Origin of the sequence: Glaciecola sp. 33A, from assembly GCF_002836745.1 — a bacterium.
Classification (GTDB): Bacteria; Pseudomonadota; Gammaproteobacteria; order Enterobacterales; family Alteromonadaceae; genus Glaciecola.
Window position 1 is genome coordinate 403,700 of sequence record NZ_PJAR01000044.1, and the last position, 57,671, is coordinate 461,370.

52 protein-coding genes and 4 pseudogenes (2 of these 56 running past the window's edge) are annotated in these 57,671 nt (G+C 40.9%); 43 read left to right on the forward strand and 13 right to left on the reverse strand.

Going from position 1 to position 57,671, the window contains the following annotated elements; genetic code table 11:
• The 5 genes and pseudogenes from CXF81_RS17840 to CXF81_RS17860 all read left to right on the forward strand — a co-directional run.
• Positions 1 to 699: the 3' end of a transketolase C-terminal domain-containing protein gene (locus tag CXF81_RS17840; protein ID WP_101182749.1), read on the forward strand. It extends 1,458 nt beyond the left edge of the window; 699 of the gene's 2,157 nt are visible here — the last part of the coding sequence; the start codon falls outside the window, past its left edge; it ends in the stop codon at positions 697 to 699.
• A gap of 19 nt (positions 700 to 718) precedes the next feature.
• On the forward strand, positions 719 to 2,032 hold the full coding sequence (locus CXF81_RS17845) for a dihydrolipoamide acetyltransferase family protein (protein ID WP_101182750.1): 1,314 nt from the start codon (positions 719 to 721) through the stop codon (positions 2,030 to 2,032).
• 15 nt (positions 2,033 to 2,047) lie between these two features.
• Positions 2,048 to 2,451, forward strand: a pseudogene (locus CXF81_RS17850) (aminotransferase class I/II-fold pyridoxal phosphate-dependent enzyme); the annotation flags it as partial.
• 157 nt (positions 2,452 to 2,608) lie between these two features.
• A complete protein-coding gene (locus tag CXF81_RS17855) occupies positions 2,609 to 3,088 on the forward strand; it encodes an RNA polymerase sigma factor (protein WP_101182751.1) in 480 nt (159 codons plus the stop codon).
• Complete coding sequence (locus CXF81_RS17860) at positions 3,085 to 3,684, forward strand: hypothetical protein (RefSeq protein ID WP_157825584.1); 600 nt, start codon at positions 3,085 to 3,087, stop codon at positions 3,682 to 3,684. Before CXF81_RS17855 ends, CXF81_RS17860 begins: the two co-directional genes overlap by 4 nt.
• Before the next feature lie 183 nt (positions 3,685 to 3,867).
• On the opposite strand, the gene CXF81_RS17865 is transcribed toward CXF81_RS17860, so the two are convergent.
• Positions 3,868 to 4,344 carry a hypothetical protein gene (locus CXF81_RS17865; RefSeq protein WP_101182753.1) on the reverse strand — a complete coding sequence of 159 codons (477 nt, stop codon included), beginning with the start codon at positions 4,342 to 4,344 and terminating at the stop codon, positions 3,868 to 3,870.
• Between the two features lie 40 nt (positions 4,345 to 4,384).
• Positions 4,385 to 4,744, reverse strand: a complete 360-nt coding sequence (locus CXF81_RS17870) for a 2OG-Fe(II) oxygenase (protein WP_101182754.1) — start codon at positions 4,742 to 4,744, stop codon at positions 4,385 to 4,387.
• 99 nt (positions 4,745 to 4,843) lie between these two features.
• Here CXF81_RS17870 and CXF81_RS20395 point away from each other — a divergent pair.
• Positions 4,844 to 5,029 (forward strand): annotated as a pseudogene (locus CXF81_RS20395) (BRCT domain-containing protein); the annotation flags it as partial.
• 35 nt (positions 5,030 to 5,064) lie between these two features.
• Here the strand turns inward: CXF81_RS20395 and CXF81_RS17880 are convergent.
• Positions 5,065 to 5,580, reverse strand: coding sequence for a DUF2062 domain-containing protein (locus CXF81_RS17880; protein ID WP_101182755.1), 516 nt, complete (start codon positions 5,578 to 5,580; stop codon positions 5,065 to 5,067).
• A gap of 25 nt (positions 5,581 to 5,605) precedes the next feature.
• Between CXF81_RS17880 and CXF81_RS17885 the strand changes: the two genes are divergently transcribed.
• From CXF81_RS17885 to kdsB, 5 genes are all read left to right on the forward strand, one after another.
• A complete protein-coding gene (locus CXF81_RS17885; RefSeq protein WP_101182756.1) occupies positions 5,606 to 8,008 on the forward strand; it encodes a DNA internalization-related competence protein ComEC/Rec2 in 2,403 nt (800 codons plus the stop codon).
• Between the two features lie 120 nt (positions 8,009 to 8,128).
• The gene (msbA, locus tag CXF81_RS17890; protein WP_101182757.1) at positions 8,129 to 9,877 is read left to right on the forward strand and encodes a lipid A export permease/ATP-binding protein MsbA; all 1,749 of its coding nucleotides are present in this window, start codon (positions 8,129 to 8,131) and stop codon (positions 9,875 to 9,877) included.
• Positions 9,878 to 9,879: 2 nt separating this feature from the next.
• Positions 9,880 to 10,866: a tetraacyldisaccharide 4'-kinase gene (gene lpxK, locus CXF81_RS17895; RefSeq protein WP_101182758.1), complete on the forward strand. Its 987-nt coding sequence runs from the start codon at positions 9,880 to 9,882 to the stop codon at positions 10,864 to 10,866.
• 62 nt (positions 10,867 to 10,928) lie between these two features.
• Positions 10,929 to 11,135, forward strand: a complete 207-nt coding sequence (locus CXF81_RS17900) for a Trm112 family protein (RefSeq protein ID WP_101182759.1) — start codon at positions 10,929 to 10,931, stop codon at positions 11,133 to 11,135.
• Between the two features lies 1 nt (position 11,136).
• The gene (kdsB, locus tag CXF81_RS17905; protein WP_101182760.1) at positions 11,137 to 11,892 is read left to right on the forward strand and encodes a 3-deoxy-manno-octulosonate cytidylyltransferase; all 756 of its coding nucleotides are present in this window, start codon (positions 11,137 to 11,139) and stop codon (positions 11,890 to 11,892) included.
• A 95-nt stretch (positions 11,893 to 11,987) separates the two neighbouring features.
• On the opposite strand, the gene rimO is transcribed toward kdsB, so the two are convergent.
• Entirely contained in the window at positions 11,988 to 13,427 is a 1,440-nt protein-coding gene (gene rimO, locus CXF81_RS17910) for a 30S ribosomal protein S12 methylthiotransferase RimO (protein ID WP_101182761.1), read from the reverse strand.
• Positions 13,428 to 13,828: 401 nt separating this feature from the next.
• Between rimO and CXF81_RS17915 the strand changes: the two genes are divergently transcribed.
• From CXF81_RS17915 to CXF81_RS17925, 3 genes are all read left to right on the forward strand, one after another.
• Positions 13,829 to 15,610 carry a GGDEF domain-containing protein gene (locus tag CXF81_RS17915; protein WP_232771983.1) on the forward strand — a complete coding sequence of 594 codons (1,782 nt, stop codon included), beginning with the start codon at positions 13,829 to 13,831 and terminating at the stop codon, positions 15,608 to 15,610.
• 407 nt (positions 15,611 to 16,017) lie between these two features.
• Positions 16,018 to 16,236 (forward strand): hypothetical protein, encoded by a 219-nt coding sequence (locus CXF81_RS17920; RefSeq protein ID WP_101182762.1) that lies wholly within the window; start codon positions 16,018 to 16,020, stop codon positions 16,234 to 16,236.
• Positions 16,237 to 16,835: 599 nt separating this feature from the next.
• Positions 16,836 to 17,300: a DUF2919 domain-containing protein gene (locus tag CXF81_RS17925; RefSeq protein WP_232771984.1), complete on the forward strand. Its 465-nt coding sequence runs from the start codon at positions 16,836 to 16,838 to the stop codon at positions 17,298 to 17,300.
• Positions 17,301 to 17,498: 198 nt separating this feature from the next.
• Here CXF81_RS17925 and CXF81_RS20400 read toward each other — a convergent pair whose 3' ends face one another.
• Positions 17,499 to 17,729 (reverse strand): hypothetical protein, encoded by a 231-nt coding sequence (locus CXF81_RS20400; RefSeq protein WP_232771985.1) that lies wholly within the window; start codon positions 17,727 to 17,729, stop codon positions 17,499 to 17,501.
• 340 nt (positions 17,730 to 18,069) lie between these two features.
• Between CXF81_RS20400 and CXF81_RS17935 the strand changes: the two genes are divergently transcribed.
• Positions 18,070 to 18,741 carry a DedA family protein gene (locus CXF81_RS17935; protein ID WP_101182764.1) on the forward strand — a complete coding sequence of 224 codons (672 nt, stop codon included), beginning with the start codon at positions 18,070 to 18,072 and terminating at the stop codon, positions 18,739 to 18,741.
• Here the strand turns inward: CXF81_RS17935 and tcdA are convergent.
• Positions 18,738 to 19,526, reverse strand: a complete 789-nt coding sequence (tcdA, locus tag CXF81_RS17940) for a tRNA cyclic N6-threonylcarbamoyladenosine(37) synthase TcdA (protein ID WP_101182765.1) — start codon at positions 19,524 to 19,526, stop codon at positions 18,738 to 18,740. The two genes, CXF81_RS17935 and tcdA, sit on opposite strands and share 4 nt — an antisense overlap.
• 175 nt (positions 19,527 to 19,701) lie before the next feature.
• On the opposite strand from tcdA, the pseudogene CXF81_RS20735 reads away from it, so the two are divergent.
• From CXF81_RS20735 to CXF81_RS17955, 3 genes and pseudogenes are all read left to right on the forward strand, one after another.
• Positions 19,702 to 19,939: pseudogene (locus CXF81_RS20735) on the forward strand (glutathione S-transferase family protein); the annotation flags it as partial.
• A 288-nt stretch (positions 19,940 to 20,227) separates the two neighbouring features.
• On the forward strand, positions 20,228 to 21,646 hold the full coding sequence (locus tag CXF81_RS17950) for a mannose-1-phosphate guanylyltransferase/mannose-6-phosphate isomerase (RefSeq protein ID WP_101182767.1): 1,419 nt from the start codon (positions 20,228 to 20,230) through the stop codon (positions 21,644 to 21,646).
• Between the two features lie 81 nt (positions 21,647 to 21,727).
• A complete protein-coding gene (locus CXF81_RS17955) occupies positions 21,728 to 23,182 on the forward strand; it encodes a phosphomannomutase CpsG (protein ID WP_101182769.1) in 1,455 nt (484 codons plus the stop codon).
• Positions 23,183 to 23,279: 97 nt separating this feature from the next.
• Here CXF81_RS17955 and CXF81_RS17960 read toward each other — a convergent pair whose 3' ends face one another.
• A complete protein-coding gene (locus tag CXF81_RS17960; protein ID WP_101182771.1) occupies positions 23,280 to 23,699 on the reverse strand; it encodes a DUF3429 domain-containing protein in 420 nt (139 codons plus the stop codon).
• A gap of 80 nt (positions 23,700 to 23,779) precedes the next feature.
• The gene (locus tag CXF81_RS17965) at positions 23,780 to 25,060 is read right to left on the reverse strand and encodes a citrate synthase (protein ID WP_101182772.1); all 1,281 of its coding nucleotides are present in this window, start codon (positions 25,058 to 25,060) and stop codon (positions 23,780 to 23,782) included.
• A 430-nt stretch (positions 25,061 to 25,490) separates the two neighbouring features.
• Between CXF81_RS17965 and sdhC the strand changes: the two genes are divergently transcribed.
• The 8 genes from sdhC (at position 25,491) to sucD (ending at position 35,563) form a co-directional block, all read left to right on the forward strand.
• The gene (gene sdhC, locus CXF81_RS17970; protein WP_101182773.1) at positions 25,491 to 25,865 is read left to right on the forward strand and encodes a succinate dehydrogenase, cytochrome b556 subunit; all 375 of its coding nucleotides are present in this window, start codon (positions 25,491 to 25,493) and stop codon (positions 25,863 to 25,865) included.
• Positions 25,859 to 26,206, forward strand: coding sequence for a succinate dehydrogenase, hydrophobic membrane anchor protein (gene sdhD, locus CXF81_RS17975; protein WP_101182775.1), 348 nt, complete (start codon positions 25,859 to 25,861; stop codon positions 26,204 to 26,206). Before sdhC ends, sdhD begins: the two co-directional genes overlap by 7 nt.
• 1 nt (position 26,207) lies before the next feature.
• On the forward strand, positions 26,208 to 27,980 hold the full coding sequence (gene sdhA, locus CXF81_RS17980) for a succinate dehydrogenase flavoprotein subunit (RefSeq protein WP_101182776.1): 1,773 nt from the start codon (positions 26,208 to 26,210) through the stop codon (positions 27,978 to 27,980).
• 14 nt (positions 27,981 to 27,994) lie between these two features.
• A complete protein-coding gene (locus CXF81_RS17985; protein ID WP_101182778.1) occupies positions 27,995 to 28,705 on the forward strand; it encodes a succinate dehydrogenase iron-sulfur subunit in 711 nt (236 codons plus the stop codon).
• Positions 28,706 to 28,976: 271 nt separating this feature from the next.
• Positions 28,977 to 31,805 carry a 2-oxoglutarate dehydrogenase E1 component gene (gene sucA, locus CXF81_RS17990; protein WP_101182779.1) on the forward strand — a complete coding sequence of 943 codons (2,829 nt, stop codon included), beginning with the start codon at positions 28,977 to 28,979 and terminating at the stop codon, positions 31,803 to 31,805.
• A 9-nt stretch (positions 31,806 to 31,814) separates the two neighbouring features.
• On the forward strand, positions 31,815 to 33,353 hold the full coding sequence (odhB, locus tag CXF81_RS17995; protein ID WP_101182780.1) for a 2-oxoglutarate dehydrogenase complex dihydrolipoyllysine-residue succinyltransferase: 1,539 nt from the start codon (positions 31,815 to 31,817) through the stop codon (positions 33,351 to 33,353).
• Between the two features lie 171 nt (positions 33,354 to 33,524).
• Positions 33,525 to 34,691: an ADP-forming succinate--CoA ligase subunit beta gene (gene sucC, locus CXF81_RS18000; protein WP_101182782.1), complete on the forward strand. Its 1,167-nt coding sequence runs from the start codon at positions 33,525 to 33,527 to the stop codon at positions 34,689 to 34,691.
• Positions 34,691 to 35,563 carry a succinate--CoA ligase subunit alpha gene (gene sucD, locus CXF81_RS18005; protein ID WP_101182784.1) on the forward strand — a complete coding sequence of 291 codons (873 nt, stop codon included), beginning with the start codon at positions 34,691 to 34,693 and terminating at the stop codon, positions 35,561 to 35,563. Before sucC ends, sucD begins: the two co-directional genes overlap by 1 nt.
• 429 nt (positions 35,564 to 35,992) lie before the next feature.
• Here the strand turns inward: sucD and CXF81_RS18010 are convergent, their stop codons facing one another.
• Complete coding sequence (locus CXF81_RS18010) at positions 35,993 to 36,280, reverse strand: helix-turn-helix domain-containing protein (RefSeq protein WP_101182785.1); 288 nt, start codon at positions 36,278 to 36,280, stop codon at positions 35,993 to 35,995.
• Positions 36,281 to 36,493: 213 nt separating this feature from the next.
• Between CXF81_RS18010 and CXF81_RS18015 the strand changes: the two genes are divergently transcribed.
• The 11 genes from CXF81_RS18015 (at position 36,494) to CXF81_RS18070 (ending at position 43,714) form a co-directional block, all read left to right on the forward strand.
• Positions 36,494 to 36,685, forward strand: coding sequence for a hypothetical protein (locus CXF81_RS18015; RefSeq protein WP_101182787.1), 192 nt, complete (start codon positions 36,494 to 36,496; stop codon positions 36,683 to 36,685).
• A gap of 333 nt (positions 36,686 to 37,018) precedes the next feature.
• Entirely contained in the window at positions 37,019 to 37,417 is a 399-nt protein-coding gene (locus tag CXF81_RS18020) for a DUF6088 family protein (protein WP_101182789.1), read from the forward strand.
• Positions 37,407 to 38,390 (forward strand): nucleotidyl transferase AbiEii/AbiGii toxin family protein, encoded by a 984-nt coding sequence (locus tag CXF81_RS18025; protein ID WP_198556427.1) that lies wholly within the window; start codon positions 37,407 to 37,409, stop codon positions 38,388 to 38,390. Before CXF81_RS18020 ends, CXF81_RS18025 begins: the two co-directional genes overlap by 11 nt.
• Positions 38,391 to 38,417: 27 nt before the next feature.
• On the forward strand, positions 38,418 to 39,059 hold the full coding sequence (locus CXF81_RS18030) for an RHS repeat-associated core domain-containing protein (RefSeq protein WP_101182790.1): 642 nt from the start codon (positions 38,418 to 38,420) through the stop codon (positions 39,057 to 39,059).
• Positions 39,060 to 39,066: 7 nt separating this feature from the next.
• Positions 39,067 to 39,303 (forward strand): hypothetical protein, encoded by a 237-nt coding sequence (locus CXF81_RS18035; RefSeq protein ID WP_101182792.1) that lies wholly within the window; start codon positions 39,067 to 39,069, stop codon positions 39,301 to 39,303.
• A gap of 247 nt (positions 39,304 to 39,550) precedes the next feature.
• Positions 39,551 to 40,198, forward strand: a complete 648-nt coding sequence (locus CXF81_RS18040) for an RHS repeat-associated core domain-containing protein (RefSeq protein WP_232771986.1) — start codon at positions 39,551 to 39,553, stop codon at positions 40,196 to 40,198.
• Between the two features lie 303 nt (positions 40,199 to 40,501).
• The gene (locus CXF81_RS18050) at positions 40,502 to 41,110 is read left to right on the forward strand and encodes an RHS repeat-associated core domain-containing protein (protein ID WP_232771987.1); all 609 of its coding nucleotides are present in this window, start codon (positions 40,502 to 40,504) and stop codon (positions 41,108 to 41,110) included.
• Positions 41,107 to 41,697 carry a hypothetical protein gene (locus CXF81_RS18055; RefSeq protein WP_101182798.1) on the forward strand — a complete coding sequence of 197 codons (591 nt, stop codon included), beginning with the start codon at positions 41,107 to 41,109 and terminating at the stop codon, positions 41,695 to 41,697. The genes CXF81_RS18050 and CXF81_RS18055 overlap by 4 nt, the downstream gene beginning before the upstream one ends.
• A 163-nt stretch (positions 41,698 to 41,860) precedes the next feature.
• Positions 41,861 to 42,472 carry an RHS repeat-associated core domain-containing protein gene (locus CXF81_RS20410; RefSeq protein ID WP_232771988.1) on the forward strand — a complete coding sequence of 204 codons (612 nt, stop codon included), beginning with the start codon at positions 41,861 to 41,863 and terminating at the stop codon, positions 42,470 to 42,472.
• Entirely contained in the window at positions 42,465 to 42,977 is a 513-nt protein-coding gene (locus tag CXF81_RS18065; protein ID WP_101182799.1) for a hypothetical protein, read from the forward strand. Before CXF81_RS20410 ends, CXF81_RS18065 begins: the two co-directional genes overlap by 8 nt.
• A gap of 296 nt (positions 42,978 to 43,273) precedes the next feature.
• Complete coding sequence (locus CXF81_RS18070; RefSeq protein WP_101182800.1) at positions 43,274 to 43,714, forward strand: hypothetical protein; 441 nt, start codon at positions 43,274 to 43,276, stop codon at positions 43,712 to 43,714.
• Between the two features lie 242 nt (positions 43,715 to 43,956).
• On the opposite strand, the gene CXF81_RS18075 is transcribed toward CXF81_RS18070, so the two are convergent.
• The 3 genes and pseudogenes from CXF81_RS18075 to CXF81_RS20415 form a co-directional block, all read right to left on the reverse strand.
• Positions 43,957 to 44,160, reverse strand: a complete 204-nt coding sequence (locus CXF81_RS18075) for an SDR family NAD(P)-dependent oxidoreductase (protein WP_157825585.1) — start codon at positions 44,158 to 44,160, stop codon at positions 43,957 to 43,959.
• A gap of 95 nt (positions 44,161 to 44,255) precedes the next feature.
• Positions 44,256 to 44,678 carry a MarR family winged helix-turn-helix transcriptional regulator gene (locus tag CXF81_RS18080; protein ID WP_101182802.1) on the reverse strand — a complete coding sequence of 141 codons (423 nt, stop codon included), beginning with the start codon at positions 44,676 to 44,678 and terminating at the stop codon, positions 44,256 to 44,258.
• 218 nt (positions 44,679 to 44,896) lie between these two features.
• Positions 44,897 to 45,121: pseudogene (locus CXF81_RS20415) on the reverse strand (IS110 family transposase); the annotation flags it as partial.
• Between the two features lie 855 nt (positions 45,122 to 45,976).
• On the opposite strand from CXF81_RS20415, the gene CXF81_RS18090 reads away from it, so the two are divergent.
• The 3 genes from CXF81_RS18090 (at position 45,977) to glnS (ending at position 50,712) form a co-directional block, all read left to right on the forward strand.
• Entirely contained in the window at positions 45,977 to 46,381 is a 405-nt protein-coding gene (locus CXF81_RS18090; RefSeq protein WP_157825586.1) for a hypothetical protein, read from the forward strand.
• Positions 46,382 to 46,865: 484 nt separating this feature from the next.
• Positions 46,866 to 48,854, forward strand: coding sequence for an alpha-amylase family protein (locus tag CXF81_RS18095; RefSeq protein WP_198556428.1), 1,989 nt, complete (start codon positions 46,866 to 46,868; stop codon positions 48,852 to 48,854).
• 193 nt (positions 48,855 to 49,047) lie between these two features.
• Positions 49,048 to 50,712 carry a glutamine--tRNA ligase gene (gene glnS, locus CXF81_RS18100; RefSeq protein WP_101182806.1) on the forward strand — a complete coding sequence of 555 codons (1,665 nt, stop codon included), beginning with the start codon at positions 49,048 to 49,050 and terminating at the stop codon, positions 50,710 to 50,712.
• Positions 50,713 to 50,886: 174 nt separating this feature from the next.
• Here glnS and CXF81_RS18105 read toward each other — a convergent pair whose 3' ends face one another.
• Positions 50,887 to 51,639 carry a YciK family oxidoreductase gene (locus CXF81_RS18105; RefSeq protein WP_101182807.1) on the reverse strand — a complete coding sequence of 251 codons (753 nt, stop codon included), beginning with the start codon at positions 51,637 to 51,639 and terminating at the stop codon, positions 50,887 to 50,889.
• A 268-nt stretch (positions 51,640 to 51,907) separates the two neighbouring features.
• Between CXF81_RS18105 and CXF81_RS18110 the strand changes: the two genes are divergently transcribed.
• From CXF81_RS18110 to sohB, 3 genes are all read left to right on the forward strand, one after another.
• Entirely contained in the window at positions 51,908 to 54,502 is a 2,595-nt protein-coding gene (locus CXF81_RS18110) for a VolA/Pla-1 family phospholipase (protein WP_101182808.1), read from the forward strand.
• Between the two features lie 353 nt (positions 54,503 to 54,855).
• The gene (locus CXF81_RS18115; protein WP_101182809.1) at positions 54,856 to 57,399 is read left to right on the forward strand and encodes an acylase; all 2,544 of its coding nucleotides are present in this window, start codon (positions 54,856 to 54,858) and stop codon (positions 57,397 to 57,399) included.
• Positions 57,400 to 57,573: 174 nt separating this feature from the next.
• Positions 57,574 to 57,671, forward strand: the beginning of a protein-coding gene (gene sohB / locus CXF81_RS18120; protein ID WP_101182810.1) for a protease SohB. Its footprint extends 931 nt past the window's final position; the window shows 98 of its 1,029 coding nt (coding positions 1-98); the start codon lies at positions 57,574 to 57,576; its stop codon lies off the right edge, out of view.

Genomic DNA, 57,671 nt, shown 5'->3' on the forward strand with positions numbered 1-57,671 from the left:
GGCATTATGCGCTGGCGTACTAATAATCAATTTGCCGCTCCAATGGTTATTCGCATACCTGGCGGGTTTGCTGGTCGAGGTGATCCATGGCATTCAATGTGTGATGAAGTTGAATGGGCACATAAAACTGGTTGGCAAGTGGTTATGCCTTCAAATGCAGAGGATGCTGCAGGTTTATTACGTTACGCTTTACGTGATAATAATCCAACCATCTTTTTTGAGCACAGATCATTACTTGATAATCGATGGGCTCGACGACCCTACCCAGGCGATGACTTTGTAATTCCATTTGGTAGAGCCAATGTCTTAACCAAAGGCGATAAGCTCACATTAGTTACTTGGGGAGCAATGGTAGAACGTTGTGATGCTGCTATTGAAGAGCTTAAAAAAGAACATACTCCTGACAGTATTGAACTTATAGATTTACGAACTATCCAGCCATGGGATAAAGAAACTGTATTAGAAAGTATTGTGAAAACAGGTCGTTGTTTAATTGTTCATGAAGATAATATGACTGCTGGTTTTGGTGCGGAAATCGCTGCCGTAATAGCAAAAGATGGCTTTTTTGATTTAGACGCGCCTATTGAGCGTTTAACGATGCCAGATACGCCAAGTCCACACAATATTCATTTGCTAAATGCTGCGGTTCCGACCGTTGAACGGATAATACAATCAATCATCGCCATTGTAGAATTTTAATAAATAAGCGAGTAAAAAAATGAGTAGAATTGACATTATCTTACCTGCTGCCCAGTTAGAAGGTACTACTGCTACATTATCAAAGTGGTTAGTTGCCATTGGTGAAAAAGTTAAAGAGGGTGATCCTCTAATAGAATTAGAGACTGATAAGGTGTCGATGGAAATTTGTGCCCCTAACGAAGGTACCTTATCTAGTATTACCTTTGCTGAGGGCGAGGAAATTGCTGTTGACACTGTATTAGGCCATTTAGATACCGAAGATACAAAAATTATAACCTCAACTGATGCTGTTGATACAAAAGAAGCTAATCAAACCGTAAATAACGGATCAGTGAACCAAAAGACAAACAGCGATGATCAAAGCAAGAAAGTAACCTCGAATAACCTTTCAAGCGAACAATTGGATATTAAAACCGACTTTACTATAGATGATAGCGTACAGTATTTGATTGGCCCTGCTGCACGTCGTTTATTGAAAAGTAATCAAATAAACCCAAACCTTATTACTGGCACAGGTCACCAAGGTAGGATCACTAGAAACGACGTTCGTTCTTACATCCAAGATACGCCCAAATCTGATCCCGCTGTCGCTACACATACACCAACCTCTATTCATGCTCCCGTAACTAGACCACTCAAAGGTACTATGGTTAAGCATAGCAATATGCGTAAAGCAATTGCCAATCATATGGTTAAAAGCTTGTTAGAAACGTCACCTCATGTCACTAGTGTTTTTGAAATGGACATGAGTAATATTATTGATCATAGAAAATGGCATAAAACGGAATATGCTGAACTAGGGGTTAAATTAACGTTTACCGCTTATTTTTTAGCTGCAGTAGTTAAAGCGATGCAAGAAGTGCCGCAAGTAAACGCCCGCTTCCATGAAGATGCTTTAGAGTTATTTAGTGATATTAATATAGGTGTCGCCACTGCTTTAGGCGATAAAGGTTTGGTGGTGCCTGTTGTTCAACAAGTGCAATCGATGAATTTATTTTCTATTGCTCAAGCACTTAATATACAAACTGAAAAAGCGCGCAGCGGCAACATAGTTCCGAGTGATATGAAAAATGGTACTTTTACGATTTCTAATCATGGGGTTAGCGGTAGTTTATTTGCAACGCCTATTATTATTAACCAACCTGAAGTGGCCATTCTCGGCATAGGAAAACTAGAAAAAAGGGTGTCGGTAGAAGAAATATCAGGTGTTGATACCATTGTGATTAAATCTAAATGTTATGTGTCACTTAGCATTGATCACCGTGCTCTTGATGCCCATCAAACAAATATGTTTTTAGCTAGGTTTGTTGATGTTATTGAGAACTGGGGATAGCGAGCGGCCGCGTAATTTATAAACACTTGCAAACCTCGGGCGACTATATAGTTAAGTAATCCTACTTGGGCAAACCACATGGCCTTCTTTCAAGCTGCTGGTTTAAACATAAAAACGTACCCTTATTATGATTATGAAAATAAGTGTTTAGATTTTGACGGAATGTTGGCAACACTTAAAAGGTTTCAGCAGATGATGTCGTTATACCGCATGGCTGTTGTCATAACCCAAGTGGTATAGATTTAACCAATGAACAGTGGCAACAAATAGCAGAAATCACTACAGAAATTGGTGTAGATATGGCTTATTAAGGGTTTGAGGCAGAACTAGATGGCGATGCTTACGGTCGACGTTTATTAGCTGATAGCGTCATTGAAATGATTGTTTGTAGTTCATGTTCAAAAAACTTTGGATTATATAATGTAACCCGCTGTTTTCAAGAGCTTATCCATTCTGTAGGTATGAACAAATCGCAACCAAACGGATTTATTAAATATTTTTATGTACCCTAGTTGTAAGTTTCTTAAACTCCAATCGACTAATAAGTTAATCCTCAACAATTTCACAGGAAAGTAAGTGGCAGCTGAATTTGAGCAACTGATCAAAGTTCACGGTGGAAGGATACGAGCTATTGCAAGACGATATGCTGATACCGACGCTGTTGACGATCTTTATCAGGAAATACTTGTTCAGTTATGGCGCAGTATCGATAGTTTCAGGGGAGATGCAAAACCTGAAACCTGGATTTACCGCATTGGTCTTAATACCGCATTGACCAGCGTGCGCAAGCAGATCCGGTTACGTGAGGGCAAAGCCGCCATACTGAATAGCCAACTTGGCAGCGAAGAGTCTCTCGGCGGGCGCTGTCAGGCTGAGATATTGAGTGAGTTTATGGATTCATTGGCTGATGTAGACAGTTCAATAATGATGATGTATCTCGACGGTCTTAATGGCCAGGAAATGTCATCGGTATTGGGTATGAAGCTTAATGCTGTGCAGGTGAGGATTAACCGCTTGAAAAAAATGTTTTCAGACCGCTATTTGGAGGTGGAATGATGGAATTGGACGATTTAAAAACAACTTGGAAAAAAGAGGTCAATATGACAACACAAACAGTAGACTTTAACAGCATCAAAAGCGAAGTAAGTAAACTCGACAAACACGCTAAAATGAGCTGGTCGATTGAGGCCATCGGTGCTTTGTTCGGCATATTTGCAACCGTTATTTTTACTTGGGTATGGCTTGATTCGCCAATCATTTTTACTCAAGTTGTTGCGGTAATATTAATACTTAGTCTGGTATATTCTGCACGGTTGTTTTTCGGTATTCAGCAGGCTGAAACACAAGATGATTGGACCTTGCTGGCCAAAATTAATATTCAAATAGAAAAGCGCGAAAAAGAAGTCAAAATGCTTCGTAACTTAGCGGTAATGCAATTGATCCCTATGTTCTCTATCATGACGCTGGCCTCTTACGCTATTTACATTGAATTGACGGGAATGATCCTGCCAAGTATGACATTTATGATTGGGTGGGTCGCAGGCCTAGTTTACTTTATCTTTTTACATTTTCATAACCGCAGTCATTTGAACAACAAATTTTTGCCTGCACTGGAGCAATTATACAAACTTAAAAAACAACTGAATGACTGAGTAATAATACTAGGAAGGATCGTATTCTATTATATAAAAAGGTCACATCACTGCGACTAAGTAAAGTTTAGGTTACCAAGTCGCAGTGCTTTAGTTTCAGTTTTTTAAAGAGGAATAAAATTTAGATTTTCCTAAGGTCTGCTAACGTTCCAAAACAGAAATCATATATCCATTGGCTAACTCTCAGTCTAGTGAAGTGGGATCAAACTCTTGCAGACTTTCATAGTCTCGCTGCATGGTCGACTTATTTGTTAATGGTCCGTGGCCCGGAATAATTTTAGTGTCTTGATCAGCACGATCCAAGATAGACTTCATGGCAAGCAAGTAGCCTTGATATGTGCCGCCACTTTGGGTGTCGATAAATGGCGTGACACCCACAAAATAAAGATCGCCAGTAACAATCACATTAGACTTCGTAAAGAAAACCGCAATATCGTTAAATGCATGAGCGAATTGGCCATCAATAATTATTGTGCGCTGTGTGCCTTTTACTACGCCTACATTGCCACCTATGCCGCGCAACATGTAAATATTTTCTGATACTTGTATTATTTCAATAGAAAGCTTTTTTGTAGCCAGATTTTGTGCGTTCGATACCCCAACACAAACAAATGCAACGCTTACTGAAATTATCGCTAGCCGCACTAATATTACACGCATATCTAAAACCTTTGGTATTTCATCTTGTTCTTATCTTAATTTACTTTGACCAGCACCAACTAGTGACGTTGTAACGATATTTGACTGTATCATCATGGATCATTGGCCTTACCCAATGCTCGGAGCCCTTTGAAAAGGGATTGAACAAAACGCAGCGATTATATATTGGCGCTATTTTAATAGGGTAGTCCGCTTTTCCCATAAACACTAACTCGCCACCGTTGTTATTCCATACTTTTTTCAAATACAATAACATACAAACTTCTCTGCCGGGTGAGTCGCCCGCATGCTGATTGACAAAGTCATCCGCGGTTAGGCGAAAGAAATTAGTGTTAATTACCGGTTTCGCTACATTGATATCGGTAAGTTGCACATCGAAAATGCGCGATAACAACGACATAAACTCTCTACTACGTAAAAATAGTAGAAAATCTCTAGCGACTCTCACCTGTTTGGTTTACATGCTTAGCGTATCAGGTTGCCACACGTCTCGCATAAGCAAATAGGACGAAGAGAGGCTAGGGCAAAATTACAAGAACTCGGTGCAAAAGTATCAGGTAGTGTCTCTGCTAAAACGGATCTATTGATTGCAGGTGAAAAGGCGGGTTCAAAATTGAGTAAGGCTGGATTGTTAAATGTAGAAGTTTGGGATGAAGCTCAAATGGTCGCTTTTTTTAAGCAATACCAATCGCATAATAAACTAATTGATGATCCTACTGACTACTTCTTGCGTGGCTTGCGCGCCTTCCATGCGCGTATAACTGACATTTTCCAAATCCAATCTAAACTAAAGTAGCCCAACAGGCCAAAAAATACCGAACATATTCCACAGCCTAAAATGAAGGCTGGGCCTATCGTTGAAACGCTTTCTATTAACCAAGACCAACTCAATTCAAAAGCAAAGTGGTCAACTTCAGTCCCAAGTACAGTACTCCCCACTAGATAAGCACCGTAGAATATAGGTGGCATTGTCAATGGATTAGTCAACCAAACGGTTGCGAGTGAAAGTGGCAAATTAACTCTAAAAATAATGGCGGCGGCAGTTGAAAAAAACATTTGAAAGGGTACTGGCCAAAAAGCAAAAAACAGTCCAATACCGAAGGCACCGCTCGCGGAACGTCGGTTTAAATGCCACAAATTTGGCTCATGCAATAGGGAGCCAAAGATACGTAAATATTTACTCTCTCTAATCGTAATATGGCTAGGTAAATAGCGTCTTATAAATTTCTTTGGCATCTTCTAATCTCTTGAGGGAAACAAGTTGAGTAAGCTACATAAAGCAATGTTTGCATTCATTATTGTATTCCTAAGTAGCCTTTTTTGGCCTGCGCTACCTTCAATTCAGATTGTGGCAACTTGTGTGTTAATCGCTATTGTTGTTGCATTATGTCTTCGCTTTCAAGTCAAGACTTGGGTTTTTGGTGCAATGCTAGGCTTCATCTGGGCCAGCAGTGTAGGACATTGGTATTCGTCTTGGCAACTACCAAATCAATATTTTAACCAAAATGTAATTGTAGAGGCCAATGTTGAGTCCTTGCATATTCAACTAAACACCTCAGACCAACCCCATGGGTTTAAAAATAAGCAAGTATACCCTCAACCTGACAATAAGCTATTCGAATACAAAACCTTAATACTGCAACTCAACAAGATAGGTAAAACGAGGTTATATCATTCGCCAAGGATAAGACTGTCATGGTTTGAACCAGAAATTGTGTTTCAACAAGGTAATAAAGTCAGGTTACTGGTCAACATTAAACGCCCTCATGCGTTAGCGAACGAATTTGGATTTAATCGGCAGAAATGGCTAGCGAGTAAAAATATCGTGGGCATAGGTAGCGTCAGAAAGAGTCCTACGAATTCACTTGCGCAAACCAACCACTCAATGCGACAAGAACTTGTCAATCGTTTGCTGGAGTATTCGATTCAGCATAATTTGCAAAACATAAGATGGATCCTCGCACTATCATTTGGCGACAGAAGCTTATTCACCAAGACTGATTGGAAGCTGCTGCAAACGACAGGGACGGCGCATCTATTTGCAATATCAGGATTACATCTTGGCATAGTGAGTGTGTTGTTTTTCCGTCTTATAACGACCTTGTTGTTTCTCGCCATTATAGTGAATAGTGGCACTCATCAACCTCATATAGGCCCTTGGGCACTCGTTGTTACTATTCCATGTTGTTTATTTTATGCTTATTTAAGCGGTTTTCAGGTGCCGGTGATACGATCGATAATCACTATTTTATTTATTGCCTACTTAATGTTTTATCAACTTCATTGGAGGCCTATTGCTGTTTTTATCAATCTACTCGTGTGTTTTTTTATACTATTTCCATTGTCGATAATTGGAATGAGTTTTTGGTTTAGTTTCGGTGCTATTTTTGCGATTTGTTTTTTTATGTGGCGCTATCCTCGCCGTGATCATTCTATCTGGCAGGCAGTAAGACAAACCATTGCAATGCAATTGTTTTTATCCTTGATAATGCTACCGTTGATTGCTATTAATTTTGGTGTACTGTCAAGTGTCTCTGCACTCGTAAATTTAATCGTAATGCCCGTGGTTAGCTTGTTGCTTGTGCCTATGTGTTTATTGCTTGTCAGCATGATGTTAATTAATAACAATATGTTGATTAAGCCACTCCTTACATCGTTAGACTGGTGTTTTGAACAACTTATTCTATTCATGCAAGTGTTTAATGCTGCGCCACATGCGAGCATAGATGTTCATGGGATCTCCCCAATAGCATGGTTTATTGTGCTTATTACCCTGTTACTTTTATTTTTACCGTATTGGCCGCATCGCAAAAAAATCATCGGTGCACTGGGACTTGCCATTTTAAGTCAAAGCAGCGCTAAAGATCACGAACGTGGAAGCTGGTCCGTAAGAATTTTTGATATAGGGCAAGGATTGAGTGTACTTGTGCGTCAAAATAATCAGTTTTTACTATATGACACAGGGCAATCTTTCATCAACGGTGGTAGTTTGGCAAAAACAGTGATTGCTCCGTATTTCTTGGCACAATCCCAAAATTTGGCGCTGGCGTCAAATGCTACCTTGCGCGTTCCGACGATTGATTATTTAATAAATAGTCATATGGATGACGATCATGCTGGCGGTAATGGTTTTATTTTTTCGCATTACAACGTTACGCAATGGCTTGCGCCTGTTAGTGGCTGCACGACCAATGACAGTTTTGTCTGGGGAGAATTAAGTTTAACTATTTTGTGGCCTGATAAAAACGTTTCAGGCAATAACAATAATCATTCCTGTGTAATAAAAATAGCCAGTAAAAATGCCAGTGTGCTGTTGACCGGTGATATAGAAAAACAAGCAGAGCAGACAATTTTAAAAAAATATGAGGGTACCTCAGTATTGAGATCAACGGTGTTAGTTGCCGCACATCATGGCAGTAAAACGTCCTCAACACGGCCCTTCATTCAAGCAGTACAGCCTGAATATGTTGTAATTAGCAGTAAGTATTATAATCAATGGCAATTTCCCCATGCCAGCGTTGTGGCAAATCTTATGGAGGTGAATGCGACGATCTATAACACCGCTTATGACGGTGAAGTTATCTTCAAATTTTCGAATGATAAGTTAGGAATACAAGCCTATCGTCAGCGCTGGTTTGCTCCATGGTACATGCAAATAGATTAATGCAGAGTCGACTCATCAGCAAAGCTTTGTGAATTCGAGGGCTTACGGTAGAATGCGTAACGCAAAAGCTGAAACCAAGCAAATAGCTGAACTAATTAGAAAATAAGATAAAGGAGCAGAATGACTGCTAGCATTGAAATTGAGCCGAAAGTCGTCAAAAGATTCCTGACTTACTTATCGCCGTTTAAACTTCCATTTTTCTTCGCTATTCTAGGTATGCTGGGCTATGCAGGCATCGATGCCTTTGTAATTTCGCAATTACAGCCAATGATTGACGTCGGTCTCAAAGACACGAGTTCAGATTTTTTAAGAATTGCTGCGCTTGCCATTGTCCCACTTTTTATCATACGCGGTTTGTTTAATTTTATGGGGAGTTACACCCTGAGCTGGATCAGTTCTCAAGTGGTGATGAAAATGCGTCAGCAGTTGTTTGATAAATACATTCATCTACCTGTTGAATTTCACGATCATCAATCAGCCGGTGCTCTTATTTCTAAAGTAACTTTTGATACTGAACAAGTAGCCAACGCTGCGGGCAAAGCATTTTTAATACTTATCCGCGAGGGTGCGTTCGTGATTTTCTTAATTGCCGTCATGTTCAGTAAATCGTGGCAATTGTCGTTAATCTTTCTATTGATAGGCCCTATTGTTGGCATTATCGTCAGTGTTGTCAGTACGCGTTTCAGGAAAATTAGTAAAGCAATACAAAAGGCAATGGGGTCCTTAACAACAGGCGTTGAGCAAGTGGTTAAGGGGCATAAAGTGGTATTGATGTTCGGTGGTCAAAAGATAGAGTCAGATAAGTTTCAGGACACTAACAATAACAATCGACAGCAAACGATGAAATTGGCAACCACGCAAATTCTAAGTGTGTCTACTATTCAGGTGATCGCTTCAGTTGCACTCGCGTTCGTCCTATATCTTGCCAGCACACCTAGCATGTTGAGTGAACTAACTCCCGGTGTTTTCATCGCCGTGTTGATATCAATGATGGCGCTGCTAAAGCCATTAAAACAGATTACAACGGTAAATAATGAATTTCAAAAAGGCATGGCAGCGTGCGCAAGTATATTTGAATTACTGGACAAAGATATTGAAGTGGATACAGGTACAAAAGAGTTAAACCGTGCGCAAGGCAATTTAGAGTTTAAAGACGTGACCTTTACTTACCCTAGTAAAAGCCAGCCAGCATTACGCAATGTTTCATTTGATATTAATGCCGGCCAGACTATTGCGCTAGTAGGTCGTTCAGGCAGCGGTAAATCCACATTATCTAGTTTATTAACTCGTTTTTATCAACCCCAATCAGGTGAGATATTAATTGATGGTGTGGCTCTGAATGACGTCACACTTACCTCGTTACGAAAGCAATTTGCATTAGTATCACAACAAGTCATCTTGTTTAATGACACCATTGCCAATAACATCGCTTACGGTTGCACAGACAAGGTTACCAGAGAGCAAATAATGCAGGCCGCTGCAGCAGCCCATGTGTCTGAATTTGTGGCCCAGCAGGAGAATGGTTTTGATACAATCATTGGTGAAAATGGTGTCACTCTTTCGGGAGGACAAAGGCAGCGTATCGCTATTGCAAGAGCAATCCTAGCTGATTCACCTATTCTAATACTGGATGAAGCAACCTCTGCTCTGGATACTGAATCTGAAAAATTGATACAGCATGCATTAGAAGAATTACAAAAAAGCCGCACTAATATAGTGATAGCGCATCGTCTTTCAACTATTGAAAATGCGGATCTGATACTTGTTATAGAGCACGGCGAAGTTGTTGAGCGTGGAACGCACTGTGAGTTGGTCGTTAAAAATGGTACGTATGCGCAGTTGCATAAAATGCAGTTTTCACAAGGTTAACAATGGCCTTACATAACGCTTGGTATGAAGATAAGAAATGGGTGTGGTTGTTACTGCCTATAACTATTGTGTTTTTTTGTTTGAGCAAGCTACGCAAATTTTTCTTTAACGTGGGCGTGTTTACATCCGTTAAACCCAAAGCCTTCGTTATCATTGTCGGTAATATATCGGTTGGTGGTAATGGGAAAACACCGACGGTTATTTCAATTGCAGAATATCTTATCAGTCAGGGTTATCGTTGCGGGGTTTTGTCACGCGGTTATGGTAGCTCACAAACGCAATTTCCGCATCTTGTCAATGTCAACGATGAGCCAAGTCTTGTGGGTGATGAGCCTAAACTTATGCGGCATCGCCTTTGTTGTCCTATCGTGATTGATCCAAAGCGTGTGCGCGGCGCCCAGTTTTTGGTTGAAATTCATCACTGCAACGTGATTATTTGTGATGACGGTTTACAACATTACGCTTTGCAAAGAGATTTTGAAATTGTGGTGATGGATGCAAGAGGTGTTGGAAATGGGTTTCTAATGCCGATGGGACCGCTAAGAGAATCGGTGTCGAGACTTAGCAGTGTCGATTTGGTCGTTTTTAATGGTCAAATAAACGATGATATTTTAGTCACAGCCGATAAAGTTGCCAGCATGAGGCTGCAACCAGATCGGTGGGTCAATGTGAAAACCGGTGAAAGTAAGAGTTCATTGTCCATTCTAAACGCAACCGCGATAGCTGGCATTGGCGACCCCAAGCGTTTTTTCTCGACCTTAGTTAACATGGGTATTGTGTGCGAAAAAAGCATCGGGTTTCCAGATCACTACGCGTTTAAATTTTCAGATATTCCTCAAGGAATGGTGCTGATGACGGAAAAAGACGCTGTAAAATGCAAATCATTTGCGCATGATAATTGTTGGTATTTACAGGTCAGTGGTAATATTTCAAAGAATATGTATCAGCTCCTTGATAACAAGTTGAAAATGTTCCAACAACACGTTTAAATCACGCTACTATTAATTCAGTATTATAGAATCCAATTTATTCTAAAAATTTAAGGACTCAGATGGCTTTTGATAAGCAATTGTTAGACATATTGGCTTGCCCTGTTTGTAAAGGTAAGTTGTTGCTCCCGGTTGAACAAAAGGAACTGATTTGTCGTTTTGATCGTTTGGCCTATCCCATAAAAGATAACATACCTGTGTTGCTAGATACTGAGGCACGCGAGTTGTCGTCAGAAGAGTTAGAAGCATTAAAGCAAAAAGGTGGCTAGTTTGAATTTTATAGTCATTATTCCCGCGCGATACGGGTCCAGCCGTTTCCCGGGTAAACCACTCGCATTGATCAAAGGTAAACCGATGATCCAACATGTTGTTGAACGTGCGCGTGAAGCTGGCGCACAAAAGGTGATAGTGGCTACCGATGATGAGCGCATAGCAACTGTCGTCAAGGCCTTTGGCGCAGAGGTTTGTATGACTCGAAACGACCATGAATCAGGCACTAGTCGTATTGCAGAGGTATTAGAAACGCTTAATTATACAGACGATACTATCGTGGTTAATGTGCAGGGTGATGAGCCGTTTATACCGGCAACAAATATTCAGCAAGTTGCTCAAAACTTGCATGATAATTCGCACATACCGATGGCAACGTTGGGCTTTCCTATTAGTGATGTTGACGACATATTTAACCCCAATGTTGTTAAGGTTATTACCAATAGCAATAAGCATGCGATGTATTTTTCACGCGCAGCAATGCCGTTTGATCGTGATGAGTTTTCAAACAAGTCAGTCGACAATATTAGCATGAGTGATTTAAGCTCAGCGTATTTGCGACATATTGGTATTTATGGATATAGAGCGGGTTTTGTTAAGCAGTACCGGAGTATGCCTGCATCACAACTAGAGAAAACTGAGTCTTTAGAGCAGTTGAGAGTACTTTGGCATGGGCATGTAATTCACGTTGATGTGGCAAAAAATGCGCCGCCCCATGGTGTGGACACACCGGACGATTTACAACAATTTCAATAAGTTTGAGCGAGTTTTACTCAGCAGTAAATAAGGTATAAGGGGATATACGTCCCCTTATTTAAGTGCCGACTCACCTTCTAACTAAGCACCTTGCTCTAGGCTTGTTCGTATTCTTCTTCTTCAACAGGAACTGCCCATAGATCATGTTCGTCAGTATGAATTATTTCAACCCACAAGCGCTGACCTGGTTGAACATCAAAGACGCCATTCAAATGTACTACTCCATCAATTTCAGGGGCATCACCAAAAGTACGCCCAACAGCACCTTCGGCATCAACCGAATCGATAACGATATTATATTCGCTGCCTATTTTGTCAATCAGGCGTTGTTTACTGATTTGTGATTGCACTTCCATAAAACGTTGTAAGCGCATGTCTTTGATATCCTCATCAATCGGGTCCGGTAGGTCGTTTGCTTTTGCGCCATCGACAGGTGAATACTTAAAGCATCCGACACGATCAAGTTGTGCTTCTTCAAGAAAGGTGAGTAACTCTTCAAACTCTTCCTCTGTCTCGCCAGGAAAGCCAACGATAAAAGTTGAACGAATGATCAGTTCTGGACAAATTTCTCGCCACTTTCTAATTCTCTCTATTGTCCTGTCTGCACTGCCTGGACGCTTCATTAGGCGCAGAATACGTTTGTTCGCGTGTTGAAAGGGAATATCCAAATACGGTAGTATTTTACCTTCAGCCATTAACGGGATCAGGTCATCCACATGCGGGTAAGGATAAACATAATGCAGTCTTATCCACATATCCATTTCGCCAAGTTTCTCGCACAGCTGTTGCATGTGTGTTTTTACCGGCATGCCGTCCCAAAAGTCGGTCTTGTACTTCACATCAACACCATAGGCACTGGTATCTTGAGAAATAACTAGTAATTCAGTGACACCAGCGGTTTTTAATCGTTTGGCTTCCCCTAACACATCGCCAACTGGACGGCTGACTAAATCACCTCGCATTGAAGGAATGATGCAAAAAGTACATCGATGGTTACAGCCTTCAGATATTTTTAAATAGGCAAAGTGTTTTGGTGTTAGTTTCACACCATGGTCAGGTACTAAGTGCAAGAACGGGTTAAATTCAGGTTTAGGTAAATGTTCGTGTACTTGGCTAACAACTTCTTCATAAGCATGAGGACCGGTAATAGATAATACATTAGGATGAACCTCACGAATTTGGTCTTCCTTTATGCCTAAGCAGCCAGTCACAATGACTTTTCCGTTTTTGGCAAGTGCTTCACCTATTGTGTCCAATGATTCTTGTACGGCAGAATCAATGAAGCCACACGTATTCACAATGACTAAAGCAGCGTCATCATAGGTCGATACAACATCATAACCTTCAATGCGCAACTGGGTTAAAATACGCTCTGAATCAACTAGGTTTTTCGGACAGCCCAAGGATACAAAACCAATCTTGGTTGTTGGTGGGGCGTTATCAAGCTGTTTCACCTGAATTGACTGTTCTTTAATAACTTGTTTGGGCCCATCCATAGTCGTGGTTTGTTTTGGGTTGAACTGTTTGACTGTCATTTAATTATGCCCTTGCACTTTTTATTAATCTTTATGTTGCTGTGTTCTTTATCAGATGAATTCTTATTTGGGCTTTATTCGCGTAAACTTAACTTGTTTGCACACGACCCAATCTGGCGCGCATTATAACGGATTAATACAAGAACAAATAGGGCTAACAGGCAGCGAACATTAACAACCCTCGTTATAGTTGAGAAGCATATTACTATTGCTTGTAAGTAATATGCCAATATAGTTGTTTACACCACAATAACTTACTAGACTAGAGATATAAGAGTTTTCTGAATTGCTTTACTACACATTATTTTTCGCTTTTTTTTACTTACTTATATTCCAAAAATGATAAAAAATCGTTGTAATAATTTTCCAAAGAGAATCGTTTTATTAAAAGTTGGTATATTTTGAATATTAAAAGTTTATTGTTGTTTCCTCTTATTTGTTTTGCAATGGGCATACATGCGCAAGGAACAGACCAAGTCGATCGATTTATTAAGGACGTTAAGGTAAAAACCTATGATTGTCCAAGTGGTGACATGATCCCACAACTGGAAGAATATTTAGCCAACACTGATATTAGTCAGTCTCAACGTTTTCAACTTCAACTCGAGAAAACCCAGTGGCAAATATGTAATGGAAATTATGGCGAGGCAGAAGTCACTGTTGACGCAATTATTGCCAATCCTATTGCCAAGCAAATCAAAGAATATTATGCATTTGCTGTATATCAGAAAGGTTTTCTTTTTGATGTTAAAGAAGATAACCGTCGCTGTGATTTTTATCAACAAGCAAAAGAATTGTCGCTAGGCAAATTTGATGACATTAGCTTAAGTTCGGAATTAGGATTAATGGCCTACTGTGAAGCTGATATCAATGAAGGACAAAAGCTAAAACGTCTGTTTAACATATTGGAGTTTTACTCCTTGCGAGGCGACGCGCCAACTATCGCTCATATACATAATAATATTGGCTTGCTTTATGGCCGTATAGGCCAACATGTGCTTGCTGCAGAGCAATATCAAAAGACATATGAAATTGGTTTTCCTCACTATCAAGGCACCAATAAATATGCAACGTTGATCAGTGCGTTCACTTCCTTACTTGCTAGCGATCAATATGCTGAGGCTGAACTGGTCATTAACGAATTAGATAATGCGCGCAGTAAACTTGATGTGCCGCTGATGCATGCTTGGTATTATTATGCAAAAGCACGCTTCTACCATCGTTTAAATCGGTTTGACGAATTAGATCAAACCGTCATCGATTGGGAACCTCATTTGGTTAACATGCAAAATACTATTTATACCGGTATGTATCATTGGTTTGAGATCGAAGTTTGTGTCGCTCAAAGAAAAATCGAATGTATTCAGCAGTTTGTGCTTGAAGAGGAAAGTGGAGGACCAAAAGCGTTGCGCTTTTTAGGCCGCAATGTTGATTATCTAACGTTGCGAGCTAAAGCCTATTTGGAACTGGGTGAGCTTGAAAAATCAAGAGAATATTGGTCAGCGTTTTCCACTGAATTAAGGGCAAAGTTAGCCAGTAATCAGTCTTCAGGAAAAGTGCTTGGTGTTGCTAATATGTACAATGAAATCGGTTTGCTAGAAAACACACTAAAAAAAGAGCAACTCAATAGAGACAGAATTACCATCGGGTCGATTATTATTTTTGCGTTGGCAGCGCTGCTAGTCGCCATAATGTGGCGCAAAAAATTGGCCGAGGCGAGTTCCTATGATTCCGTAACGACGTTGTTAAAAAGCCATGCCGCCATTGGTAAAATTAGGAAGGTTGTGGCAGCATCAGAAAATAAGACCAATGCCTTGGCGCTTTTTGATTTAACTAATTTCAAAGAAGTGAATCGATTGCTCGGCTCAAGTAAGGCAGATGACGCTATTCAAAAAATTGCACAGACGTTTAAAAATATCACCAGAGGAAGTGATATTTTAGGCCGGTTTGCGCCAGAACAGTTTATTTTGTGCTTACCTGATATTGAAGAAGAAAGTGCAAAAGCGCTTTTCGAACGTATCCGTTTGGCCATCGAAAATACTAATTTGGGCGAACAGAAAGGTATAAAAACTGACGTCAGGTCCAACATGAGTATCTATCTCACAAACAGCACACTAGATGATCTAGATGAGGTACTGGATGACATGATGCTTTCTTTAAGCATGAAGTCTGTAACAGCCTAAAACTGCTTTTATTAAAACGGCTTTTATTAAAACAGCTGCTATTAAAACAACTGCTATTAAAACTCACGTTAGCAAAAAGCAGGTAGCAAAAATCCTGAGCTATTGACAATTAAATTCGATCCTTAAAATACGTAGAAAAGCCTCAATTTTGAGGCTTTTTTTATGCCTATGTTAAGCGGAATGTAAACAGAAACGTAAAGAATGACAACCATGGGTAAGGTAATGTAAAGAACTGTATAAAGAACGGTAAAGAGGTCGAACTAATTCATAATTGAGTTGACCTATGATGTGACAATATCAGCCCGTATCAAATCATAAGCCTAACATTGCATTATTACGTTGATGTTAAATACCTATTCCGGGAGACGGATTAATATCAAATGCATGACTTAATCATAGGAAGAAAAATGAAATTCCATCAACAAACAGGTAAGTCAACTCGCCTCACTCAAATATTATGCGTTGCACTTGCTATCTTTCTGACCGTCGATAAAGACGTTGATGCTGACCCGGATGATGAAGTTGAAGTTACCTACTCATCTGAGCGCTCTGGTGAGTCAACAAGTAACAAACAAATACCATCAGATATTTATACTATGGAATTGGCGTGGCAAGAAAGAACCTGACGTCACCGATTTATCTTCTAATACGATGACGGGATCGTAGATGCGTATCAGCCAGTGCTTCAGACATCGCAAAGCGTTGTCTCAGAGGGCAACAGTATTTATGAACATCAGGTAAAAGAGATCAACTTGGTTGATAGCAAGGAGTTCACAAGGCTCAGCGTTTAATTTGTAAAAATTGACGAAATTATGTCCACTGCAGAAGCTAACCCTTCCGTCATGTTTGGTAATTTACAAACCTTGTTTTTGCGAAATAATACGTATCAAGTGTTTGCGGTTGCTGAAATGATGGAACAGACAGTATCCTAACGCAAGATGACTTAGTTTTAGATGCAGACAGTGGTCCCTTATTTTTGATTTTAACGGAACACGCTCACGTCGAAAACGAAGTAACAATTCAATGGGAGGTACCGTTACCTTAATTAAGTTCACCTAAAGTAAGACCTTGAAAGTTAAAAACTAGCGACCGATATTTGATCAGTTGTTGGTTGTTTTATTGGTAACAACATTTTATTTATTAGCTCAGTAGATAATTATTTTGATATAACAACTAAGTTAAACCTTGATGTTTCGCTATTTGCCTATACGTAACGTGGATGAAGATGAAGCTTCCACTATATAAATACGATGAAGCAGGGCGAGTAAAACCGCCATGGCTTTTGTTTTTATGTCTGTGTTTTCTGGCAAGAGGTATTGTAGTTTTTATTGCATCGTTGTCGTTTAGGCAAGATGGAGGCCTATTACTAAGTATATTCTATCCGCTCAAATATCAGTTTTATCTCTCCTTACTCACTGCGCTACCGGCAATACTGACATTGCTTTTCTTGGGATTTAGAGAGCGGGTATGGAAGGCTGACCGAGGTGGTTTTTACGCAGGCTTACCGGTGGTTATCGCCTATCTGGTTATTTCTGATCTTATTATCCAGCTTTATATTTTGCGCGCACAACATTTCGCTTTTGCTTGGCCTACCGCATTAACACTATTTTCAGCATTCTTGTTTGCGTGGTATTTAGTAACCAGCAAGCATCTGAGGATAATGCTTGCTGATTGGCGTCTAAATTCATAATACAAAGGATACTATTGTTTCAATGGACTGCCTTGCACGGGCAAGCAAACCAGCCCGATTTTTCTTCGGGTGATATAGATGAGTCTTTAATGACAAGTTGGAGGTGCTGTGCTAACTCATTTGGGTCAATGGGCCGCGACATTGACGCGAGTAGATGCGCAGGATGACAAACCAAAATAAATTTAATTGTGGCAAAAATTACTTCAATACCGTATTTAGTCGTTCTCTGGGGTAGGCCAAGTCAATCACAATTTGAACTTCAGGCTCCCAATCTTTGTTGATATTGATCGCGAGCGATTCCAGATCTTTAACATTCTGAGTTAAATAACGAGAGCGTCGCAACATAGTATGACCGGCCGCTGTTAATACCGCTTTTCGTCCAATAACTTTAAGTAATTGTACATCCAACATGCCCTGTAATTTAGCCACAGCATGATTCAGAGACGACTGCGACTTGTTCAGATTTTTGGCTGCTTGAGCGTATCGCCATAGTCACCAACCGCTTGTAAAATACGCCATCGTTCTAAGGTTGTCTTGGGCCTATACAATGGATATGGTTCGCTATCATGGTTTTACCTATTAACGTGGTAATCTATTAGTTGAGCGTTTACGTGGCTCACCTAAGTTATTAGACGCTGTTCGGTATCTAATTCTCGTTTGTGAATCACTTAACTAATGACTTAAACCGTAGTCATCGATAATTAATCAGGATGATCCTACTATCAAGCGTAGCGTAGACTATCCGTAGATACCTTTTTGCGAGCAAATTATGAAATATGCAGCTTTCCTTCCACTTTCAGCCCTAGTTGCGCTGCTACTCATTAGTGTGCTGGTAAATTTTAATGTTATTCCTGCGGGTATGAGTATTTTGGAATGGTTGCAGGATAATATGCAAGATGGTTTTTTCCTTATCATTTTTGTTATTATTTTATTAGAGTCGATAGTGTATGTCGGTTTTTATTTTCCAGGCCAGTTTTTTGCCGTCATTTTAGTCGTAGGAGCAAAACCCTCTGTCATGGATGTTGCTTATTTAACGCTATGTATGGTTTTAGCGGCAACGCTTGGCTCGTTTATCAATTTTATGCTAGGTAAAGCATCCGGTAAACGTTCGCAGCAACAAGGTGCGAAGGTGGCGCAGAAAAAGACCAAGCTAAAGCACCTAGCGCTTGCCATGATCCATATCAACTCATTGGCTTTTTTCATGTTTTCACAAGGTAGTCAACAAAAGTCATGGAAAGTGATTGGTTTGGCGGGCTTGCTTAATTTGCCCTACTATTTACTGCTAATAGCCGGGACTGCTGTGCTGAGTGAGCAAGTTATGGCGATGGTCGAAAATACAGCACTATTGATTAGCATTGTGTGTATTTGGTTAGCAATTGCGTTGATGTATGATATCAAACAGTATAGGAGAGAAAGTATAGAGGTTGATGTAAAAAGTTAAACTTTGCGTTCAACTATATACTGTATCGCTCTTGTCGCAGCCACCAGACCAAACGTGGCTGTAACGCCAACAAATGCGCCAAAACCGGTGGCACAATCCATTTTGCCAGCACCTTGTTGTTGATTTTTTTCAAAACTCACACTGCCATCGGCCTGGGGATAACGAAGCTGTTCGGTTGAATAAACACATTCTACGCCAAAGTTTCGTTTAGGATTTTTACTGAAATTATAAAAACGGCGTAAGTCTGAACGCAGCTTCGCCGCCAGCGGGTCTTGTATCGTTTTAGCTAGGTCGTTGCAAGTTACTTTCAATGGATCTATCTGTCCGCCTGCGCCGCCTACGGTAATGATTTTTACCTTGTTTCGTTTGCAAAAAGCAATCATCGCAGCTTTCGCTTTAACGCTGTCTACGGCATCAATAACTACATCGAACGAAGTTGTAATATAGTTTTGAAGTGTTTCAGTGGTGACAAAGTCCTCTATCGCAGTTACTTTACACTGTGGATTAATGTCCAGAATACGTTGCTTCATCACCTCGACTTTTGACCCTTCAGTAGTCGATGAAAGCGCATGTATTTGTCTATTTATATTGCTTAGCGCAATATCATCAAGGTCAATTAACGTGATATTTCCTATCGCTGTGCGCGCTAAAGCTTCGGCACTCCAAGAACCAACACCACCAATACCGACAACGGCTACATTAGCATTTTGTAATTTAGTCAGGCCAACGTTTGTATAAAGTCTAACAAGTCCTGAAAATCGAGTGGAAACGGTTGCTGTGGTCATAAGGTTTTTCTGTATTCCAGTGGTATAAGGCTAAATTATGTCAATCATATCGTGGTAAACGTTCTAAAAAATAGAACGTAGGGACCGATTTTAGCAGGTTACGTTCTATAAATTTAACGCTTTACTATCAACATCAACTTACTATGTTAAATAAGAGGAATTCATCATGGGTTAATTAGGCAATGGTGTATGGCAAAGCCAATGGTACGACACTAAAAAGAGTAATGGCAAATTTGTTCGTCAAGATTCTGCATTTAAGAAATATAATTTCTAATCAGCAAGGCGCTGAATTTATCCCTTAATCAGGTCGCTATCATTTGTTGTGAGTTTAGCCTGTCCTTGGGCTCATCGGACATTGATTTTTAGAACCATAAAAAGGGTTAGACTCTCACATATCAGTTTCGGTAGTGAGCCTGATATGTTAGAAACAACGCTCAGTCAGACGCGTTTTTTACTTGGTCGTGAAATTACCGAGGCTAAATGAGCCGGTTGTGCACTATGAACCATTTGTGATGAGCTCCCAAAAGGAAATCAATCAAGTTTAATATGATTTTCGACAAGATGTGCTAACGCAATAGAGGGGCGCCAAGTATATTTGGTCGGCAATTCCTTAAAAAATAGATAAAATATGGCGGTTTTGCATTGAATAAAGTGCTTTTATTCAATACCATCAAGCCAATTATGATTTAAAAGGAACGTTCATGAAGCCTGTTGTTCTTGCTGGTGGCACTGGAAGCCGTTTGTGGCCAAAGTCTCGCGCTGCATTACCCAAGCAGTTTTTAGCGCTAACGTCTGATAAGACAATGCTGCAAGATACTATTTTGCGGTTACCCTCTGATAAAATGGAGTTGCCCCTTTTCATTTGTAATGAAGAACATCGCTTTATGGCAGCAGAACAATTACGTGTCGCCAATATTAATTACGACAGCATTATATTGGAACCGGTTGGCCGTAATACTGCTCCTGCAATTGCCTTGGCGGCTCTGAGAGCGCTGCAACAGGGTGAAGACCCAGTGCTGTTAATACTGGCGGCAGATCATCTTATTTCTGATCATAGTGCTTTTCACTCAGCACTCGATAAAGCCACCGTGTTGGCTAATGAAGGCAAGTTAGTTACCTTCGGTGTGGTGCCAAACGAGGCGCATACAGGCTATGGCTATATAAAATCAGGCGAGCCAGTTAATGAAGTCGGTTTTAAAGTTGCTGAATTTGTTGAAAAACCAGATTTGGCAACGGCGCAAGAATACCTTGCAAGCGGCAAATATTACTGGAATAGCGGCATGTTTATGTTTAAAGCAAGTGTCTATTTGCGTGAGTTAAGTGAACATGCACCAGGTATTTTTGCTGCCTGCACCAGCGCAATGGAAAACACCGATAAAGACATGACATTTATCCGAGTTGATGCCGAGGCTTTCGCTAAATGCCCTGATGATTCAATCGATTATGCCGTTATGGAACATACATCTGACGCCTGCATGGTGCCTTTGGATGCTGGTTGGAACGATGTTGGCAGTTGGACGTCGTTATGGGAAACATCAGAAAATAAGGATGGATCGGGCAACGTTGTTATTGGTGATGCAATCCTTGATGGTGTCACTAATAGTTATATTAATTCTGAGCAACGTCTTATTGCGGTAATAGGCTTAGATGATATCGTCGTGGTCGAGACCAAAGATGCTGTATTGGTAGCAAACAAAAATAAAGTGCAGTACATTAAGAACGTTGTTAGTCAATTAAAAGCCCAAAAGCGTCCAGAGTTTGAGTTTCATCGCGAAGTATTTAGACCATGGGGCAGTTACGATTCTATTGACAATGGCACTCGTTACCAAGTCAAACGCATTAGTGTAAAGCCGGGTGAAAAACTCAGTGTGCAAATGCATCATCATCGCGCAGAACATTGGATTGTGGTGTCAGGTAGTGCCAATGTAACCATTGGTGAGAAAACATTGTTAGTGACGGAAAATGAATCTGTTTATATTCCTATTGGTGAAATTCATGCATTGGAAAACCCCGGTAAAATTCTTTTAGAGCTTATCGAAGTCCAGTCTGGAAGTTACCTTGGCGAAGACGATATTGTTCGGTTTTCAGACCGATATGGGCGTGTTGAAGAAAAAAAATAACAGAGTAGAAAAAGAAGGTGACTTTATTTCCTCCCTCCTTGATCTCTCTATTTTCAAAGTAAAAATCAAAGACTAATAATAATGACTAAAATTACGTGTTTCAAAGCTTACGATATCCGTGGCGAACTGATAGAGCAATTAACCGAGTCTGTTGCATATCGCATTGGTAGAGCTTTTGCAGAAGAACTGCAAGCGCGCAGTGTTGTGGTAGGTGCCGATGTAAGAAAAACATCTATTCCACTTAAATTGGCTTTATCTGCCGGCCTCATTGATGGCGGCGCTAGCGTCAGCGATTTAGGAATGTGTGGGACAGAAGAAATTTATTTTGCAACTAAACACCTGGGTGTCGATGGTGGTATTGAAGTAACAGCATCTCATAATCCGATTAATTACAATGGATTAAAACTGGTTAAAGCCGGCTCCATTCCAATTAGCGGTGATAGTGGCTTGTTTGCGATACGAGATAGAGCTGAAAGTTACGATGAGATGAATGTGCAGGCTCGCTTGCATGCCTTCAGTGATGGTGAACTAGTGAGCGATGATGACTTTCTCAATGGTATGCATTCCATACAGGAAAGAAAGCTACTTGAAACTCACCATTATGAGCGTGTTAGTTGTGTAAATGACTACGTTTTGCACCTAGCAAGTTATATTAACTATAAAAAGCTATCTCCTTTAAAGTTAGTCGTTAATGCGGGTAATGGCTCTGCCGGGCCTGCGCTTGATGCTATTGAACTGTTTTTTCAGCACCAACATGTCGCTGTTGAATTTATTAAAGTGCACCATGAAGCTAATGGCGATTTTCCTAATGGTATTCCTAACCCTTTGTTACCCGAAAATCGGGCTGATACAGCAAATGCGGTGATTGCTCATAAGGCTAATATGGGAATTGCTTGGGACGGTGATTTTGATCGTTGTTTTTTATTCGATGAAAAAGGTCAATTTGTCGAAGGCTACTACATCGTCGGCTTATTAGCGCAAGCCTTTTTAGCAAAAGAAAAGGGCGCGCGTATTATTTATGATCCACGGGTTTTTTGGAATACTGAAGAAATTATCAAAGTGGGTAGAGGAAAGGCGGTTAAATGCAAAACTGGGCATGCTTTTATAAAGGAAAGAATGCGTAAGGAAGATGCGATCTATGGTGGCGAAATGAGCGCTCATCATTACTTTCGTGACTTTGCATATTGCGATTCGGGTATGATCCCATGGATGCTTGTTGCAGAGTTGCTTAGCACCACAAAACAACCATTATCAGCATTGGTGAGAGAACGTATTGAAGCGTTTCCCTCGTCAGGTGAAATCAATTCTACGGTTGAAAACGCAGGGTTGACGATTAAAAAAGTGGTTGAGTATTACGGCGATCAAGCCCAAACGATTGATAAGACAGACGGCATTGGTATGGAGTTTGGTACTTGGCGTTTCAACTTGAGAAAGTCTAATACAGAGCCCGTAATACGTTTAAACGTTGAATCTAGAGGCGATATAGCCTTAATGCAAGAGAAAACCAAAGAACTGATGGATTTAATAACCGGTTAATACGACGTAAATATTCTACTGTCATTGGTTTTGAGTCTTCATACATGAGACATGCCTTACGATCTAGCTAATTGAGAACGAGTTGTTGTCGGCTTTCTTATGCGACTAAAGCCATTGCTAGGTGGCACACTACAACAATTGTGGTTAGTGCCAAGCGCAACGTTGTGTACTCAATGATTTTTGCTTTTTGCATAACCAAGGTATATTTGTCGTACATGAGCATGCCAATAAATGCGCAAGATAAAATACCTAATAACACGTTACCGTCAAGCATCACCAATCCTAACCAGCCCACAATACTGGGTAGCATAGCCACATATAACTGATGGTTAACGCGGTTATTCTGGAGTGCATCATACCAATGAATACCACCAAAGAATGAAAGTATAATGGCTGAGTATTGTACAAAGTGTTGAAATGTATAGTAATAATTAGTTATGTCAGTGACTATTAACAGCGGAAGACATATAAATGGTAGTAGTCCCGCGTAACCAAGTATTTTAAACTGTATTGGCATATTAACCCTTTGATTTGTATGTTTAGTTTGATAAAAAAGGCGCCAAAAGGCGCCTTAATCTTTAACTAATAAAGCGTAGATTACCTTTTTATAGGAGTATACTTACGCTGCCCTTCGCCCGTATACAACTGACGTGGACGACCAATTTTTTGACCTGGTTGACTTAGCATTTCATGCCAATGCGAAATCCAACCTACTGTTCTCGATAATGCGAAAATGCAGGTAAACATATTGGTAGGAATACCAATCGCTTTGAGTATAATTCCTGAGTAGAAGTCGACATTAGGGAATAACTTCTTCTCTGCGAAATATGGGTCACTCAGCGCAATACGTTCTAGTTCCATTGCGACTTCAAGAAGTGGATCGTTTAACTTCAATTCAGCCAATACTTCGTGACAGCTTTCACGCATAACGGTCGCTCGAGGGTCGTGATTTTTATAAACACGATGGCCAAAGCCCATCAAACGGAACGAGTCATCTTTGTCTTTTGCTCTGTCAATGAATTCTGGAATACGGTCAACGGTGCCAATTTCTTCTAGCATTTCTAAACATGCTTCGTTGGCGCCGCCATGTGCAGGACCCCACAAAGAAGCAACACCCGCAGCAATACATGCATAAGGGTTTGCACCTGAAGACCCTGCTAAACGAACGGTAGACGTAGATGCATTTTGCTCGTGATCTGCATGTAATATAAATATTCTATCCATCGCACGCTCAACAGTTGGACTAATTTTATACTCTTCCGCGGGCACTGAGAACATCATATTGAGGAAATTTCCAGCGTAACTTAGGTCATTTCGTGGGTAAACAAACGGTTGTCCAACGTTATACTTATAGCACATTGCAACTAACGTTGGCATTTTCGCAATTAGACGATGCGCGCTGCGAAGACGCTGGTCTTCACTGTTTACATCTAAGTCACTGTGGTAGAACGACGACATTGCGCCAACGGTGCCGCAAAGCATCGCCATTGGGTGAGCGTCATTTCTGAAACCATGAAAGAACATGTTAATTTGCTCATGCAATAGGGTGTGACGAGTAATTGTGTCTTTGAATTGAATATATTCTTCTGTTGTGGGCGCGTGTCCGTGCAAAAGCATATGACAAACTTCTAAATAATCAGAATCGCGTGCTAACTCATCTATTGGATAGCCTCTATGTAATAATACACCTTTGGCTCCATCAATGAATGTAATTGAAGATTCACATGAACCTGTAGCCATGAAGCCTGGGTCGAAAGTAAAGTAACCTTTGCCGCCCAAAGCTCTGACGTCAATCACAGGATGACCTGCAGTTCCAGTCAAAATTGGAAGTTCGATTTCTTTATCACCTACTTTTAAAATGGCTATATCATTTGCCATGCAGTGTTCTCCTCTTTAATTTACCACTGTATCGTTGTAGTCGAAAAATACGTTATTATCGACAATATTGTTCACATCGTGACGAAAAGTGGCGCTATTTGTACTGGTATTGTAATAGTAAGTCAATTTAAATGCACATTCGATTAATAAATATTCTGTATTGACCGACACTATTAAGGGGGGTAATAAATGTTTAAGACTAAAGCCTTAATAGACAACAAAAAATTGTAATTTAATGGACGGATTGTTATATTATAGACCGCTAAATCGAAGCAATCTTTTTTGTTCCAATTTAGTCATATTTAATTCACAAATTGTTAACAAATATAGGGCGCTAGTACGCCCCGCAAAAGTAAAACACACAACTCAGGTAAGCGCATAAACCATTCATTAGTGGTGCACTACCAAGAACGACTACAGGCATATTATTGTGAAGAAACAAAGACCAGTAAATTTAGATCTTAATACCATTAGTTTTCCACCCGCAGCGGTTGCATCAATTCTCCACCGTGTAACAGGAGTGGCAATGTTTTTCGCATTGTTGTTTGTCATTTACGCTTGGGCTACCTCTGTTGCGTCAATCGAAGGATATAATTCCGTTAACAGCATGATGGAGGCTTGGTACGGAAAAGTAATTTCAATTGGTACCTTGTCGGCGCTGTCATACCACATTATCGGTGGTATAAGACATGTAGTAATGGACATGGGTTATTGGGAAGAGCTTGATTCAGGTAACAATAGCGCAAGAGCTGCGATGGTAATGTGGGTTGTGATAACAATCGTATTAGGAGTTATATTATGGTAACGAACGAAGCATCAATGAAAAGGAACGGTATTCAAGATTACGTTTCGACGCGCACCACGGCTGCCATCATGACTGCATTTACATTTTTTATGGTGTATTTTTTCGTGACAACCCCAGTTATTACGTTTGAAGTGTGGCAGAGTCTCTTTGCAAATATTTATATGAAGGCATTTACGCTAGCCACATTGATCTCAATTATGATACACGTGCGTATAGGATTGTGGCAGGTATTAACAGATTACGTTAAACCAACTGGTTTACGCGCCGGTCTTCAATATGTTCTTAACCTTATTGCATTCGCGTATGTTGCAGTAGGTCTTTTCGTTTTATGGGGTGTATAATATGAGTTTACCCGTGCATGAGTTTGACGCGGTAGTTATTGGCGCTGGCGGCGCCGGCATGCGAGCTGCTTTGCAGATTTCAGAGTCTGGTAAGTCGTGTGCTTTGTTATCCAAAGTGTTTCCGACCCGTTCACATACAGTATCAGCACAAGGCGGTATTACCGTTGCACTAGGTAATTCACATGAAGATAACTGGGAATGGCATATGTATGACACCGTAAAGGGGTCAGATTACATTGGCGATCAAGAAGCCATTGAGTACATGTGTAAAACAGGTCCTGAGGCTATTATCGAAATGGAAAACATGGGTTTGCCTTTTTCGCGTACTGAAGAAGGCAAAATATACCAACGTCCATTTGGCGGGCAGTCTACCAATTTTGGTGGCGAGCAAGCAGCAAGAACAGCAGCCGCAGCTGATAGAACTGGCCATGCGTTATTACATTTATTGTATCAACAAAATGTAAAAAATCGCACAAAAGTGTTCAGTGAGTGGTATGCGCTAGACCTAGTTAAAAACCAACAGGGTCAGGTTGTCGGTTGTACAGCAATTGATATTGAAACTGGCGAATTGGTCTACTTTAAATCGAAAGCCGTCGTATTAGCGACTGGCGGCGCTGGGCGCATTTATGCCTCTACCACTAATGCGCACATCAATACTGGAGATGGTATTGGTATGGCAGTCAGGGCTGGTGTCCCACTACAAGATATGGAAATGTGGCAATTTCATCCGACAGGTATCGCCGGTGCAGGTACGCTTGTAACTGAAGGTTGTCGCGGTGAGGGTGGTTACTTATTAAATAAAGATGGTGAGCGTTTCATGGAACGTTATGCGCCAAACGCGAAAGACCTTGCCGGTCGTGACGTAGTCGCACGTTCGATGATGACAGAAATTCGTGAAGGTCGTGGTTGTGATGGTCCTTGGGGTCCTCATTTGAAACTGAAGCTCGATCACCTGGGCAAAGATGTGTTGGAATCACGTTTACCGGGTATTCTTGAATTATCAAGAACCTTTGCACACGTTGACCCTGTAAAAGAACCGATCCCAGTAATACCAACTTGTCACTATATGATGGGCGGGATCCCGACTAACGTTAATGGAGAAGTCATTAACGTTGACATTGATGGTAACGAATCCATCGTAGATGGCCTGTTTGCTTGTGGTGAAATTGCGTGTGTTTCTGTGCATGGCGCTAACCGTCTTGGCGGTAACTCGTTGCTTGACCTCGTTGTATTTGGTCGTGCTACCGGTTTACATCTTGGTAAAAGTTTAGACCAAATGGATGTGAAAAGTGATGCGTCGGCTTCAGACATTGAAGCAACAATGGCGCGCTTTAATCGCTGGGAAAGTTCTGAAAAAGGCAAGGGTGAAGACCCTGTGCAAATCAAGAAAGACATGCAGCAGTGCATGCAGCTAAACTTCTCGGTTTTCCGTGAAGGTGAAGCAATGGCCGAGGGCCTTCAGGAACTTAAAGATATTCGTGAACGTTTGCAAAATGCGCGTTTAGATGACAAGAGTTCAGATTTCAATACCCAACGTATTGAATGTTTAGAGCTAGATAACCTAATGGAAACCGCATACAGCACAGCTGTTGCAGCGAACTTTAGAACCGAGAGTCGAGGCGCGCACAGCCGTTTCGATTTCCCTGAGAGAGACGATGAAAATTGGTTGTGTCATAGCTTGTATTTACCGAATACAGATTCTATGCGTCGTCGTGAAGTAAATATGACGCCGAAGCTTAGAGAAGCCTTTCCGCCGAAAGTACGTTCTTATTAATAGGAGTAATCATTATGATGTTAGATTTTTCGATTTATCGATATAACCCAGATGTAGATGATGCACCTAAGATGCGAGATTATCAGTTAGAGGTCGAAGACGGCCAAGACATGATGGTGCTTGACGCTTTGATTGCATTAAAAGAAAAAGACCCGACATTGTCTTTCCGTCGCTCATGCCGTGAAGGTGTGTGTGGTTCTGACGGTATGAACATGAACGGTAAAAATGGCTTGGCGTGCATCACCCCTTTGTCGTCTTTACGCAAAGGCAAGATTGTCGTTCGTCCTTTGCCGGGTCTGCCTGTTGTGCGTGACCTAGTAGTCGATTTGACGCAATTTTATACTCAGTATGAGAAGATTAAGCCATTCTTGATCAATGATGACAAACAACCGCCAGCACGTGAGTTTATACAATCACAAGAAGACCGAGCTAAATTAGATGGTCTTTATGAATGTATTTTATGCGCATGTTGCTCATCTGCTTGCCCATCATTTTGGTGGAACCCAGATAAATTTATTGGGCCAGCTGGCCTATTGCACGCATATAGGTTCTTAATTGATTCTCGTGACACCGCTACCGACGAACGTCTGAATAATTTAGATGACGCGTTTAGTGTATTTCGTTGCCATAGCATCATGAACTGCGTTAGCGTCTGTCCTAAAGGGTTGAACCCAACAAAAGCAATCGGCCAGATTAAGTCGATGCTGTTACAACGGGCTGTTTAGTGCCTATTACCTATTCGCTAGGTACGTTTGAATGCTAAATAGCTGTCCCGAGAGGGACGGCTATTTTTTTATGCAAACAAAACTAAATCAAAAATTAATATCAATTAAGAGATAATGATTTAAGAATTCGAGTTTTTCCTATAATTGAGCTTATATATGTCATCTTATACCGTTATAGTCGTATATATCCTTATAAAAGCGTAATACTTAATTTACAAAAAGAATCTACTTAGAATACAATGCACATAACTTTTTATATCAAGGCTGAAGAATGCAAGATAGCGTGATGAAAGCATGGTGGGATTCATCCCACATGGCGGGAGGTAATGCCGCTTACATTGAAGAGATGTATGAAGCTTACCTTGACGATCCACAAAGTATTTTAGAAAATTGGAAAATTATCTTTGATGCACTCCCTAAGGTAGAGGGGGTAGAAGTCGAATCCAACCATACCCAAATCAAGGCTGATTTTAAGCACATGGCCTCATTAGGCCCCGCTGCACGTTTTACTTCAGGCGCTGCGGCAACGCAAGGCGGTGTTCAAAGTGATGAGCGACAGGTAAAAGTATTGCAGTTGATCAATGCTTACCGTTTTCGTGGTCATCAACACGCCAACCTAGACCCATTAAGTCTATGGATACAGCCTAAAGTGCGAGATTTGGAATTAAAACACCATAATTTATCAGAAAGCGATTTCGGCGCCATGTTTAATCTTGGCTCTTACGCTGTTAATGCTGACAAAATGGGCTTAGGTGATTTATTTAAATCGCTCAACCGCACTTACTGCGGTTCGATTGGTTCTGAATATATGCATATTACAGATACTGAACAGAAACGCTGGCTACAACAGCGTATTGAATCAGTTGAAGCCAAACCAGTGATTGACCGAGACGAAAAAATAAACATTCTCAAAGGCCTCATTGCAGCGGACGGCATGGAGAAATACTTAGGTGCTAAATTTACCGGTGCCAAGCGATTTTCATTAGAGGGCGGAGACGCTTTAGTACCCATGCTTAAAGGCTTGATTACCCAAGCTGGGGCATTTGGAACCAAAGAAGTTGTCATTGGGATGGCTCATCGTGGTCGTTTAAATGTACTGGTTAACGTGTTGGGTAAAAATCCATCGGTATTGTTCGATGAATTTGCTGGAAAACATGACGATACCTTAGGTGCCGGCGATGTTAAATACCATGCTGGTTTCTCATCTGATTTTGCAACATCAGGCGGTAATGTTCACTTAGCCCTTGCGTTTAATCCGTCGCATTTAGAGATCGTTAACCCAGTGGTCATGGGCTCGGTAAGAGCTCGATTACAAAGACGTCATTGCGAAGATGGTTCAGCAGTATTACCAATTACTATCCATGGTGATGCAGCAATTGCTGGTCAGGGTGTTGTGCAAGAAACGTTTAATATGTCACAAACACGCGGGTTTAAAGTGGGTGGTACGGTTCGTATTGTTATCAATAACCAAGTCGGCTTTACAACATCGAACATCGAAGATGCGCGTTCTACTCAGTATTGTACTGATATTGCAAAAATGGTTCAGGCGCCGATTTTCCATGTTAATGCGGATGATCCTGAAGCTGTCATGTTTGTGACTAAGCTAGCACTAGACTACAGAAATAAATTTAAGAGCGACGTCGTTATCGACCTAGTTTGTTATCGTCGCCATGGTCACAATGAAGCTGATGAGCCAAGTGCTACTCAGCCGCTCATGTATCGAAAAATTAAGAAGCATCCAGTGGCTCGCCTAATTTATGCCGATCAATTGATTGCTGAAGGCACGATTGAGAAACACGAAGTTGACAAATTGATGACGGATTATAGAGCAGCACTCGACCACGGTGCTTGTGTTGTTCAAGAGTGGCGGCCTATGACTGAGCATTCAGTGGATTGGTCACCTTACATTGGGCATGATTGGGATGTTGAATACGACGGTAGTTTGTCTGTCGAGAAAATGAAAGAGTTAGGTACGGCGTTAATTAATTATCCTGAAAAGCATCGCTTACAATCTCGCATAAATAAACTTTACCTTGATCGAAAAGCGATGGTTGATGGTGAAAAGATGCTTGATTGGGGAATGGCTGAAAACTTAGCGTATGCAAGTATTCTGGCAGATAAAACTAATATACGTATAACGGGTCAAGATTCAGGTCGAGGCACATTCTTCCACCGTCACGCGGTTTTGCACAACCAAGAAGATGGTTCAACTTATTTGCCATTACAAAATATTTCAGCTGACCAGGGTCGAATGGATATTTATGATTCTGTATTGTCAGAAGAAGCGGTTATGGCATTCGAATACGGTTTCGCCACCGCAGAGCCTTCTTACTTAACTATTTGGGAAGCTCAGTTCGGTGATTTCGCAAACGGTGCTCAAGTCGTGTTTGACCAATTCTTATCCTCAGGTGAAGCAAAGTGGGGCCGCTTATGCGGCTTGACCATGTTATTGCCACACGGTTATGAAGGTCAAGGTCCTGAGCACAGTTCCGCTCGTTTAGAGAGATGGTTGCAAATGTGTGCTGACCATAATTGGCAAGTATGTGTGCCATCGACACCAGCACAAGTATACAATATGTTGCGTCGTCAAGCGGTTCGACCTATGCGTCGGCCATTGATTGTTATGTCGCCAAAATCATTACTGCGTCATCCACTCGCCGTTTCTTCAATTGAGGAGTTAGCTGCTGGTGTATTCTACAACGTGATTGATGAAGTTGATGAGTTAGACCCACAGCATGTCAAACGTGTCGTTATGTGTTCAGGTAAGGTTTATTACGACTTGCTTGACCAGCGTCGCAAGAACCAAAAAGACGACGTTGCAATTGTTCGTTTAGAGCAACTGTATCCATTCCCTCAAGAAGAGTTCAAAGCCATTATGGCTAAGTATGAACATGTGACTGATTGGGTTTGGTGTCAAGAAGAACCACAGAATCAAGGTGCGTGGTATTGCAGCCAACATCATATATGGCAGTCAATTCCGCAAGGATCTAACTTAACTTATGCAGGTCGTAAAGCGTCGGCTTCACCTGCAGTTGGTTATGTTTCTGTACACAACCAACAACAAAAAGCGTTGGTTGAAGACGCACTTACAATAAACTAAGGAACCCAGATGACAATTGAAATAAAAGTTCCCGTATTACCTGAATCAGTAGCAGATGCAACAATCGCAACTTGGCATGTTAAAGCTGGCGACACTGTTACCAGAGATCAAAATCTGGTTGATATTGAAACTGACAAAGTAGTACTGGAAGTCGTAGCACCCGAAGACGGCGTCTTATCAGAAATTATACATGGTGAAGGTGATACCGTTTTAGGTGAGCAAGTCATCGGCAAAGTGGAAGCGGGAGTTGCTGCTAAAGCAATTCCGGAAACTCAAGCACCAGCAGTAACAGAAAATCAAGCACCAGCAGTACCAGAATCTGCAACGTCCGCAGCTACAGACGCAGTTACCGCAATTAAAGTTCCGGTGTTACCGGAATCTGTGGCTGATGCAACGATCGCTACTTGGCATGTTCAACCAGGTCAAGCAGTAAAAAGAGATCAAAACTTGGTTGATATTGAAACTGACAAAGTGGTGCTAGAAGTTGTTGCACCGGCTGATGGTTCAATTTCTGAAATTTTGGCACAAGAAGGTGAAACAGTGCTTGCAGAAGCGGTTATTGCAAACTTTGTTGCTGGAACTGCAGCAGCGATATCTACACCAGAAGCGGCAACTGCAGTTGCCGAACCAGAAGATGAAGGTGATTCAGATGCATTAAGTCCTTCCGTTCGTCGACTACTTGCTGAAAAAGGTGTTGATGCTAGTAAAGTGAAGGGTACAGGCAAAGGCGGCAGAATAAGCAAAGAAGACGTTGAAAAATATTTGAAAGCGCCAGCTCCTGCAGTATCAGCCCCGTCACCCGCGCCAAGTGCTGGACCAAGTACAGCACCATCTGTGGCAGCAGGCGAGCGCACTGAAAAACGCGTACCAATGACACGTTTGCGGAAAACAATTGCTAACCGGCTAATGGAAGCAAAAAATACGACAGCAATGTTGACCACTTTTAACGAAGTTAATATGAAGCCAATCATGGATTTGCGTAAGCAATACCAAGAGAGCTTTGAAAAGCGTCATGGCATCCGTTTAGGTTTTATGTCTTTCTATGTTAAGGCAGTAACTGAAGCACTGAAACGTTTCCCAGAAGTTAACGCATCAATTGATGGTGACGACATTTGTTACCATAACTACTTCGATATCTCGATTGCGGTTTCCACACCCCGTGGCTTAGTAACGCCTATTTTGCGTGATACTGATACCCTTGGGATGGCTGGCGTTGAAAAAGGAATTAAAGCACTAGCGCTTAAAGGTCGCGATGGCAAACTAGCATTGTCTGACCTGCAAGGCGGTAACTTTACTATCACTAATGGTGGTGTTTTTGGCTCTTTAATGTCTACACCAATTATCAACCCACCACAAAGCGCGATTTTGGGAATGCATAAAATCCAAGACCGTCCAATGGCTGTGAATGGCAAAGTTGAAATACTACCTATGATGTATTTGGCATTATCTTATGATCATCGCATAGTCGATGGTAAAGAGTCGGTTGGCTTCTTAGTCACTGTTAAAGAGATGTTAGAAGACCCAACTCGTTTGTTACTTGATGTGTAAATATTAAGTTAACAACGAATTTTGAATCGAAAAACCCAGGAGATAACAGCTTTATCCCCTGTGATGAGGCTAAGTTTGTGATAGAATTTGGCTAAGCAAAACAAGTCGCCGTAGTACTTTTCGAAGGAATCAACGGCGGCTTTTCTATTAAATAAAATCGGATAAATCAACATGAATTTGCATGAATACCAAGGCAAACAGTTATTCAAAGAATACGGTTTGCCAGTATCTGAAGGATACGCAGCTGAGACTCCTCAAGCTGCTGTTGAAGCTGCAGACCGCATCGGCGGAACTGAATGGGTAGTTAAATGTCAAGTACACGCTGGAGGTCGCGGCAAAGCCGGCGGCGTGAAACTCGTTAAAGATAAAGCTGACATTAGAGCGTTCGCTGAAACCTGGCTTGGTAAAAACTTGGTCACGTATCAAACAGATGAAAAGGGTCAGCCGGTCAGTAAGATTCTTGTTGAAACATGCACTGATATCGCTCAAGAATTGTATCTCGGCGCAGTAGTTGATAGAACGTCGCGCAGAATTATTTTCATGGCATCTACCGAAGGTGGTGTTGAAATTGAGACTGTTGCTGAACAAACACCAGAAAAGATCCTCAAAGCTGAAATTGATCCATTAGTCGGTGCTCAGCCATTCCAAGCCAGAGATATCGCATTCAAGTTAGGCCTGAAGGGTGTTCAAATTCGTCAGTTCACAACTATCTTTATGGGTTTGGCTAAGATGTTTGAAGATCTTGACCTAGCCATGATTGAAATCAACCCACTAGTAATCAAGGCTGATGGCGATCTGCATTGCTTAGATGCTAAATTGGGTGTTGATGGTAATGCACTATATCGTCAGCCTAAAGTGCGTGATATGAACGATCCGTCTCAAGAAGACGCACGTGAAGCGCATGCTGCTAAATTTGAATTGAACTATGTCGCTCTAGACGGCAATGTTGGTTGTATGGTTAATGGCGCAGGCTTAGCGATGGGAACCATGGATATCGTTAATTTGCATGGCGGCAGCCCTGCTAACTTCCTCGATGTTGGGGGCGGTGCAACTAAAGAACGTGTTGCTGAAGCGTTTAAAATTATCTTATCAGACAGCAAAGTTAAAGCCGTATTGGTTAACATTTTCGGTGGGATCGTACGTTGCGATATGATTGCTGAAGGTATTATCGGTGCAGTTAAAGAGGTTGGTGTTAACGTGCCAGTAATTGTTCGTCTTGAAGGTACCAACGCCGAACTAGGTCGTGAAGTACTTGCCGGTTCTGGTTTAGATATCATTGCTGCAGAGTCATTGACGGATGCTGCGCTTAAAGTTGTTGCTGCTGCGGAGGGCAAATAATGTCAGTATTAATTAATAAAGACACTAAAGTTATCTGCCAAGGTTTTACTGGTGGACAAGGTACTTTTCATTCAGAACAAGCAATTGCTTATGGAACGCAAATGGTTGGTGGTGTAACTCCTGGTAAAGGTGGTACTTCGCATTTAGGTCTTCCTGTATTCAATACAGTGAAAGAAGCAGTTGAATCAACAGGTGCCACGGCAACCGTTATTTATGTACCTGCACCATTTTGCAAAGATTCAATTATTGAAGCGGTAGATGCTGGTATCGAATTAGTGGTTTGTATCACTGAAGGTATCCCAACTATCGATATGCTTTATGTCAAAGAATACGTGGACCAAAAGGGCGCGCGTATGATTGGCCCAAATTGTCCGGGTGTTATCACTCCGGGTGAATGTAAGATCGGTATCATGCCTGGACACATTCACAAGCCAGGTAAAGTGGGTATTGTTTCTCGTTCTGGTACATTAACCTATGAAGCGGTTAAGCAAACAACTGACGAAGGCTTTGGCCAGTCAACTTGTGTTGGTATTGGTGGTGATCCAATTCCAGGCTCTAACTTCATTGATATTTTGAAGTTGTTCCAAGAAGATCCAGCAACTGAAGCAATCGTGATGATTGGTGAAATTGGCGGAACGGCGGAAGAAGAAGCTGCTGAATATATCAAAGCACATGTGACTAAGCCTGTTGTTTCTTACATTGCTGGCGTGACCGCGCCTCCTGGTAAACGTATGGGACATGCTGGTGCAATCATTGCTGGCGGTAAAGGCACAGCTGACGAGAAGTTTAAAGCTTTAGAAGCGGCTGGCGTTAAGACTGTCCGTTCACTTGCGGAGATTGGCAAAGGTTTACGTGAAATTACCGGTTGGTAATTTAGTTACGCAAATTTGAATTGAAAACCTGCCAACTGGTAGGTTTTTTTTCTCATGCTAATGAAAGCCACGCCAGTGCTGGGCTGTAGGTGAGTCAGGGCTAGATCGTTTTAATGACAAGGTGATTCACATTTGTCGCAAAGCGCTGTCTGTTATGGGTTTACGGTGATTCACCTATTAAGCTGTTGTAAGCATAAGCGAGTGATGGTGAACTAGGTATAATGATATAAGCCAGTTATAAATGGTGACAAAAAAAAGAGGCAATGCGTCGTGCGCACAGCCTCTTTTTTTTGCTTTTTGTAATGTGTACTGACGCTCTTTTTTATACTGCCGATGCGTGTGACTCGCCCATGCGATTGATAGGCTAGTGTGTTTGTTTGTGCAGTACCGTTTTTTATTTAGCTGCGCTTTTTAATGATATCGGTTTCCTTAACCACGCTGACTGCCCGCCACGAGTTGATTGGCGATGTGTTTTAAGATCATGCCGTCAATAAGCGACTGAATAGTGCGCTGATCTTCTTCGGTCATTTGACTGACCGCGTCAAACTTCAACTGTAAATTGTTCGGCAAATTACGCTCGCCTTCTTCAAAGATTAACCAGTCGGTGGTGACGTTAAACGACAAGGCTATTTTTTTTAATATCTCAATAGAGGGCTGTGCTTGCTCCGCTTCATATCGGCGTACTTGGGTAATGTGCATGGCGCACTTATCGGCCATCTCTAACAATTCAAGGGGTCGTGTTCGTTGAACCAACTGTGCACAATTATTAGTGGAATGGGCACGTAATACTGGTTGTGATGGGCAGCTTGTTCAAGCAATGTTGGCATTTCGTCCCAGCGCCACTAGATGGCGGCACCAGTTTTATTAGCTTGAAATGTAATCAATTATTGAATAACATTGTGCTGTATATTTAAACAGTAAGGTTTGTCGATGTTCAATTATACTGGCGTTCTTAAAAGTGTGACATTGTGCAAAATAGAGAATACAGATATTGAGTTTTTGTTCGGTTACGTGGTTGAACATATAAGTCCTAAATTTAAGAAAGGCGATTGGTTTGCCACAAGTTACTTAGTAAGAATTGATAGCGTCGACGACTATGTTTTGGCTGAAACTGCCAACTGAAGTAGTTAAAGCGATAATTTTAAAGATAAACGATGATATATCCATTCACCCAAAGAAGAAGTTAATCAATAATTTAAAAGGAGTTGCTGCTGCTTTCGCTTAAATATTCAAGGTTACTTTTAAAGAGAAATATACAGATTCGTAAATTTTATAAGTAATAATAGGCTAATTGATAAGGAGTCGATTAGTCTAGTATTAAATGACTAAATTGAACAAGGATGTTCTATTTACATAAGTTTACCGAACAAACTTCGACTTTATAGTGTCGTATGTTTGCATTGTTTAAATGTCGTATGTTTGCTATATTTAGGTTGTGTAAATTGGAGTTTTATCATGACAATAGCCAGTAAAGTAAAAACGAGAATAAATCGCTCAAAGCGATACGTGTTTGCTCGTGCTGATTTTACTGACATTGCAGGATATGACCAAGTAGGACGTGTACTCAAAAAACTAGTTGATGCGGGAGATTTATTACGTATCGGCTATGGGCTTTATACCAAAGCAAGAAAAAACCGTATCACAGGTAAGTTGATGCCTGCTTCTCCTGCGGGTGCTGATGGTGTGATATTGGAAGCTATTAAAAAACTCGGTATTGATTATAAGTTCGATGAATTCTCACAACGAAGTATTGATGGTGATAGCCTTCAAATCCCCGCTTCATTTCAAATCATTACCAATAATCGTTTCAAACGAAAAATTGTCGTAAGTAATAGAGCTATCAATGCCAATTGATAATAGTTTGTTTTTAGATGTTTCTGATACTTTGGGGATGGGTAATCCGGCCATAGTTGAAAAAGATTATTATGTTGTTGCGCTACTAAAGGTACTGTCTGAGTTATCATCTGATACGCACTCATTAGTGTTTTCTGGTGGTACGGCATTAGCTAAGTCAGGTATTAAAACCCACCGAATGTCAGAAGATGTTGATATTAAAATCATCCCTAAAGACTTATTGGCAGAAGTATCAAAAACTCAAAAAAGAAAAGCAAGAAGAGAACTGCATCATCAAGTTTTCGATATTATTCATTCGAATGATTTTTTCACTATTGAAAGTAAGCCTATAATTTTTGATGAGTACCGATACCAGCAATTTGATATTCGCTATCCTCAAGCTCATTCAATCGTTCCATGTTTACGGCCCTTTATTAAACTAGAGCTGATAGAAACCTTGCTGTATGACGAAATAAATCAAAGAGAGATATCTTCATTAACTAATGAAGTAATGCAAGAAGCACCAGAAGTCAAAACAATGGACTTTACCAGCATCATTAGTACACAGGCTGAAAAGCTAATTTCAATGCTGAGAAGAACGGCTAGCTTCACTCGCGATAATCAAAGAGATGACGACCCCGCATTAATCCGACACATTTATGATATTTACTACATTCAACAAGCCAATCATGCAGATATTGAAATAGTCGTTCCATTGGTTACTAAAGTGATAGCTGAGGATGTTGCTCGGTATGGAAATCAACATGAAGAGTTTGTTCAAAATCCTATTGCTGAGTTAATGTATGGCTTGAAAGTATTGGAAGAAAATAAGCTATATAAAGAGCGGTTTAACCAGTATGTTGTGCCTATGGTTTATGGCGATATTATTGTAACCTGGCAGAACGCATTTAGTGTGTTCAAGTTATTTACTGAACAAGTTTTAAGTGAAATAAGTAAAAACAACAATCAAATCATAGGGTTTGTAATTAGGTAAGTTGGTTCGTAAAGCGTACTAAGGTATATGCAGGCACGATATTATGATCCAGTCATAGGACGGTTTTACTCGAATGACCCGGTTGGGGTAGTTGAACACTTCGGCGGAGCCGCGGGCATCCATGGGTTTAATAGATATGCCTATGGAAATAACAATCCATATAAATTTACTGACCCCTCAGGTATGGCGCCAGAGTTTGTTGATGTGATTAAACAACAGGTACAATTGATCGCCCAAAGCTTTGAATATAGCTCTCCCTCACAAGGCAATCAAAATATAGCTGCCGACTCTGCGTCAGCAGTTAAGCAAGTTGCACGTGATGTTGGCAATGCAGCGATGGATGTTGCAACGGTTACTGCAAGTGTCACAGGAAGTGTAGTGGCAGACTCCCTCGCTCCTGCTGCGGCAGTAAGTGCAGTTGTTCCGGGTGGGCAAGGTGTTGCCGCACTATTGACAATTGCAGATGTCGCGGTAAATGGTGGGCTTGCAGAAGCAATAGGATCTACTACTGGAACAACAACGTCAGCGTTTGTCGGAGATGTATTAACCGATTTTGGAAAGAAGTCTCCAAATCTTGGCGTACGAGTCGTTTCTGAAGTAGCAAATCAGGTCGTGAGTAGAGCCGCAGCAGATACAGTAAACATTCAAGTACAAGTAGAGGATAAATAGGTTCTAAATGAAAAATTCAGGAAAACAAAATGGCTTTTCGAGTAAAAGCTTTCTGATCTTACTAATTTTTATTGGCGGTATTTGGCTCATTACACACTCTATTGTCAGCGGAGAGTTTTTATTAAAAGGCACAACAATATCATTGAGCGATACACCGTTTTATTTCTGGACAGTCATTCTGTGTTTCATTGGTGTATTATTGTATGTATTGAAACTATTTTTTCACTCATTAAAGGGAGATTAATGGCACTAATTAAAGCGGTTCAATTACTAGCATAATTTTCACTAAATTGAGAAGTTAATAAAGGATATTAGTGGATACCCATTTTTGAATCCAAAGCCCCGCGAGTGATTACCTGAAGGTTTGCACTCGCGGGGCTTTTTGTTGCTTTTAATTCTTCCAAACTCATCGATTAAACTATACTCTTAACACGCTGTATTAATTGAATTTTGATGATTGTTAATATGAATGCTAGTGTTGTTGAATGTATATGCAGGCACGATACTATGATCCAGTTATCGGGCGGTTTTATTCGAATGATCCGGTGGGGGCTGTTTCGCATCTCGGCGGGGCCGCAGGTATAAATGGATTTAATCGCTATGCATATGCAAATAACAATCCGTATAAATTCACTGACCCTTCAGGTATGGCTCCAGAGTTTGTTGATGCGATTAAGCAACAGGTACAATTGTTCGCCCAAAGCTTTGGATATAGCTCCCCCTCACAAGGTAACCAAAATATAGCTGCCGATTCAGCGTCGGCAGCTAAGCAAATTTCAAGTGATGTTGGCAATGCAGCGGTTGATATTGCGACGGTTACTGCAAGTGTCACAGGAGCTGTAGCCGCAGATTCTTTAGGACCAGCAGCCTTGGTAACTGGGTTGATTCCCGGAGGGCAAGGGGTTTCAGGAGCTTTGACGGTTGCGGATGTAGCTGTAAATGGTGGTATCGCTGAAGCTCTTGGAGCTAGTACTGGTGCAGCCACATCTTTAGTTGTTGATGATGCTCTTACTAATAGTGGTAATTTTTCAGGTAATTTAAAAACTCGCTTACTATCAAGCGTAGCCTCAACAATCGTTGGTGATGCTGTAACTGAAGTTGTAAAACCTGTCGAAGATAATGTTATGGAGAATCAATGAAATCCAAGCAATTAAAGTTAAAGGTCGATTCAAGAACGCTCATTTATTTATTTATTTGTGTTGGAGGAGTTTATACGGTGGTGTTCTCAATATTAGATGGTGATATCTTATTGAAAGGTTCACTAATCTCTAGAGAAAATTCCCCTTTTTATTTTTGGAGTTTTATAGTCTTTATTAGTTGCGTAGTCTTAGCCTGCATGAAATGGTTTTTAGAGTCTTTATTTCGATCGGACGAAAAAGAGCACTAAGCTGTACATCTATGACATTAAAAATAGTGACACAGTTGGTGTAACTAAGGATGATGTGGGGTATACAGGGCATAAGTTTGACGCAGATTTGGGTTTAAGTTATATGCAGGCACGATACTATGATCCAGTCATAGGTCGTTTCTATTCTAATGATCCGGTTGATGCTGTTTCTCATTTAAGTAATGAAGAAGGGATTAAAGGATTTAATAGATACTCATATGCTGTAAATAACCCATACAAATACACTGATCCTGACGGAAAAGCTATTTGCGGTGGAATATGTATTGGTGTAGCTATTATTGCTGCCAAAGTTGGGCCTAAGATATATAAAGCATACAAAGTTTATAAGTCTAATAAACGTATTCAGAAAGTCTTAAAGAATAAGCAAAGCACAGGCAAAAAAGGTGAACATACATCTAGCAATGGCAGTAAAGAAGCTGATAAAGACTTTAAAACTTTGACCAAAGGTAGTGACGTTAAAACTGTTGAAAATGGAACAAAAGTTGGTAAGACTCCTGACGGTAGAACTGTTGACAAGCATGGTAGTTCTGGTAAGTCTGGCAAAGGGGCTGATGTGAAAAAAGGTACTGATTCGATAAAAATTAATAATGAAAGTGGAAAGCGGACTCAAACAGCGATACGTTACCCAGAGGATAAAACATGATCATTGTTGACGAGAAAAAGCTAGAGGCAGCAGAGTCACTAGTTAACACGATAAAAACTAAGTTGTATAACGAAGATACCAAGCCTTTCCCTGAATTTGCACTGGCTAAAGAATTTACTCCACTGCTTTGGAATGAAACAGAAGGATGTCAGCTAGATGGTAATTCGTGGATAGATAAAAATAAATTCATAGCATTACAGAAGGCAAAAGAATCGGTATCTGATAACAATTCCTTTTATATCGCTTGGGCATTTAGAGAGCTAGATGATAATGGTAAACCAAAAGCGAGAACGATAATTGAATTGCCTTTCGATTGGGATCTTGTTGAAAGTTATGAAAGTGAGTTGGATTATCATTTTAATCAACTCTACATATTTGATGACAGTTTGACTTGGTTTTTACATATAGATGACTCCGTGATTTTAGCTGGAACTCCAAAGTTTATTGATAATTTTATCGAACACATTGGTGGTATGGATAACGCCAAGAAAATGTTTGAGAAGTATTTTAATGAAGCAAGTTCAGAAGACGTTATCGTTTGGGTGAGTAAAATCAAACATCATTTTTTGAGTAATACTCAGAGTTAGAATAATACAAATATACTTTTTGAATCCAAAGCCTCGCATTTGCGGGGGGGTGTTTATATAGCATAAGGGTTTGCAAATTCACTTCTCATGGTTATACTTTAATCTACTGTATTAATTGAAAAATATCATAGTTTGTTAGTGTTGGTAGTTCGTACTAATTTATATGCAGGCACGATATTATGATCCAGTTATAGGTCGTTTCTACTCAAATGATCCTGTTGGTGCTGTTTCCCATTTAAACACTCAGAATGGAATTCATGGGTTCAATCGTTATGCATATGCAAATAATAATCCATATAAGTATACAGATCCAGATGGTGAGGCAACTGCGTTAGCTGCTGGGATTGCCGGAACAGCAGTCTGTGGACCTATTTGTGGTGGAATCGCTTTTGTTGCAACTGCAATAGCAACAGGTTACGTTCTTAGTGAAGTTGCTAGCGATGAATCTCCTGGCGGTGATGTTGTTGACGGTATAAAAGAGGGTAAATCGCCGGCTAAAGGTGAAGCGGGAGCTAAAGGTCAATTAGAGGAGACTGGCGGTCAAGATGGTGCAAAAGGCGATCTTGGAAGCTTACCGATTAAGGAAGGCACTGAATGGTCAAATGGAAACAGTCAAGGTGGAACCCTTGATGATGGTAGCGGAAGGAAAGTTAATGTTCATCCAAGCGGCGGTGGTGATTCGCATCCAAAAGGTACACCAACCTTAGAAGTACAAAAGCCAAATGGAAAACCTGAAGTAAAAATTAGATACCCTGAGAGTCAGTCTAATGAATAAAGAGCAATTAGATAACTTAAATATAATGATTAGAGAAAATTTTCTAAATCCTGATGATTATCCTAATGCGAAAAAAAATAAGGCTTTAATCGGAAGCGTTTATAAAAACGATTTCGAAGAGTCTGGAAAATGGTTTTCACAAAAAGACTATATTAATGTCATCCAGAAAATAGCTAAATTTTCTAAAGATGAAGAGTTCCTTGTTATTGAGGATTTTGAACGAACATACAAGTCTTCTGGCAAAGTTGTTAGGCTAAGCGAAACCGTTGCAGAGTCGTGGATTCAATTTAGTGCTTTTACCGAGCGAACAGATATTCTTTCTTTCTTTGCTATAGGACGAAGCCAAAATTGGGTTATCTGGGCTAACAGAGACTATTGGTGCATTCTTGTTAAGAAGTCTATTGATAAGATTCTCAAGTTAGACAATAAACAAGAATTAAACATTGCTTCTTTTAGTGAGGCTGATGAAGAATTCATTTCATTTATAAAAAATCTTTATTCATAGTGAATAGAACACTTAACTAAATTAAATAGCCTGTAGGAAAGCACAATCAATGAAATTTCGTGTGATCATCCTTTTTTGATAACTTGAACTTAATTGCCAGTGAAGTGGGCAGCAGGTACTGGTCTTGATGGGTAGTTTATTGCAGTGGCGTTGGCATTTCATGCCAGCGCCACTACTTCTGGTGCTCACAGTTGTGCGTGGAGATATTCCAGATCATTAGCTTTTATAGCTTGATGTGGAAAATGCATTTGCTTAGAATGAAGACCGTATAAATAAACAGTTAATGGTTGTTGCGAATGCCAATTTATACCGGTCAGCTCCGAGACGTTAGCTTATGCAAAATAGAGAATACAGATATTGAATTTTTGTTTGGCTATATTGTTGAGCATGTCAGTCCTCGGTTTAACAAAGACGATTGGTTTGCTTCAAGTTACTTAGTAAAAATAGAAAAGATAAATGATTTCCTTGTGGCGGAAACCGCCAACAGCATCTACCGCATACCTGCTTTCACGTTAATGACCGTCCCCTTAGAAGCACTCGATAACATCAGGATGGGAACACCTCCCGAACAGGCTTACGTATTCTTCAAGGCTCTTTTTCTCAACCCTTGCATTAGTCATTTTAATCGCTGGTCCAATTGCGGGTTTATTGTGGTCCACTGTAAAAGCATTAACTGCTCCACGCAAATGTTGTTGCAGGTTCAGGATGAAGGAATTTTCTATGCAATTGCATTTTAACCATATTGGGTACTACATTGATGGCGTTAAAAAGTAGTGACATTTTGATGCCATTAGCCGTTAACGGATTGGAGTAAAGCGTAAGTTCTGAGATCATGACTGTGCCTGTTCTGCTTTCAAAAATGCTAATTTGCCTTTAAATACCATTTTGAATACCTGACCAAAAGCGAAACTATTGAGACGGCGCGACTGAAGATATTTACCTGAATAGAATAAAATCTTGTTGATAAACCTTGGAATAATCAAACGTTATTAACCCCGTCACGGGTAGATAGGTCGGCCGCAATATAGCGCGTCAAAACACCATGCTGATTAGTCAATTTATCGGAAACTGCCTTTAATTTTGCTGCGTTTCTAGCAACCAGAACTGCGGGTTTGTTCTGTTTTTCCAGCTCTTTAGCAAATGCCAGACCGATGCCACTAGTGGCAACTGTTACCATTACCATTGTTGTTCGTTGTGTGTGTTTATAGTTTTCATTATTTTTTCTCTTGCCGAGTAAATTGACATGCATATACATGTATATATCAAAAAAAAGACGAATTAATTACCTAACGTTTTTACAAAAACATTGGCTAGTGCCAGTATGTTGTCGGTCTCTGCGGGTCCAATTTTTTGTTGTAACTCATCTTGTGCTGCTTTCCAAATTGGCAATGCTTCTTCGTAAAGATCAAGACCGGCAGGGCTTAAACTAATGATCTTCTGTCGCCCATCTTCAGAGTGCACTGATAACGTCAGATAACCATCGCGGATCAGAGGTTTAAGATTACGTGTTAAGGTTGTCTGATCCAGTACCAAAATCGACTGCAGCTCTTTATTGCTTGTCTCCTTTTTAAACTTCACAGCCCTTAGAATAGAGAATTGACCGACCTTTAGACCTATTATACTTAAACGCTCTTGATAGAACTGCGTAATCAAGCGACTTGACTTGCGCATGGCGAGGTTAAAGCAAAGGTTGTTATCCATAGGTTTTCTTTAATTAATACTTTTGTAATAAAGCTAAGTATATGCATATGCATTCAATTGTCAAGGTACATATTCATATAATACTGAACAGCCCATTTTGAATGCTTGAAAATACACTGTTCAGAAGTCATTGCCCACAAAATTGCATACTTTCATCCGCTTAGATCGCCCAATAACATCCATCAAAATTAAGTAATAATTGAGCGACCTTCCTGATGTTAATACGCAGCTAATAATGGCGAGTTTTTCTCCTTGAGTGCTTTGAGATATTTTGACTCGTCGTAAGCAACATCTGTTTTCCAACATCTAAATAGTATTCTCACCCATTTGTATACCGGCACTCCAACATCCGCTTGATGAGAATTACCTTTGGACTTTTGTTACGTATAATAAAGGCCCGCCCAATAAGACTGTCTAACGCTTTTTGGAGCCCATTCAAAAAAATGACATTGGCCTTTAAATTTACCTAAATATTTTCTAGTGAATTAGAGATTTCATATTATTGAGAGGCTTACATAATAAGCTTCAAAAGACATTTAGCTTCAACTTTATATGCTAGCTAAAACAAACATGTTCACACAAATAATCTAAAAAACATCGTATTCTACCATTTACCTCCTTCTCTGAATAAAAAACGGCATAAATAGGGATGGGTTTATTGATAACGTGTTCTTCGAGTAAAGGGACAAGTCGCCCTAGCTCAACTACAACAAATAGTGGTCGGCAGATTGCTGAGGTTTTGGAATATCTTTAGAGCGAAGTGGAACGTACAGACGATCCACACTGGAACATTTCATGATTTCAGATGAACGTTTTCATGAGTGTAATCAGCTGAGTAGCCTTTTCATTTGTTGCGTCTAGGCTTCTTTTCGTAACCCATCAGACTTATTTGTGCGTTCCATTAGGATTCTGAAATGTTCCAGCACCAACAAACGATGTCTGGACTTCCCAGATAAGGACGTGAACTTTCCCTGCACTGCTGCATCATTTACGGTGGCCGTTAAGTCACATTGCTTCGTTGTCTTGTGCCAACTCGCCTCCAGCCTGCGCCTCATATGATGTTCTTGTTCATCAGCTCGCAGTTTTGCGTCCGGCTTCCTTCAGACAATCCCTCGCGGTTTTGCCCTTGCCATTCGCTAGTAGTTATCGTTTAATAACAATCAAGTTAAGTAAACGGTGACTTTTCTACAGAGGACTTTCACCTCATTAGTTCACGCCCATGCTGGGCGTACCAAATGCATCAAGCGGATTTTGGCAAGCGCAGCCAAAACCGCTTATGCAAAGTGTTATATCTTCTTATGAAAACTATTTCCGTTTTATGTTTATTGGCTGTTCTTTCAGGCTGTTTTAGTGAAACAACCTACGCACCATCTTTAAACCTTAGTTATGCGGTTGAACCAATCAGTCTTGCTGAACATGTTTCTGGTGATTGGGAAACACTTTGTGTTTTAGGCCCTTATTCTGACGATGTATTAGCACAAGAAGTACTCGGGTTTCATTGGCCTTTGGAGACTAATTCTTCTGTTTGGGTAAATGACGGAGCATCGTTGCTTATCTTTATAAAAAACAAATCTGTTCAGTCCTATTTCGAAGTATCAAGACGTCATTACGACTTTAATTATCTCGATGAACAATGTATTAATAGAGACCGAGCAATATTCTCAAGAGCGAATGGGCAGGTCGTTGTATTCACACAGTTATAACAAGTCAATGAACAGAGGTTATCAGTAACAATGTTGTTAACACCCTCAAAAGTACTAACATAGTCGCGAGTTTTAACATCTTATTTGCTGATGATATGTTCTATCGTGGTAAGCAAAGCCTTTGGGTAGATAACTCGCAAGCCTCGTTCGTCTTTGGTCATTAATACCGTCATCAAGCCGTGTGTGTCTTTTATTACTGGAATGCCATAATCTGTTGACTTAAATTATTTTTTTATAGGTTTGAATATTTAAGGTTGATAATAAAAAGTTCCAGCAGACGTGCCAACCGCAAATCAGTGGCTAACTGAACCTAACCTTACTGGTGAAAATTTCTGCTCAGCTGGCGGTATTGTATTAAATTGTGTTTCTAATGGTCGTTTATAGGACTGGGACCGTTTAAACGGTTTTACATCTGCCTCTCCGCTGATGATACCGGTAACCGTAGGTCTGTAGTTTATCTACACATTATTTTAGGGAAAATTGCATGTTTACGATCTGCAAACACAATAAATTTAGCTTGCTAGGAATAGCTTGTTCGATTGTTCTATTAGGTGCTTGCTCGCCTTCAGACTCTCAACGTTCTGCATCTGGTACCACGGGAGCAAAGCCGATGGCAAACCAACAGCAATTAATTATCGACACCCATCCGCACGCTGCCCAAGGTGAAGGCAAGCCCGTAGTCTATCAAGTTTTCCCGCGCTTATTTGGCAACATAAATAGTACCAACAAGCCTTGGGGTACTATTGAGGAGAATGGGGTTGGTAAATTCAGTGATTTTGATCAGCCCGCATTGCGGAGCATTAAGTCACTTGGTGCCTCATATATTTGGTATACCGGTGTTCTTCATCATGCAGTAATCAATGATTACACGGAATTTGGTATCTCACTAGACGACCCTGACGTTGTCAAAGGACGAGCAGGCTCTCCTTATGCAGTAAAAGACTATTACAACGTTAACCCTGATCTAGCTGATGACCCGGCCAATAGACTCACGGAATTTGAAGCGTTAATCAAACGCACGCATGAACAACAGTTGAAAGTCATTATTGATATTGTGCCAAACCATGTGGCACGACACTATAAGTCGTTAAGTAAACCAGAGGGCGTTAAAGATTTTGGTGAGAGTGATGATACTGATGTTGATTACGCCCGTGATAATAATTTTTACTATGTTGTTGGGGAATCATTCAAAGTGCCCTTAAGTGAGAATGGATACAAACCATTAGGAGGCGAGACGCATCCACTAGCCGATGGTAAGTTTACTGAAATACCAGCGAAATGGACAGGTAATGGCTCACGTCTCGCGCAACCCGGATTTAACGACTGGTACGATACGGTAAAAATTAATTATGGTGTAAAGCCAGATGGTAGCTATGACTTTGATACCTTACCCAAGGAATATGCAAATAGATCGCTGGCAGAGCATGCTGCGTTTTGGAAAGACAAATCGGTACCTGATTCATGGCTCAAGTTTGAGCAAATAGTACATTACTGGTTGGATAAAGGGGTGGATGGATTTCGCTATGATATGGCGGAAATGGTGCCTGTTGAGTTTTGGTCATACCTAAATTCATCCATCAAAGCGAAGCACTCGGATGCATTCTTGCTAGCCGAAGTTTACAACCCGAGTCTATACCGTGATTATTTGCAACTGGGAAAAATGGATTACCTGTATGCCAAAGCAGAGTTTTACGACACACTGAAAGTATTAATGCAAGGAAAAGGCGACGCGCAACCATTGGAGGATATTCAATTGGCATTTGCTGATATTGAACTGCATATGTTGCACTTTCTTGAAAATCATGATGAGCAACGTATTGCTAGCTCTGATTTTGCAGGTAGTGCAGAAAAAGGGAAACCGGCAATGGTAGTTTCTGCCTTGATCAGTAAATCGCCAACCATGTTGTATTTTGCACAAGACGTGGGCGAGGATGGATCAGAAGAAATGGGGTTTGGTGATCCAACACGCACCACAATATTCGACTATGCTGGGGTTCCGGCGCACCAACGTTACATGAACGAGGGTAAGTTTGATGGTGGTCAGTCTACTGAATCCGAAAAACAGTTACGTGCTTTTTATGAACGCTTGGTGAATATTTCAGCAACTCATGAAACTATGCTTGGAAAATATCAAAGTTTGCATTCATTAAACGTGAAAAGTGCAAAAAGAGACAATATGAATAGTTATTCAGAGTCACAATTTTCATTCGTCAGGTGGAATAAAGATAAGGCATTAATTGTTATTAGTAATTTCAGTGAAAATGCACTTTCAACCGTAACGATTAAATTACCTATTTCGTTGTTAACCGAATGGAAGGTAAACGAAGGAAACTATACGGCGACTGATTTGATGAATGGTTTTGCTTATAAAATGCAAGTTGCGAGGAAACGATCCGACGCATCAGTTAGCGTTCAATTGAATGGGCTGCAGTCGGCTGTGCTTGAAATTAACTTGAAACAGCTCGAGAAGTGATTTATTCATGCCATTCATCGGTACGTCTTTGTTGCTCTGTTTTTTGTTGTCGAGTTTTTAGGCTACTCCAACGAGCAAGTTCAAATGGTTTGCGCGTTAGACCTGCTAAAATGCAAAATTCTGGCTATTGTATTGTCTTCAAAGTGATATACTTCTGGAAAAATAGCACGTTATAATTAAGGAACAAATACACATGGCTGAGATTGAGCATCGACCGTCCAATTTTATTAGACAAATTATCGATAAAGATCTGCAAAGTGGTTTACATTCTTGCGTATCTACGCGTTTCCCACCAGAGCCAAATGGTTATTTACATATTGGCCATGCTAAGTCTATTTGCCTAAATTTTGGAATTGCTCAGGATTATCAGGGCACTTGTAATTTACGATTCGATGACACTAATCCCGAAAAAGAAGACATTGATTTTGTGAATTCAATTAAGCACGATGTTAGTTGGCTTGGTTTTGAGTGGAATGATGAGGAGCGTTATTCCTCAAATTATTTTGACCAATTACATGACTATGCAGTCGAGCTCATTGCAAAAGGCTTAGCTTATGTCGATTTTAGTTCGCAAGAAAAAATGCGTGAATTGCGCGGAACGTTGACTCAGGCCGGCACTAATAGTTCTTTCAGAGAGACAAGTGCCGAACAGAATTTAGCGCTGTTTGCAAAAATGCGAGACGGTGAATACAAAGAAGGTGAGTGTAGTTTACGCGCTAAAATTGACATGACGTCATCTTTTATGTGTATGCGTGACCCGGTTATTTATCGCATTAGATTTGCGCATCATCATCAAACGGGTGATAAATGGTGTATTTATCCAATGTATGATTTTACACATTGTATTTCGGATGCAATCGAAGGGATTACGCATTCTTTGTGTACGCTTGAATTTCAAGACAACCGTCGATTATATGACTGGGTCATCGACAATATTTCGATTGACTGCAGACCCAGACAATACGAGTTTTCTCGACTTAATTTAGAATACAGCGTTCTAAGTAAACGTAAACTAATTCAACTAGTTGAAGAAAAGCGTGTTACCGGTTGGGATGATCCTAGAATGCCAACCCTAGCGGGTCTTCGCAGAAGAGGATATACATCTGCATCCGTTCGCGAATTTTGCTTGCGTATTGGTGTGACTAAAATGGATAACTTGGTCGAGATGAGTATGCTCGAAGCATGTATTCGGGATGAATTGAACGCCAATGCACCGCGCAGAATGGCAGTATTAGAGCCACTTAAAGTGGTTATTGAAAACTATCCAGCAGATCAAATTGAATGGCTTGATGCACCTAATCATCCAGCTGATGGCACAATGGGCACTCGCAAAGTACCATTCAGCAAAGAGTTGTGGATTGAAAAGGTAGATTTTAAAGAAGCCGCGAATAAAAAGTTTAAACGCTTAGTGTTAGAAAAAGAAGTGCGTTTACGTAATGCTTATTTCTTGCGAGCAGAGCGTTGTGATGTAGATGAAAATGGTGAAGTAACCACCGTGTATTGTACTTATGATGCCAGCACACTTGGCACAGATCCTGTGGATGGTCGAAAAGCTAAGGGCGTTATTCATTGGGTAAGTGCAGCGGAGGGTAAGCAAGCGGAGATTCGTCTGTATGACCGTTTGTTTACGTCAGCAAACCCTGCATCAGAGGATGATTTCAGCGCGACAATCAATCCAAGCTCATTAATTATTAGACAAGGGTTTGTTGAACCTTCCCTGCTAAAAGCTGACAGTGGCGACACGTTTCAATTTGAAAGGACCGGCTATTTCTGTATTGACAAGGACAGCAAATCTGATGCATTAGTCATTAACAGAACTGTTGAACTTCGTGACACCTGGGCGAAGATAAACCAATAAGTAAGATGAGTCGTGGTAAACACGGGTGATTGCATTCACACTAAACAGTCTTTCGACGACAAATAATAAAGGGTAAATCTAATGCTAGCGATTTACCCTTTATTTGTTGTCCCAGTGAATTCTTATCAAACATGAGCTCATATCTGAGTCTATATCGGCGCTTATATCGCTCCTTTATTTCGGCTGGCAGTCTAATGATTGGCCATTTACGTGTTTGCTATCATCAGAGGCTAAATATAAATAAGTAGGCATGATATCTTCTGGTGTTTTTAATGAATCAGGCTTTTCACCAGGAAAGGCTTTGGCTCGCATGGTCGTTCTTGTTGCACCGGGATTAATACAGTTGAATCTAACCTCCGAACTTTTATATTCATCTGCGAGCACCTGCATCATACCCTCAGTTGCAAACTTAGAGATGCTGTATGTGCCCCAATATGCGCGACCTGCGCGACCTACTGAGGACGTTGTGTAAATAACAGAAGCTGACTTATTTTGTTTTAATATTGGCAATAACGCTTGAGTCATAAAAAACTGACTATTGAGGTTAACCTGATTCACTTCCATAAATTCTGATTCTGTAATTTCGTGAAAAGGGCACAAATTGCCAAGAATGCCGGCATTGAATAAAACAACGTCAATTTTTTTATACTGACCTTCTATACTCGCAACCATATCCTGGTAGTGTTTAAACGTAGCGCCTTTAAAATCAATAGGCACTATTGATGGCGTCGCGCCGCCATTGTTGATTATTTCGTCATAAGTACTTTCTAACTTTGATACTGTTTTACCCAACAGAATAAGTTCAGCACCGTGTTTTGCGAAAGTAATTGCGGCTTTTTTACCAATGCCGTCACCTGCGCCCGTAATAATGATCGTTTTATTTTGTAATGCGTTTTTTGTGCTTGTGTATTGTAAGTGTGATTGCATATTTGAACTGATTATTATTTGCTAAGAATCGACGTGCTGTATAATAACGCACTATATAATGAGGCTAAAGGTGTTCGTGCATATTTTTGAAAATTTACGATTTTTGATTACAAAGTATTAACAAACCTTTGCAAAGTGAACTTAAAGTCAATACTATTACCTTAATTATAACTGGTCATACTTGTTAGACTATCCGCAATATCGACACGTGAATAATAAACGAAAATGTGTTTGGTAAATATTATCTGCAAGCAAGTGGGGAAAATGAATGAATAAATTGTTAATTAGCACTAGTGTTTTGGTATCGTTAGGCCTAACTGGCTGCGGCGGTGGGGATACACTTGAAGAAATTAGAACCGAAACGACGCCACAAACTCCTTTTTCGCGCATCGTTTTTGATCCAGCAAATGGTAACTTGAATATACCAAATGACTTGTTAATGCTTCCTGGCGATGACGGCTTTTTCGATTACACGCTCAATATTCCGGTTGCCGATCCGACAAACTTTAGCGACCCTCAAAACGCGTTGAACATCCTTGATGGGTGGTCTACTAGCCAGCCATTCGTTATTAACGTTGAAACGCCGCCCAACACGTCTATTGATGCTGCTACGTTAAGTGCTGGCATACATTTATACGAAGCTACATTAGGATTGAACCAGCAAGATGCTGATTGTGCAGGCATTCCTGTGCCGAGTGCGGGCTGTAAAGTGGGTGATAAATTAACGTTTGGTGTTGACTATCTGCTTGGCCTAGTAGACAACAATACGGTTTCTGTTGTTCCTCTTAAGCCCTTAAAGCCGGCTCAAGGTTATTTGCTGGTAATGACAGAGGACCTTCAGGACTCATCAGGAAAAGCAGTGAAAGGTTCATCAACTTGGGACCTGGTTTCACAAGATATTGAGACTAAACCGTTGGCAACAGCGGCACAGTTAAACTTACAAACACTGATTAATTTGCACCTGAGTTCATTGTCTAACGCCGGTGTGCAGACTGATAATGTCACTTATGTTTCTGCGTTTACGACGCAGTCAGTATCCAACGTACTGGACACCGTTAAGCGACTCATGATTGCTGAATTTGCGGGAAGAGCGGCCGCGGGTGATCCAACTGCAGGTGAAGCACTACCGGTTATCGTTACCAGAGATGTTGAATCGGCTCCTAATTCAATGGAAGCATTAGGTCTTGTCTCCGTGGATCTCGTTACTGGCGCAGTTCAAAAAGGTATTGAGGGTTTACCAGCAGAAGCAGCAGGTCTTATTCCTGCTATTAATGCTGCAGATTTTTCCTCATTTACAAGCTGTTCAGGTCTATTAGTTAGTGCGGGTGGTGGATTTGGTAACGCATCTGCTGACGTCAATGGTTTTGCTTCAGGTGTTGCTGGTGGTATTCTAGCTAGCGTTGGCCAATTCTGCGCAGCGAGTCGTTTTGAAGGCAATATTTCGTTGCCGTATTACTCTGCTATTCCAACTGCCGAAAACCCATTAGCGCCAGTCAATAGCTTTTGGAAATCAGCTTGCGACAGCGGTATCGTTTTAGCTCGGGCTGGTGCAGTCTTGGCAACTGCGACACCTGGTCCAAACGCAGCATTGTGTACACAGGTTGGTTTGGCTGATGTAAGAATTAATGGCGAATTACTTGATCGTGACCGTAACTTAACAAAATTTAGTTCTGTACCGCAGCCTATGGGCGGCAACATGGGTTTTGAGACGCTAGACGTACAAGTCACAGTGCCGAATCCACAAGTTGCTACGGCACTCGGTTTTGCGCTTGAGAAGCCAGCGGCAGGTTGGCCTGTTGTTATGTTGGCTCATGGTATCATTTCGCGAAAAGAAGATATGCTGGCAGTCACAGGTGCTCTATCGTTAGCCGGTTTTGCTACCTTTGCGATTGACCAACCTATACATGGTTCACGTGGATTTGACTTAAATGGCGATGGTGTTGACGACTTGAATGCAACAACCGTTAGTGCCACACACTATTTAAACCTTGCTGTTTTGCCAGTAGCGAGAGATAACTTACGTCAAAGTGTTTCTGACTTGTTAGGCTTGAGATTAGGCTTGAATGCGGTTGTTGATACTAGCGCCTCACAAGCAGTTGATATCGATACATCCAATGTATCCATCTTTGGCGTATCTCTTGGTGCAATCACGGGAGGTAATTTTGCCGCCGTTGCTAACACCGGTTTCAATGGTCCGCTGAGCGCTTTTAATAGCATGTTCGCAATTCAAGCTGCGTCTTTAGAATCTCCCGGAGGCGGCGCCGCAAACTTCTTATTAGAGTCGGCGGTATTCAGTCCGCTGATCAAAGGCTTATTGCTGTCACAGGGTTCGCCAGATTTTCAGGCTTTCTTGATGGGTACTTTCGGCACTACTGATGTTACCGAAGCACAATTAGTGGGCGCTGTGAACGGTTTCCTAGCTGCTTTATCGCCAGAACAACTTGCTGGTGCAAATGCGTTATTTAATCAGTTTTCTTTTGCTGCACAAACAGTGATTGACTCTGCCGATCCAATAAACTACTTCACTGCGTTGGCAAATAACACGCCAGTTCACATGATGACGGTAATTGGTGATGGTGGTGATAATCTCCCTGACCAAGTCATTCCGGTAACAACGGCGCTTCCTTTGGCCGGTCAACAAGCCTTGGCCAACATTATGGGCTTACAGCAAATATCATCGACTAAAGTAGGTACACCGTCTATTAGCGGTATTGTGAAGTTTGTTGAAGGTGGCCATGCAAGTAGCTTGATTCGTGTTAGCAGCGAAGATGTTACCGTGGAGATGCAGCGCGAAGTCGCTAACTACTTTGGTTCCAACGGAACTGCAATTGTAATAACAAATGAAGCTGTTGTTGCCAATTAGTATGATGCGTTAATCGTGCTAAGCAGATTTAAGAAGCCAGCATAATTGCTGGCTTTTTTGTGTTGATTTGTTGCATTCTTAAATGAAACGTTTGCTTTTAAAGCGTTAACTTATGCTAATACGAGTCATTGAAAACGCTAGGATCCGTTGCAGTCAAACGATGAACTCGTATTTAGTTAAGGATATTAGCTAAAAGAAAACCTAAATCTCAATTAATGATAACGCTAATTGCGACTGTTAACTAAGATGTGCATTTTTTGTAACAATATTATTAATTTATTGTAGCCTATGTTTTTTTAGCTAAAATTTTAAGGTAAGCCTTAATTAAAAATTACACTAAAGATGTATTATTAATGAAAGTTCACTGCTCATTAGTCAAACAAACACTCACCGTTGCTGCTGTTGCTATTGGGCTGACTGGCTGTGGAGGCGGCGGTGATAAATTTGAAGTTATTAAGCCCGCGCCACTAGCACCTCGACCGCCGGTGGTTGCGCCGCCAATACTCCCTGCATTTGGTTCGGACGGTGTACTGCAAGCCAACATTCGGTGGACAGATTATGGTGTGCCACATGTGACGGCGGATAATCTGGAAAGCATGTCTTTTGGCGTTGGTTATGCGTTCGCGCAGGATAATTTATGTATCTTGGCCGACCAAATTATTAAATATAACTCCGAACGTTCAAAATATTTGGGGCCAGACCGAAATCCGGGCACTGGTGACTCAGCGCATTTAATTAATGATTTTGGATTTTTAACTCTGGGGATCCGAGAGCTAGCAGAACAAAATTTAGCCACATTAAGCGCAAATAGTCGTGCAATGTTAAGCGGCTACACGAAAGGCTTTAACCGATATTTAAATGAGACTGGCGCAGCAAATATCGATCCTAGTTGCGCAAATCAACCTTGGGTGCAAGATATAGACAGCACAGATTTGTTAACCTACTCAATGGGTGTTGCATTGTTACCTGGTGCAGCCAATTTCCTCGGTCCAATGTTTATTGCTGCTCCTCCTGGAGAAAATCCATTTCCAACTCCAGTTGCTGCTGCGCCTGGGATGTCTCTTGAGCAAGAGCTTCCGTTTAAGATTGAGCCTACTATTGCTACACCAGAAAGAAACCCTCTCGACATGGGCTCAAATGGATGGGGCCTTGGCTCCGATAAGACCGAAAATGGCATGGGAATGGTGCTTGGTAATCCTCATTTTCCGCACACAGGTAACCTACGGTTTTGGCAATTTCACACGACCATTCCAGGCTACTTAAACGTAATGGGAGGCTCGCTTATGGGCTTGCCGGGTGCGGTTAATATAGGTTTCAATGAAAACGTAGCGTGGACCCATACATTCTCTACTGCAGAACATTTTGTGGTGTACCAACTTCAGTTAGACGCGACGGATGCAACTAACTTAACTCATTCTGTGGATGGTAGTAAAAGGACGATTTATAAAAAAGAGTTGATGATTGATGTTGCCGTGGCGCCGGGGCAAACCATTAAGTTGAAGAAAAACACCTACACCACTAATTATGGCCCAATGATTGTCGTGCCTGGTAATTTTGAGTGGGGAGCGGGCGGTTCTGCGTTCGCTATTAAAGATGCTAATTTACCAAATTATGATGTACTTGATCACTGGCTAGCAATGAATTTGGCCACCGATATGACTGAATTTAAACAAGCATTTAAAGACTATGATGGGGTTATTTTTAATAACACTATGGCGGCGTCTAAATCCGGTGAAGTCTTCTACATTGATGACTCAACAGTGCCGGGATTGACTGCAACAGCGTTGAATGCACTAGCAACTAATCCAGCACTGATCCAAATAAAACAAGTAGCAGGTTTCACTGTACTACCAGGTTTTACAAGTGCATTTGATTTCAATGCACCAGTGCCGTATGCAAACGCGCCGAAATACGAAGGTACAGACTATGTGCAAAATTCAAATGACAGTTTTTGGTTAACTAACTTTGAAAATCCAATTACAGGGGTATCACCGTTATATGGTCAGGTCGGGAATGAGCAGTCATTACGCTCGAGAATGGCGCACAAACTCCTTGCCAATGCATCTGGTTCTGACGGCAAATTTAATATGGTGGAAGTGGAGGAGGCCTTACTGAGTAATCGAAATTATCTGAGTGAAGCTATTCTTCCTGAGCTGCTATCTATCTGCCAAGCAAACCGAGAAAATGATATTGATGTTAGCGGTCGTACGATTAATTTAGGTGAGGGTTGTGATGCATTAACAGTTTGGGACTCAACGATGAATATCGACAGTGTCGGTGCTCATGTATTTAGAGAGTTTGCTTTTCAATTTAGACGTAATCCACAATGGGCGGTAGCCTATGATGTGAGCGATGTGCTGAATACACCAAGAGGTTTGGTGGATAATTCAGTCACAGTAATGCAATTAGCTACCGCAGTCGATAAAATCGAACGCGCTGGAATTGCCTTAGATGCTACGCTGGGTGAAGTGCAGTTTGTTGAGAAAAGCACGGCTGCAGGCTTGCCCAGTGGAGAACGTTTACCGTGGGGTGGTGCAAATAACGTGGAGGGTGGTTTTAATGTATTTAGTACAAGCACATCAAATAATGGCACTGAGCTTCCTCGTCACACTTATCCTGCGATGGACAATAGCTCAATATTGAGTGCCGATGCTCAGGGTTATCATATTACGTCTGGCAGTAGCTGGATTTTTATAGCTAATTTCACTGAAGACGGCCCTGTTGCCAGAGGTTTGCTGACCTATTCGCAATCACATAATCCTGGATCGGAGCAATCTGACGACCAAACTAAACTGTATTCTTTGCAACCTCAGTTACGTCCTTTATACTTCACTGAGGCTGATATTGCCGCGAATTTGGTTAAAGAAGTCAACATAACAAGTGCCGTTCAGGAATAATTAGATGAAATCTGTCTTTAATTTGAATTTGCATCGGATTTATATGGTATAAATTCACCCACTGTAAGATGATGTAAAAACATGTAACAAAATAAATAAAGGGCCTTCGGGCCCTTTTATTTTGTGTTTTTGGCCCAACATAGCTTTTGTAAATTCAGTAAAAAGGAATGCAATTTGGAATTTTTATTTGTATATGGTTTGTTTTTAGCGAAAGCAATCACCATCGTTGTTGCGGTAGTCGTCGTTGTTGGTTTCATAATCGGCGTGGCTGT

Bases quoted from the DNA above. Each gene is read 5' to 3' on its own strand.
- sdhA (WP_101182776.1), top strand. From the start codon at position 26,208: ATGAGTTTACCCGTGCATGAGTTTGACGCGGTAGTTATTGGCGCTGGC.
- tcdA (WP_101182765.1), bottom strand. From the start codon at position 19,526: ATGACCACAGCAACCGTTTCCACTCGATTTTCAGGACTTGTTAGACTT.
- CXF81_RS17955 (WP_101182769.1), top strand. From the start codon at position 21,728: ATGACTAAAATTACGTGTTTCAAAGCTTACGATATCCGTGGCGAACTG.
- CXF81_RS20410 (WP_232771988.1), top strand. From the start codon at position 41,861: ATGCAGGCACGATATTATGATCCAGTTATAGGTCGTTTCTACTCAAAT.
- CXF81_RS18095 (WP_198556428.1), top strand. From the start codon at position 46,866: ATGTTTACGATCTGCAAACACAATAAATTTAGCTTGCTAGGAATAGCT.
- CXF81_RS17880 (WP_101182755.1), bottom strand. From the start codon at position 5,580: ATGCCAAAGAAATTTATAAGACGCTATTTACCTAGCCATATTACGATT.
- CXF81_RS17860 (WP_157825584.1), top strand. From the start codon at position 3,085: ATGATGGAATTGGACGATTTAAAAACAACTTGGAAAAAAGAGGTCAAT.
- CXF81_RS17900 (WP_101182759.1), top strand. From the start codon at position 10,929: ATGGCTTTTGATAAGCAATTGTTAGACATATTGGCTTGCCCTGTTTGT.
- CXF81_RS18030 (WP_101182790.1), top strand. From the start codon at position 38,418: ATGCAGGCACGATATTATGATCCAGTCATAGGACGGTTTTACTCGAAT.
- CXF81_RS18035 (WP_101182792.1), top strand. From the start codon at position 39,067: ATGAAAAATTCAGGAAAACAAAATGGCTTTTCGAGTAAAAGCTTTCTG.
- CXF81_RS18115 (WP_101182809.1), top strand. From the start codon at position 54,856: ATGAAAGTTCACTGCTCATTAGTCAAACAAACACTCACCGTTGCTGCT.
- CXF81_RS18010 (WP_101182785.1), bottom strand. From the start codon at position 36,280: ATGGCCGATAAGTGCGCCATGCACATTACCCAAGTACGCCGATATGAA.
- CXF81_RS18075 (WP_157825585.1), bottom strand. From the start codon at position 44,160: ATGGTAATGGTAACAGTTGCCACTAGTGGCATCGGTCTGGCATTTGCT.
- CXF81_RS17845 (WP_101182750.1), top strand. From the start codon at position 719: ATGAGTAGAATTGACATTATCTTACCTGCTGCCCAGTTAGAAGGTACT.
- msbA (WP_101182757.1), top strand. From the start codon at position 8,129: ATGACTGCTAGCATTGAAATTGAGCCGAAAGTCGTCAAAAGATTCCTG.
- CXF81_RS18065 (WP_101182799.1), top strand. From the start codon at position 42,465: ATGAATAAAGAGCAATTAGATAACTTAAATATAATGATTAGAGAAAAT.
- CXF81_RS18070 (WP_101182800.1), top strand. From the start codon at position 43,274: ATGCCAATTTATACCGGTCAGCTCCGAGACGTTAGCTTATGCAAAATA.
- CXF81_RS17925 (WP_232771984.1), top strand. From the start codon at position 16,836: ATGAAGCTTCCACTATATAAATACGATGAAGCAGGGCGAGTAAAACCG.
- CXF81_RS18020 (WP_101182789.1), top strand. From the start codon at position 37,019: ATGACAATAGCCAGTAAAGTAAAAACGAGAATAAATCGCTCAAAGCGA.
- CXF81_RS17985 (WP_101182778.1), top strand. From the start codon at position 27,995: ATGATGTTAGATTTTTCGATTTATCGATATAACCCAGATGTAGATGAT.
- glnS (WP_101182806.1), top strand. From the start codon at position 49,048: ATGGCTGAGATTGAGCATCGACCGTCCAATTTTATTAGACAAATTATC.
- sucC (WP_101182782.1), top strand. From the start codon at position 33,525: ATGAATTTGCATGAATACCAAGGCAAACAGTTATTCAAAGAATACGGT.
- CXF81_RS18015 (WP_101182787.1), top strand. From the start codon at position 36,494: ATGTTCAATTATACTGGCGTTCTTAAAAGTGTGACATTGTGCAAAATA.
- CXF81_RS17870 (WP_101182754.1), bottom strand. From the start codon at position 4,744: ATGTCGTTGTTATCGCGCATTTTCGATGTGCAACTTACCGATATCAAT.
- CXF81_RS18025 (WP_198556427.1), top strand. From the start codon at position 37,407: ATGCCAATTGATAATAGTTTGTTTTTAGATGTTTCTGATACTTTGGGG.
- CXF81_RS18080 (WP_101182802.1), bottom strand. From the start codon at position 44,678: ATGGATAACAACCTTTGCTTTAACCTCGCCATGCGCAAGTCAAGTCGC.
- CXF81_RS17950 (WP_101182767.1), top strand. From the start codon at position 20,228: ATGAAGCCTGTTGTTCTTGCTGGTGGCACTGGAAGCCGTTTGTGGCCA.
- CXF81_RS18040 (WP_232771986.1), top strand. From the start codon at position 39,551: ATGCAGGCACGATACTATGATCCAGTTATCGGGCGGTTTTATTCGAAT.
- odhB (WP_101182780.1), top strand. From the start codon at position 31,815: ATGACAATTGAAATAAAAGTTCCCGTATTACCTGAATCAGTAGCAGAT.
- CXF81_RS18105 (WP_101182807.1), bottom strand. From the start codon at position 51,639: ATGCAATCACACTTACAATACACAAGCACAAAAAACGCATTACAAAAT.
- rimO (WP_101182761.1), bottom strand. From the start codon at position 13,427: ATGACAGTCAAACAGTTCAACCCAAAACAAACCACGACTATGGATGGG.
- CXF81_RS17935 (WP_101182764.1), top strand. From the start codon at position 18,070: ATGAAATATGCAGCTTTCCTTCCACTTTCAGCCCTAGTTGCGCTGCTA.
- sucD (WP_101182784.1), top strand. From the start codon at position 34,691: ATGTCAGTATTAATTAATAAAGACACTAAAGTTATCTGCCAAGGTTTT.
- sucA (WP_101182779.1), top strand. From the start codon at position 28,977: ATGCAAGATAGCGTGATGAAAGCATGGTGGGATTCATCCCACATGGCG.
- CXF81_RS17965 (WP_101182772.1), bottom strand. From the start codon at position 25,060: ATGGCAAATGATATAGCCATTTTAAAAGTAGGTGATAAAGAAATCGAA.
- CXF81_RS17960 (WP_101182771.1), bottom strand. From the start codon at position 23,699: ATGCCAATACAGTTTAAAATACTTGGTTACGCGGGACTACTACCATTT.
- CXF81_RS17865 (WP_101182753.1), bottom strand. From the start codon at position 4,344: ATGCGTGTAATATTAGTGCGGCTAGCGATAATTTCAGTAAGCGTTGCA.
- sdhD (WP_101182775.1), top strand. From the start codon at position 25,859: ATGGTAACGAACGAAGCATCAATGAAAAGGAACGGTATTCAAGATTAC.
- CXF81_RS18055 (WP_101182798.1), top strand. From the start codon at position 41,107: ATGATCATTGTTGACGAGAAAAAGCTAGAGGCAGCAGAGTCACTAGTT.
- lpxK (WP_101182758.1), top strand. From the start codon at position 9,880: ATGGCCTTACATAACGCTTGGTATGAAGATAAGAAATGGGTGTGGTTG.
- CXF81_RS18090 (WP_157825586.1), top strand. From the start codon at position 45,977: ATGAAAACTATTTCCGTTTTATGTTTATTGGCTGTTCTTTCAGGCTGT.
- CXF81_RS17920 (WP_101182762.1), top strand. From the start codon at position 16,018: ATGAAATTCCATCAACAAACAGGTAAGTCAACTCGCCTCACTCAAATA.
- CXF81_RS18110 (WP_101182808.1), top strand. From the start codon at position 51,908: ATGAATAAATTGTTAATTAGCACTAGTGTTTTGGTATCGTTAGGCCTA.